The organism is Nocardia sp. SSK8 (genome assembly GCF_037034205.1).
Taxonomy (GTDB): domain Bacteria; phylum Actinomycetota; class Actinomycetes; order Mycobacteriales; family Mycobacteriaceae; genus Nocardia.
In genome coordinates this window covers 111067-168737 of sequence record NZ_JBAGKD010000005.1, presented here as the reverse complement: position 1 = coordinate 168737, position 57671 = coordinate 111067, and the positions used below count along the sequence as shown (strand labels likewise).

Here is a 57671-nt window from a genome sequence, read left to right as displayed (position 1 = left end):
CAAGTATGTTCTGAGTCCGTCGGCGCGTGCCGACCACGGACGAGGGGGCGCGGTGCCACGATCGAGGACCAGGCGAGCGATGGGTGCGGCGATCGTGCTGGCCGCGTTGGCTGCTGCGAGTGGCTGCGGGGGCCCCACCCCGATCACGGGAAACCCGACCTCCTCGATGGCGGAGTTCGTGCCGACCGAGGACAACCAGGACCCGTCGCTCACGATCCCCGGGATCGTCACCGTCGAGCTTCCGCCCGGTCTGCACGTGACCAGCAACCAGCGGGTCGCCTATCCGGAGATCCCGCCGCTGGGCGGTCCGCACGATGCCCGGTGGGCGGCGTGTGACGGTGTCGTCTACGACACGGCCGTGCGCACCGAGAATCTGGTGCACTCGCTCGAGCACGGGGCGGTGTGGATCGCCTACAACCCGGCGACGGTGAGCGCGCAGGACCAGGAGACCTTGCGCGCCAAGGTGATCGACAAGCAGTACACGGTGATGTCGCCGATCCCGGATATGGCCGACCCGATCTCGCTGCAATCCTGGGGCCATCAGCTGAAGCTCGACAGCGCCGAGGACGAGCGGATCGACCAGTTCATCACCGCCCTGCGCGAGAACCCCTACACCACACCGGAAGTCGGCGCGACCTGCTCGTCACCGAGTTTCGACCGCGCCGATCCGCCGCCGTTCGATCCCACCGCACCCGGCCCGGACGCGGTGCCGATGGACGGCTAACCCGTCATGTCGAAGTGCGCGACGACCTTCGCCGGTCGCACGCGCACCACCAGCTCCCCCGGCACCCCGTTGCGCTTGCCGAATTCCTCGGCCTTGTCCGGGCCCATGTACCGCGCGGCGATCGCGGTGGCGGTGCGGACCAGTTCCTCGGGGTCCTCGGACAGGGTGACCGTGCCCTGCACCGATACCAGGGCGTAGGGCGGTTCCTCGAGGTCCACGCACAGGGCGATGCGCGGATCGCGGGCGAAGGCGCGGCCCTTGGCGGTGTCCTTGCCGGTGTTGAACACCAGTTCGTCGCCATCGACGATGAACCAGACCGGCGTGACCATGGGCCTGCCGTCGGTGGCGACAAAGGCCACCTTCCCCGTGCGGGTGCCCCGAGACAGAAATTCGCGAACCTTGGGATCAGCGAGATTTGCCATAAGCCCAGCGTAGGCCACCTCGGGCTGGACGGTTGATCACCACGCGCTCAGGTGCGTGAACGCCGAGAAGGCGCCACCACCGGAGCCTGGATCGGGTCAGATGGCGCCTCGGTCCCGAGCGGTGGCGACGGCGGACGTGCGGGATTTGACGCCGAGTTTGGCGTAGATGTGCACGAGGTGGGATTTGACGGTGGTCTCGCTGAGGAAGAGCCGCTTGGCGATATCGCGGTTCGACAGGCCCTCCGCCACCAGGCGCAGGACCTCCACTTCGCGAGGGCTCAGGGTGGTGTCGGCGCGGCGGACCCGGGTCATCAGGCGGGAGGCGACGGTGGGTGAGAGCACGCTCTCCCCGGCGGCGGCCGCGCGCACGGCGGCGAGGAGTTCGGTGGGCGGGGTGTCTTTGAGGAGGTAGCCGACGGCGCCCGCTTCGATGGCGCCGAGGATGTCGGCGTCGGTGTCGTAATTGGTGACGACCAAGACGTTCGGCGGGTCGGGTAGCGCGCGCAGGCCCGCGGTGGCCGAGGCGCCGGAACGGCCGTCGCCGAAGCGCAGGTCCATCAGGACCAGGTCGACCGGGGTGGTCGCGCAGAACGAGACGGCCGCGTCGGCATCGGGCACATCGCCGACGACGGTGATGTCCTCGGCGGCCTCGAGCAGCGCGCGCAGTCCGGCGCGCACGATGGCGTGGTCGTCGGCGAGCAGGAGGCGGATCATTCGGCCGACCCCAAGGGGAAGGTCACCGTGACGGCGGTGTGGCCCGGCTCGGATTCGACTGTCATCGCACCACCTTGCTGTTCGGCCCGGCTGCGGATGGCGTGCAGGCCGAACGCACCGGCGCGTGGGCCGCGCACGGTGTCCGCTGGCGGTGCCCCACCGGGCACACACGGGCCGCGCACGGCGGTGTCCACCGAGGGCGCTGCCGCACCCGGCATCCGCGAGTCGCGCACGGCGGTGTCCGCCGAGGGTGCTGCCACACCCGGCATCCGCGAGTCGCGCAGGACCGCGGGGTCGATACCGATGCCGTCGTCGACGATGTCGAGGTGCACGTCGGTGTCGTCGTAGGTGAGGGTGACCCGCATCCGCGCCGCCTGGGCGTGCTGCACCACATTGGCGACCGCGCTCTGCGCGATGCGCACCAGCGCCGCCTCCACCGGCATCGGCAGCCGCTCCGGTTCGCCCTCCACCAGCAGTTGGGTGGATAGGGTGGGTGACTGCGCGCGCTCACAGATCCGGGCCAGCGCCTCGGCCAGCGATTGCCCGTCCAGCGCGGCGGGCGCCAATTCGTCGATGAGCCTGCGGGTTTCGGCCAGGTCCTCGGCGGCCGTTTCGCGGGCGAGCCGGATGCGGTCCAGCGCAGGGTGATCCGGCGCCGCCTGCTCGGCCGCGTGCAACAGCAACTGGATACTGCTGAGCCCCTGCGCGACGGTGTCGTGGATCTCCTTGGCCAGCCGCTCCCGCTCCGCCAGCTTGCCCGCCGTGCGTTCCTGTTCGGCGAGAGTCGCTCTGGTGCTGAGCAATTCGCTGATCAACCGCTCCCGCTCGACAGCCTCCCGGTACAACGCCTGATACCCCAGCCCGATCCCGATGGCCACTGCCGCCCCAAGGACCGGCCCTACCACGGCGCCCGCCGACCATCCGCGATGCGCCGCGAACCCCACCACACCAACGGCCGTCGCCAGCACCACCGCTGTCAATCCCCACACCCGGGGCAGCAGATGCAAATAGACGAAGAACAACCCGAACGCCAGATACACCGCATCCGGCGTCAGCCCGAGCAGAGCCAGCCACAGCACCGTCAACGCGGCCAGCCACCCCCACACCACCGGCGTATGCGCCCACCGACCAGCAGACACGTCGGCGGTACCCCGCCCACCGGGCAGAGCTTCGACGACGCCCCGCGAGCCAGGCGACGCCCCGGCATCACCCAGCCAGCCAGGCAACGCCGCTACGCTGCCCGGCGCACCAGGCGACGTCAAGGCCGTGTCCCGCGCGCCGGGCAAATCTTCGGCAACGCCCCGCGAGCCAGGCGATTCTCCGGAATCACCCAGCCAACCAGGCAACGCCGCTGCGCTGCCCGGCGCACCAGGCGACGTCAAGGCCGTGTCCCGAGCGCCGCGCAACGCCTCGGCGGTACCCCGCGCGCCGGGCGACGCCTCGCTTGCGTCCCGCGCGCCGGGCACCGCCACGGCTGTGTCCCACGCGCCGGGCGACGTCAAGGCCGTGTCCCGAGCGCCGCGCAACGCCTCGGCGGTACCCCGCGCGCCGGGCGACGCCTCGCTTGCGTCCCGCGCGCCGGGCACCGCCACGGCTGTGTCCCGCGCGCCGGGCAACGCCACGGCTGTGTCCCGCGCGCCGGGCGACGCCTCGCTTGTATCCCGCGCGCCGGGCAAGATCTCGGCGGGGCCCCGCGCGCCAGGCGACGCTGCGTCCGTGTCCTTCGACGCGGAAGGCCACTTGTCGCGAAAGCGCGGCTCGGCGACGGCGGTCGGCGCGGAGGACGTCAACCGGCCGCCTGTGCGCCGGGGCAGTTCTGTGCCCGCGAAGTAGACCAGTAACCAGATGGCGGTCAGCGTGACCACAGCGATCCCGTGTCCCCCACCGCCGGGCAGCATCGCGCGCACGGCGACCACCACGGCCAGCACCGTGACCAGCACGTGCAGGCCGAGCCGCAGGGTGGTGACGACGGGCGTCAGCGGGGACGAGTGCACTCGACCAGCTTATGTGCGGCAACCGGTGCGGCATCCATCGAAAGGTGTAATCGCGGGCCGACCTTGGGTGGAGCGGGATTCGTGCGCCGGTGCGATGGCCGGGGCGGGGTGCGCGGCGAGAGTGGAGGCATGTTCGTCGCACTCCGAGATCTGCGGGCCGCCCGCGGCCGCTTCCTGTTGATCACCCTCGTCGTCGTGCTGGTGGCGGTGCTGGTCAGTTTCCTCAGTGGGCTCACCGCCGGGCTGGCGCACCAGAACATCTCCGCCGTCCAGGGCATCGCGGGCGAGCGGGTGGTGTTCGCCGAGACCGGGACCGATCCGTCCTTCGATTCCTCGGTCCTCACCGAGGAGCAGATCGCGCGGTGGCGGGCGGCCGACGGCGTGCGGGTGGACCCGATCGGGATCTCGCGCACCAGGGCCGAGCACGCCGGGGCCAGCCCGGTCCAGGTCGCCCTGTTCGGCGGCGACGCGTCCGCCTTTAGCAATCACCCTGCTACCGCCCCGGGCGCGGTGGTGTTGAGCGCGGCCGCGGCACGCGAACTGTCGGCGGGCGCGGGTGACACCGTGGTGCTGGCAGGCCACGAGTTCGCCGTCGCCGCGGTGGCCGGGGACGAGTGGTACAGCCACACCCCGGTTGTCTGGACGAGCCTGGGCGACTGGCAGGCCGCCAGCCCCCGCTCGGGCGCGGCGACCGTTCTCGCGGTGAGTGGTTCGTCCGCCGACCTCGACACCGAGGCAGGCACCCGCACCCTGCCCGCCCGCGACGCCGTCCAGGCGATCGGTTCCTACCAGGCCGAGAACAGCTCGCTCAGCCTGATGACGCTGCTGCTGTTCGCCATCTCCGCCCTGGTCATCGGGGCCTTCTTCACGGTGTGGACGGTGCAGCGTCAGCCGGATATCGCCACCTTGAAGGCCCTCGGCGCGACCACCGGTTCGCTGGCACTCGACGCCTTGGCACAGGCCGCGATCGTGCTGGTCACCGGGGTGACGGCCGGGCTCGGCATCACCGCGGTGACCTCGCTCTTCCTGGGTGACGCCGTGCCGTTCGTGCTCTCGCCGTCGACCACGCTCATTCCCGCGCTGGCTCTGATCACCCTCGGCCTGGCCGGTGCCGCGGTCGCCCTGCGTTTCCTGTTCACCACCGACCCCCTGACCGCGCTCGGCGCCGTCCGCTGAGGCACCGGCAGCCTCCCCAACGCAGGCCCGCATCCCCCATTTCGCATCACCCGAGGAAGAAGTTCCCCATGGCACTGACTCTCACCGACGTGACCCTCACCTATCCCGACGGCGCCGACCGCCTCACCGCGCTCGACCGCGTGAACCTGCACGTCCCCGGCGGCACGATCGCCGCGATCACCGGCCCGTCGGGCTCGGGCAAGTCCAGTCTGCTCGCGGTGGCGGCCACGCTCATCCGCCCGGACTCGGGCCGCGTCGTCCTCGAAACCGACACCGGCGGTATCGATCTCGCGACGCTGAGCAGGCGCGCGGCATCCACGATGCGCCGCACCGCGATGGGGATCGTGTTCCAGCAGCCGAATCTCATTCCCGCGCTGACGGCACGCGAACAGCTCGAGGTCACCGCCCACCTCGGCGGACGTTCCCGGCGCACCGGCGAAACCCGCGCCCGCGCAACCGAACTGCTCGCCGCCGTCGGCCTGGCCGAGCACGCGGGCAAGCGCCCCGCCCAGCTCTCCGGCGGTCAGCGTCAGCGCGTCAATATCGCGCGCGCCCTGATGAACGACCCCGCCCTGCTCCTCGTCGACGAACCCACCAGCGCCCTGGACTCCGAACGCGGCGCCGCCATCCTCGACCTGATCACCAGCATCGCCCGGCAACACCACGCGGCCACCGTCCTGGTCACCCACGACCCCACCCACCTGCACCGCATGGACGCGGTCCACCGGATGACCGACGGCCACCTCACCACCGCGGACACCACCGCCGCGCACGTCTGACCGCACACCCCGGCGCGCCCGCTACCACCCGCACCCGGGTCGACGGGCACACTGAGCCGGTGACCGATCCCAGACAGCTGATCGTGGTCGACGCGGCCAATGTCATCGGCTCGCGGGCCGACGGCTGGTGGAAGGACCGCGCGGGCGCGGCTCGGCGCCTGCTGGGCGAGCTGGCGGAGTTGACCACCCGCCTGCCCGACACCACCGACATCACCGTCGTCCTCGAAGGCGCCGCGAAACCGGCCGCCGACACCCCGACACCCCCGCGCCTGAAAGTCCTGCTCGCCGAAGGCTCCGGCGACGACAAGATCGTCGAAGCCGTCGCCGCCGCGACCACCTACCCCGACATCACCGTCGTCACCGCCGACCGCGAACTCCGTACCCGCGTCACCACCCACAACGCCACCCCCGTCGGCCCGTCCTGGCTCCGCGACCAGCTCAGCTGAGAGAACTCGGCTACGGCTCTGGCGTATTCGTGTCGAAGGTCGCGACGCCGAGCTCTTTCCACGCGGTGAGCAACTTCCGGTCGCCCGACGCCGCGACCAAGTCGGTATCCGCCACCTGCGCGGCGGCCGCGCAATGGACAGCATCGTAGCCGCGCAGCGCGTGCTCCTCGGCGAACTCCGCCGCCGTCTGGATCAGTGCTTCGTCCACCTCGGTGACATTGATCTGAGCCCAGTAGTCGTCACGCAGCTGCTTGGCCGCGGCGAACCCGGCGCTGTCGAGCCTCCCCATGCGATGCGCCTGCGCGAGCGCCGCCGCCGATTCTACGTAGAGCAACCGGCACGACACTACGTCGTCGGCGAGATCCCAAAACCGGCGGCACGCAGCACTACCTGGCTCGACGACCAGAAGTGGAATGAACGCCGCGGTATCCAGATAGCCGATCACCGGCGCTGTTCGTCGATCAGGTCGGAGACTGTCCCGACGCTGTGAACTGGCTCGACCGTCGACTGCTTACGCTGACGCGCGGGCTGAATCCGTCCCTCGTTGCGCAGTTGTTCCAACGCGGTCAACCGATCAACCGGGACGATCCGGGCTATCGGCTTCCCATGGTCGGTGATCGTCACCGTGCGCCCGGAGCGGACATCCGCCAGATGGCGGCTGAGATGGTCCCTGAGGTCCCGCACACCGATTTCCATCACAACCTCCAATGTGGCCACAATTGATCGTTTCATTGTAGCCATATATGGCTAGTTCTGGCGATTCACCGCGTCGAGTTCGGCGAATAACGCAGCCAGCGCCATCTGACGAAGCACCGGCCGCGCCCTGCCCGCACTCGCGGAGGTGGCGCTGTGCGGGGTGGAGTTCAGGAGACCGAAGGCTGCGTGGGCTTGGATGCGGGCGGATTCCTCGGTCAGGGCGGGGTCGAGGTCGCGCAGGACGCCTACCCATACCTCCACGTACTGGCGCTGGAGGCGGCGCAGGGTGCGGCGCTCGGGGGCGGGGACGTTGTCGAGGTCGCGGTCCTGGATGCGGATTAGTTCGGGGTCGTCGAAGGCGAAGTCGAGGTGGAAGTCGACCAGGCCGGTGAGGGCCTCGGCGGGGGTGGGCGCGGTGGCGACGACCGCGCGGCCGCCCGCGAGCAGGCGCTCGCTGACGCCGACCAGCAGCTCGACCAGCAGCGCTTCCTTGTTCGCGAAGTGTCGATAGACGGCCGGTCCGCTGATGCCGACGGCCGCGCCGAGGTCGTCGAGGCGCACGCCGAGGAATCCGCGATCGGCGATCAACCGGGCACCGGCGGCGAGCAACTGCTCGCGACGCTGGGCTTTGAGCATTTCGCGCCGGGTCGCCGGGACGGATTCGGTACTGGACATCCGGGCGCTCCCCTTGACTCTGGACAATTCGGTTAGCCAAGACTAACCTGAATTTCAGTTATTGGCGATTAACCGGATGGCAGGATGGCGTGATGACGGTGACGCACGACCTCGACAGCGGTGCCGCGACCGCGACGAGCAACCGGGACGCCCACCGCGCCCTGGTCGACGACCTGCGGCAGCGGCTGGCGACCACCGCGCTCGGCGGCCCGCAGAAGGCGCGCGAACGGCACGTGGCCAGGGGCAAGCTGCTTCCCCGCGAGCGGGTCGACCAGCTGCTCGACCCCGGCAGCCCATTCCTCGAGCTGGCCCCGCTGGCGGCCAACGGCATGTACGACGACGACTGCCCCGGCGCGGGCATCATCGCCGGGATCGGCCGGGTGGCCGGGCGCGAATGCCTGGTCATGGCCAATGACGCGACGGTCAAGGGCGGCACCTATTACCCGATCAGCGTGAAGAAGCACCTGCGCGCGCAAGAGGTCGCGGCGCAGAACAACCTGCCGTGTGTGTACCTCGTCGACTCCGGCGGCGCGTTCCTGCCACACCAGGACGAGGTGTTCCCCGACCGCGAGCACTTCGGCCGCATCTTCTACAACCAGGCCACCATGAGCGCCCGGGGCATCGCCCAGATCGCGGCGGTGATGGGTTCGTGCACCGCGGGCGGCGCCTATGTGCCCGCGATGGCCGACGAGGCCGTCATCGTGCGCGACCAGGGCACCATCTTCCTGGGCGGCCCGCCGCTGGTGAAGGCGGCGACCGGCGAGGAGGTCACCGCCGAGGAACTCGGTGGCGGCCTGCTGCATTCGCGCACCTCCGGGGTCACCGACCACCTCGCCGAGGACGACCGCGACGCGCTGCGCATCGTCCGCGAGATCGTCTCGACCCTGGGCCCGCGCCCCGAGGCGCCGTGGGAGGTGCTGCCGAGCACCCCGCCCGCCAAGGACACCGACGAGCTCTACGACGTGGTGCCGGTCGACTCGCGCACCCCCTACGACGTGCACGAGGTGATCGACCGGATCGTCGACGGCGGCACCGGATTCACCGAGTTCAAGGCCGAATACGGCAAGACGCTGGTCACCGGGTTCGCGCGGATCCATGGTCATCCGGTCGGCATCGTCGCCAACAATGGCGTGCTGTTCGCCGAATCCGCCATGAAGGGCGCGCATTTCATCGAACTGTGCGACAAGCGCGAGATCCCGCTGCTGTTCCTGCAGAACATCACCGGCTTCATGGTCGGGCGCGACTACGAGGCGGGCGGCATCGCCAAGCACGGCGCGAAGATGGTCACCGCGGTGGCGTGCGCGCGGGTGCCCAAGCTGACCGTGGTGATCGGTGGCTCGCACGGCGCGGGCAACTACTCCATGTGCGGGCGCGCGTATTCGCCGCGCTTCCTGTGGATGTGGCCCAACGCCCGGATCTCGGTGATGGGCGGTGAGCAGGCCGCCTCGGTGCTGGCGACGGTGCGCGGCGATCAGCTCGACAGCGCGGGCAAGCCGTGGTCGGCCGAGGATCAGGAGGCGTTCAAGGCCCCGATCCGCGCCCAGTACGAGACCCAGGGCAACCCGTACTACGCCACCGCGCGCCTCTGGGACGACGGCGTGATCGCGCCCACCGACACCAGAACCGTGCTCGGCCTTGCCCTTTCGGTGTGCGCGCAGGCGCCGCTCGAACCCGTTTCCTACGGCGTCTTCCGGATGTGAGCGACATGCTGAACAACTCCACCCCTGTCGAATTCGACACCGTGCTGGTTGCCAATCGCGGCGAGATCGCGGTGCGTGTGATCAAGACCTTGCGCGCCATGGGCATTCGCTCGGTCGCGGTCTACAGCGACGCCGACGCCGGTGCCCGGCACGTGCGTGAGGCCGATATCGCGGTGCGGCTGGGCCCCGCGCCCGCGCGCGAGAGCTACCTGTCGATCGAGAAGGTCGTCGACGCCGCCATCCGCACCGGCGCGCAGGCAGTGCATCCGGGTTATGGCTTCCTGTCGGAGAATTCGGCCTTCGCGGCCGCGCTGTCCGACGCGGGCATCGTGTTTCTGGGCCCGCCCGCCAAGGCGATCGAGGTGATGGGCGACAAGATCACCGCCAAGAACACCGTCACCGCGTTCGGGGTGCCGGTGGTGCCCGGCATCGCCGAGCCCGGACTCGACGACGCGCGGCTGATCGCCGCCGCCGCGGAGATCGGCTATCCCGTGCTGGTCAAGCCCTCGGCCGGGGGCGGCGGCAAGGGCATGCGCCGGGTCGACCGGCCCGAGGACCTGCCCGCCGCCCTGGTCAGCGCCCGCCGCGAGGCCGGAGCCGCCTTCGGCGACGACACCCTGTTCTTGGAGCGTTTCGTGGTGCGGCCGCGCCATATCGAGGTGCAGATCCTGGCCGACAAGTTCGGCAATGTGGTGCATCTGGGCGAACGTGAGTGCAGCCTGCAGCGCAGGCACCAGAAGGTGATCGAGGAGGCGCCCTCGCCGCTGCTGGACCCCGAGACCAGGGCGCGCATCGGCACCGCGGCCTGCGATACCGCGCGCAGCGTGGACTACGTGGGCGCGGGGACCGTGGAGTTCATCGTCTCCGCCGACCGGCCCGGCGAGTTCTTCTTCATGGAGATGAACACCCGGCTCCAGGTCGAGCACCCGGTGACCGAGCTGGTCACCGGGGTCGACCTGGTGGAATGCCAGGTGCGGGTGGCCGCGGGCCAGCAGCTCACGCGCGCACAGGACGAGATCCATCTGGTGGGCCACGCCATCGAGGCGCGCGTCTACGCCGAGGACCCGGGCCGCGGGTTCCTGCCTACGGGCGGCACTGTGCTCGCTTTGTCGGAGCCGGAAGGTGCTGGGGTGCGGGTGGATTCGGGCCTACTGGAAGGCACCGTGGTCGGCAGCGACTACGACCCGATGCTGTCGAAGGTGATCGCGCGCGGTGACACCAGGGCCGACGCGCTGGCCCGGCTCGATCGCGCGCTGGAACAGACGGTGCTGCTCGGCGTGACGAGCAATATCGAGTTCCTGCGCTTCCTGCTCGCCGACGAGGACGTGCAGGCGGGCCGCCTGGACACCGCCCTGCTCGACCGGCGCGTCGCCGACTTCCACCCCGCCACCGTCACCGACGACGAATTCCTCGCCGCCGCGGCCTACCGCTGGCTGCGCCGCTGGCCCGCCGCCGACGGCGACCCGTGGTCGGTGCCCTCGGGCTGGCGCCTGGGGACCCCGGCACCCACCGTGCTGCGACTGGCCGCCGGGGACCGTACGCGCCACGTCTTCCTCACGGGCACACCGGAATCCGCGACCGTCCGGCTGTCGGATGACGCCGCGAGCACGCCGCCCACCGTATCCGCATCGGCGGCCGGGGCGGCGGAGCCCGCCGGTGGCACCCGGCCTGCCCCCGGCAGCGTGCCCGCCGCGTCGGCGACCCAGCCGGGCGCGTCCGTCGCGTCGGCGACCCAGCCGGGCGCCTCCGCCGGTTCGGCGATCGAGCCGGGCGCGTCCACTGATGACGAAACCCGCTCGCTCACCGCCACTCTCACCGGCGACGTTCTCACCCTCACCATCGACGGTTTGCGCCGCACCGCGCGCGTGGCCGAGGCCGACGGCCAGCTGTGGGTGAGTACCCGTGGCGGGGTCGCCGTGCTGCGCGAGGTCGCCGAGGCGAGTGTGCGCGGGGCGGCGGGCCATGTCGGTGACGCCGAGATCCGCAGCCCCATGCCGGGTTCGGTGATCGCCGCGCCCGTGGAGGACGGTGCGACCGTCGCCGCGGGCGACCCGGTGATCGTCATCGAGGCCATGAAGATGGAGCACGCGCTCACCGCCCCCGTCGCGGGCACCGTCGAGGTGCTGGTGGCGCCCGGCGCCCAGGTGAGACTCGACCAGGTGCTGGTCCGGGTGCTCGCCCAGTCCACCGAAACCGTTGTCGCCGAGACCGTTAGCGAAGGAACGCCCGCATGACCGACTACCTGTCCACCGGCTCGCTGCCGGAGGAATACCGTCAGCTCGCCCTGACCGTGCGCGACTTCGCCCAGCAGGTGGTCGCCCCGGTGTCGGCGAAACACGATGCCGAGCACAGCTTCCCGTACGAGGTCGTCGCGGGCATGGCCGAGATGGGCCTGTTCGGTCTGCCGTTCCCGGAGGAGTTCGGCGGCATGGGTGGCGACTACTTCGCCCTGTGCCTGGCGCTCGAGGAACTCGGCAAGGTCGACCAGAGCGTGGCGATCACCCTGGAGGCGGGCGTCTCGCTGGGTGCCATGCCGATCTACCGCTTCGGTGACGACAAGCAGAAGACCGAATGGCTGCCCCAGCTCACCAGCGGGCGGGCGCTGGCCGGTTTCGGTCTCACCGAACCCGACGCGGGCAGCGACGCGGGCGGCACCCGCACCACCGCCGTGGAGGACGGCGAGAGCTGGGTGATCAACGGCGCCAAGCAGTTCATCACCAACTCCGGAACCGACATCACCCGGCTGGTCACCGTCACCGCGGTCACCGGGCAGACCGGCGGCAAGAAGGAGATCTCCACCATCCTGGTGCCGACCTCCACGCCCGGTTTCGTCGCCGAACCCGCCTACAACAAGGTGGGCTGGAACGCCTCGGACACCCATCCGCTCAGCTTCACCGACGTCCGCGTGCCCCGGGAGAACCTGCTCGGCGAGCGCGGCCGCGGCTACGCCAACTTCCTGCGCATTCTCGACGAGGGCCGCATCGCCATCGCCGCGCTGGCGGTCGGTGCCGCGCAGGGCTGTGTCGACGAGAGCGTGCGCTACGCGGGTGAGCGGCAGGCGTTCGGCCAGGCCATCGGCCGCAATCAGGCCATCGCGTTCAAGATCGCCCGGATGGAGGCGCGCGCCCACGTGGCCCGCACCGCCTACTACGACGCGGCCGCGCTCATGCTGGCGGGCAAGCCGTTCAAGAAGGCCGCCTCGATCGCCAAGATGGTCGCCAGCGAGGCCGCCATGGACAACGCGCGCGACGCCACCCAGATCTTCGGCGGCAACGGCTTCATGAACGAATACCCGGTCTCCAGGCACTACCGTGACAGCAAGATCCTGGAAATCGGTGAGGGCACGACGGAGGTGCAGCTGATGCTGATCGCAAGGGAGCTGGGGCTGTGAGCGAACCTCGGCGGGTTGTCCAGCGGGGACTGTGGTTCGAGGAGTTCGAGGTCGGCACGATCTACGAGCACCGGCCGGGCCGCACCATCACCGAGGCCGACAATGTCCTGTTCACCACGCTGACCATGAACACCCAGGCGCTGCACCTGGACGCGGCCTTCGCCGACGAGCAGCCGCCGTTCAACCAGCGGCTGGTGAACTCGATGTTCACGCTGTCGACCCTGGTCGGTCTGTCGGTCGCCCAGCTCACCCAGGGCACGCTGGTGGCCAATCTCGGGTTCTCCGAGATGTCGCTGCCCGCGCCGCTGTTCCACGGCGACACCATGTACGCCGAGACGCTGGTCACCGACAAGCGCGAGTCCAAGAGCCGTCCGGGCGAGGGCATCGTCAGCCTGACGCACACCGCGCGCAACCAGCACGGCGTGATCGTGGCGAAGGCGGTCCGCCAGAGCCTGGTGCGGAAGGCGCCGGTCGCGTGAGCGCCTGGGAGCCCAGCGGACCCGCCTGGCTGTTCTGCCCAGCCGACCGTCCCGAGCGGTTCGCCAAGGCCGCCGCCGCGGCCGATGTGGTGATCCTCGATCTCGAGGACGGTGTCGCCGCCGCCGACAAGGCCGCGGCCAGGAAGGCGCTGATCGAGACGCGGCTGGACCCGCGGCACACCGTGATCCGGGTCAATGCCGCCGACACCGCCGAGTACGCGGCCGATCTGGCCGCCCTCGCCGAGACCGGCTATCGGCGTGTCATGCTGCCCAAATGCGAATCGGCCGAGCAGGTTCGGAGCCTGGCGGGCTACGAGGTGATCGTGCTGATCGAGTCGCCGCTGGGCGCGGTGCGGGTCACCGAATCGGTCGCCGCCGAGAACGCGATCGGCGTGATGTGGGGTGCCGAGGACCTGGTGGCGGGGCTGGGCGGCAACTCGAGCAGACACGCCGACGGCAGCTACCGGGATGTGCCCCGGCACGTGCGCTCGGCGAGTCTGCTGGCGGCCAAGTCCTTCGGCCGCTTCGCCCTGGACTCGGTGTATCTGGACATCAAGGATCTCGATGGCCTGGCGGTCGAGACACTCGACGCGGTCGCGGTCGGCTTCGACGGCAAGGTCGCCATCCATCCGAGTCAGGTCGCGGTGATCCGCGAGGGCTACGCGCCCGACCCCGACGAACTCGGGTGGGCGCGGCGCGTGCTCGCCGAGGTGCCGAATCACCGTGGTGTCTTCGCGTTCGAGGGACGTATGGTCGACGCACCGGTACTGCGGCATGCCGAGCGGATCGTCCGCCGGGCCGAACCGACCAGCTGAACACCATCCGGCGCGCGCCGGGGACATCACCACGCGGGCAGTCGCCACCCGCGCGACCAGAACGAGGAGGACATCCGGTGCAACCGCAGTGGGAGCCGAGCGCCCAGGACATCGCGTCGGCACGGATCACCGACTTCGCCGCGTTCGTCAGCCGCCGGACCGGCGAGCAGTACCCCGACTACCAGTCCCTGTGGCAGTGGTCGGTGGACGATATCGCCGGTTTCTGGCAGGCGCTGTGGGACTACTTCGAGCTGGGCGAGACCGCGGGCGAGGTGCTCGGATCCCGCGCGATGCCCGGCGCTTCCTGGTTCCCCGGCACCCGCCTCAACTACGTCGACCAGATCATCCGGATGGCCCGGCCGGACCGTCCGGCGATCATCGCGTTGCACGAGGACGCCGAGCCTCGGGAGATCTCCTGGGCCGAATTGATCGAGCAGGTGGCCGTTTTCGCGCGCACGCTGCGTGAGCACGGCGTCGAACCGGGCGACCGGGTGATCGGCTACCTGCCCAATATCCCCGAGGCGGTGGTCGCGTTCCTGGCCACGGCGAGTATCGGCGCGGTGTGGAGCGCCTGCGGCCAGGACTACTCGGCCAAGGCCGCGCTGGATCGGCTCGGCCAGCTCGATCCGGTCGTGCTGGTCACCGCCGACGGCTACCGCTTCGGCGGCAAGCAGCACGACAAGCGGGCCGATATCGCCGAGATCCAGGCGGGGCTGCCCACCCTGCGCGCGACGGTCGCGGTGTCGCGGCTCGGGCACGCGGTGCCCGGCGCACTGCCCTGGACGACGGCGGTGACCGACGACGAGTTCGGCGTGATCGACACGGTCGCTGTCGATTTCGATCATCCGCTGTGGATCGTGTTCTCCTCCGGCACCACCGGCCTGCCCAAGGGCATCGTGCACGGCCACGGCGGCGTGCTGCTCGAACATCTCAAAGCCGTCGCGCTGCAATCCGATATCGGGCCCGAGGACACCTTCTTCTGGTTCACCAGCCCGAGCTGGATGATGTGGAACTTCCAGGTCGCCGGGTTGCTCACCGGCGCGACCATCGTCACCTACGACGGCAGCCCGGCGGCGGGCTCACCGGATGCGCTGTGGCGCCTCGCCGCCCAGGTGCGCGCCACCGTGCTCGGCACCAGTCCCGGATATGTGCTGGGCTGCATCAAGGCCGGATCGGTGCCGAAGACCGACCACGATCTATCCGCGCTGCGCACCGTCGGTATCACCGGTTCCGCGCTGCCGGTGTCGAGTGCGCTGTGGCTGAACGAGAACGCGGGCGAGCACGTGCAGGTGAACTCGATCAGCGGCGGCACCGATGTGGTGTCGGCGTTCATCGGCGGGGTGCCGACCGTGCCGGTGTGGCCGGGTGAGCTGTCGGCGCCGTATCTGGGCGTGGCGCTGGACGCCTACGACGAGGCGGGCGCGCCGGTGCGCGGGGAGGTCGGCGAGCTGGTCGTGACCGCGCCGATGCCGTCCATGCCGGTCGCCTTCTGGCACGACGATGACGGAAAGCGTTACCACGACGCCTATTTCGACACCTACCCCGACATCTGGCGGCACGGCGACTGGATCACGCTCACCGAGCACGGCAGCATCGTCGTGCACGGCCGCTCCGATTCCACTCTCAACCGGCACGGCATCCGGATGGGCAGCGCCGATATCTACCAGGTGGTCGAGCAGTTCCCGGAGATCGCCGAGGCGCTGGTGATCGGCGCCGAGCAGCCCGACGGCGGCTACTGGATGCCGCTGTTCGTGGTGCTCGCGCCGGGGGCCGAACTCACCGAGGACCTGAAGACGCGGATCTCCACGGCGATTCGCACCGAGGTGTCCCCGCGGCACGTCCCCGACGAGATCCGCGCGGCACCCGGCGTACCGCACACCCGCACCGGCAAGAAGCTGGAAGTGCCGATCAAGAAGCTGTTCCAGGGCGCGGACGCGGCCAGGGTGGTGGATCGCAGCGCTGTCGACGACCCGGCGCTGCTGGACTGGTATGCCCGGATAAGCCCTCCTCACAAGGGCTAATACACTTCCCGTATGAATATCGGCGAGTCTCGTGGGGCGCGTGGGTCGATAGTCGACGGTACGGCGGGGGAAGGGGTGCGCAGGCGGCCGAAGAATCGGCGAGCTCAGATCGCGGCCACCTCCGCGATGGCCTTCGGGGCCGCCGGGTACCACGGGGTGAGCATGGAGGACATCGCCTCCGGGCTCGGGATCAGCTCGGCCGCGCTGTACCGCCACTACCCGAGCAAGTACGCGCTGTTCCGGGAGGAGCTGCTGCGGGTCGGTCAGGCGTTCACCGCCTCGATCGCGGCGGGCGCCGACGACTCGCTCGACGCGGCGCAACGCCTGCGGCACATGCTCACCGGGCTCACCGGGGCCACCGTGGAGAACCGCGCCACCGTCACCCTGGTGCGCTGGGAGGGCCGCTACCTCGAACCCGCCGACCGCCAGGTCCTCGACGATCATCGCGGCGCGGTGCTGGTCGCCTTCACCGAGCAGCTCGCCGTGCTCCGTCCCGAACTCACCCCCGCCGACCTGCGCATGCTCGCCACCGCCATGCTCGGCGTGATCACCAGCATCGCCGACCATCACGCCGCGCTACCCGCGCGCACCCTCACCAAGCTGCTCGGCACCGCCTGCCTGAGCCTGAGCGGCCCCGGTCTGCCGCCCGCCGCCCCCGGCGAACGGTCGAGCCGGATCCAGATCCCGGAAGCGTTCAAGCACGAGCTGCTGCTGCGCAAGGCCGTCGAGCTGTTCCACGAGCGCGGGTACCCGAATGTCAGCGTGGAGGACATCGCCGCGGCGGCCGGGCTGTCGGCGGCCTCGGCGGTCTACCGGTTCTATCGCGGCAAGGCCGACATCCTCGCCGCCGCGTTCCGGCGCGCGGCCGACCGGGTCTCCGGGGCGATCGGGCGCGCGGTGGCGGCCACCAGCGACAGCGGCGCCGCGCTGGATCAGCTGATCGAGCAGTTCGTCGCCGACACCTTCGACGAGCGGGCCCTCGCCGTGGTCTACTACGCCGAATTCGGGCACGTCCCCGCCGACGAGCGCGCGGTGCTGCGCAATATCCAGCGGCTCAGCGTGCAGGAGTGGGCCCGGCTGGTGCGCGAGGTGCGGCCCACGCTCTCGGCCACCGAGGCCCGGTTCCTGGTGCACGCGGCCTTCGCCATGGTGATCGATCTGGGGCAGGCCTTCGGTGACGATCCAGTCGCCTGCCGGGCCCGGACCGGCTTCCTGATGCGGCGCGTGCTGCTCGGCTGAGCGCCGACCTGCGGATTTCACCCGTTGCGTGTGAGGCGGCGCGGATCGGCCCCGCGCTAGGGTGGCGCTCGATGCCATCGAAGGGAGGGTGGGTGGACGGTCGACACGAGCTGAGCAGACGCGCCCTGTTCGGCCTCGGCGCGGCGGCCTCGGTCGTCGTCGCGCTCCCCGGCTGCGGCCGCGGCGACCCCCTCCCCACCCCGGCCCCGACGACCGGCCCGACCGATGTGGTCGCCACCGCGGCCGACGCCTATGTCTTCGGGTATCCGATGATCATGCTCGACATCATGCGGGCGGTCAGCGCGCCGACCAATGTGCTCGACCACAGCACCCTGCCCGATCCGCACGATCGCGGGGTGGCCCGGCTCAGTCACGACATGGTCTACACCCAGGCCTGGCTGGATCTGTCGGTGGAGCCGATGGTGCTGCAACTGCCCGGGGTCGAGGACGACCGGTACTGGGTGTTCCAGCTGCTCGACGGCTGGGGCAATACCGTGCACGACCTGACCAGCAAGGATCCGCGCACCACCGTCGACGCCGATGGCCCGCCCTACACCTATCTGATCGCCGGGCCACAGTGGTCGGGCCCGGCGCCCGCGCACATGGTGGAGCTGCGCATCCCGACGGCGCTGTCCACGATCGTCGGCCGCGTCCAGATCAACGGGCCTGAGGACGCCCCGCGCATCGGCGAATTGCAGCGGCAGATGAAGCTCGTCCCGCTGCGCGCGTGGGAACAGGGCCGCTTCGACGCCACCCTCACCCGGGTGCATCAGATCGACCGGGGCACCGAGCCACCGGTGAAGCGGATCGCCGCGCTCGACGGGCGCACCTACTTCAACCGGATGTGCAGGCTCATGCTCACCAATCCGCCCGCCACCGACGACGCCCCGCTGATGCGGCAGCTGGCCACGATCGGGATCCAGCCGGGCGGCAATGTCGACGAGCTGCCCGACGGACCCCTCGACGACGCCGTCCGCGAGGCCCACCACCGCATCGACACCTGGCAGGACCCGACCGCCCGCCAGGTCAACGGCTGGGACATCCCCACTCAGCTCAGCGACTTCGGCACCGACTATCTGCGCCGCGCCGCGCTCACCATGCGCTCCCCCGGTTTCGCGCCAGTGCGCGATGTCCTCTACGGCACCATCTGGTCCGCGCCGACCACTGACGACGCGGGCAACCCGCTGCGCTATCGCATCCGCTTCGCCCCCGGGCAGTGGCCGCCGACCCACGCGTTCTCCTCGATCACCGCCTACGACACCCAGGGGTTCCTGGTGCCCAATCCCGACCAGATCTATTCGGTCGGGCATATCCCCCGGGTGGTTCCCGCCCGCGACGGGTCGGTGGAGATCGTCATCCAGAACGCGGATCCGCGCCCGGACACCCCCGCCGGAAACTGGCTGCCGATCCCGGCCACCGGCGAGTTCTCCCTCACCCTGCGCCTGTACGCCCCGAAAGAGACCGCGCTGGAAGGACAGTGGTCGCCACCACCGATGGAACGCGACGAATAGGAGAGGACATGAGCGACAGCAATTTCACGACCTCGGATGCGGGCATTCCGGTACCGAGTGACGAACACTCGCTGACCGTGGGGCCCGACGGCCCCATCCTGCTGCACGACGCGTATCTGATCGAGAAGATGGCACAGTTCAATCGCGAGCGGGTGCCGGAGCGCCAGCCACATGCCAAGGGCGGCGGGGCTTTCGGCGTCTTCGAGGTGACCGATGACGTGAGCGCCTACACCTGCGCCGATGTCTTCCAGCCCGGCACGAAGACCGAGATGCTGGCGCGGTTCTCCTCGGTCGCAGGGGAGCGCGGCAGCCCGGACACCTGGCGTGATCCGCGTGGCTTCGCGCTGAAGTTCTACACCACCGCGGGCAATTTCGACCTGGTCGGCAACAACACCCCGGTGTTCTTCATGCGGGATCCGATGAAGTTCCAGGACTTCATCCGCTCGCAGAAACGCCGCGCCGACAACAACTTACGCGACAACGATATGCAGTGGGACTTCTGGACGCTGTCGCCGGAATCGGCCCACCAGGTGGCGTGGCTGCTCGGGGATCGGGGCATCCCGAAGACCTGGCGGCACATGAACGGCTACTCCAGCCACACCTATCTCTGGTACAACGCGAGCGGCGAACGGTTCTGGGTGAAATACCATTTCAAGTCCGATCAGGGCGTGGACTTCCTCACCCAGGAGGAGGGCGACAACTACGCCGCCACCGATACCGATCACTACATCCGTGACCTGTGGGAGCACATCCGCGACGGCGAATTCCCCAGCTGGACCCTGCACATGCAGATCATGCCGTTCGACGAGGCCAAGACCTACCGCTTCAACCCCTTCGACCTGACCAAGGTCTGGCCGCACGGCGACTACCCGCTCATCCGCGTCGGCCGGATGACGCTGAACCGCAATGTCACCGACTACCACACCGAGATCGAGCAGGCCGCCTTCGAACCGAGCAACGCGGTACCCGGCACCGGCCCCAGCCCCGACAAGATGCTGCTGGGCCGCTGGTTCTCCTACCCCGACGCCCACCGCCACCGCATCGGCGCCAATTACGCCCTGCTCCCGGTCAATTCACCGCACGCCGCCCCCGTGCACACCTACACCAAAGACGGCGCCATGCGCTACACCAACGTCACCGACCCCGTCTACGTCCCCAATTCCAAAGGCGGCCCGCACGCCGACCCCCAGGCCTCCGGCCCGGTCATCGGCTGGCACACCGACGGCGAGATGGTCCGCACCGCCTACACCCTCCGCCCCGACGACTCCGACTTCGGCCAGGCCCACACCCTCGTCCGCGACGTCCTCGACGACGCCGCCCGAGACCGCCTCGTCTCCAACGTCGTCGGCCACCTCCTCAACGGAGTCACCGAACCGGTCCTCCTCCGGGCCTTCGAGTACTGGAAGAACATCGATCCCGAAGTAGGCACCCGCATCGAACAGGGCGTCCGGCAAGCCCAGTCCTGATCCAACCCCGATCAGCCCGCTTCGCCCTCCCCGGCGAAGCGGGCCTTCTCGTTTTCGAGCTCGGTGGTGGTGCCGGGCCGCCCGGGGTCGAGGTCAGGAGTCGTTGGCCATGGCGGCTATGAGGGAGTTGGGGCGCATGTCGAGCCAGTGGGATTCTACGTAGTGGAGGCAGGAGGTTCGGGGGGCGGCGCCGAAGGCCACGGTCCAGCCGCCGGGAACGGCGGCGAAAGTGGGCCAGAGGGAGTGTTCGCCTTCGGCGTTCACGAGGACGTAGAACTGGGCGTTGTCGTCGTCGAACGGGTTGGTCATGGTGGGGCCTTCCGGGTGGGGGTCACTGGGTGCGTTCTGCGGGGGTGCGCAGGTCGAGGGTGTGGCTGGGGGCGTCGGGGTCGGCGGTGAGCAGGCCGAGGGCGCGGGAGAAGCGGCGCAGGAGGGTGGCGGCGGTGTGGTCGTCGACGCGGTCGGTGCGGTATTCGATCTCCAGGCCGAGGTGGCCGTCGGGGTCGGGGTGGGCGGAGACGATGAAGTGCACGCCATCGGCGGCGGGCCCGTCGAAGCGCAGCGGGGTGAGTTCCAGGGCGGGGACGGGGAAACTGCCGGAATCGAGGTAGCTGAGGGTGATGGGTCCGTGTGGGCCCGCGCAGGATTCGCTGGTCGCGGCAGTGGCCGAGGAGATCACCGGGTCCGGTTCGGCGCAGAGGATTTCCGAGAGTGTGGTGGCTCCGGCGACGGCCGCGCCCGCCTGCCAGGCGAGCACCACGGTCATGGCCGCGCGGACCACCGCGAACGGCGGCACCGCGTGACGGCGGGCCAGCTCGGCGACGCGGGCGCCGATGCCCGCGCCGATCCGGGCCCGCATGCTGGCGGCCCGCGCGGTGTTCGGCACGGCCACAGGAGGTTTCATCAGGTCGCCGAGGCGGACCAGGGCCGCGGTGGTGCCGTCGACCTCCCAGCGCGCGAGTTCACCGGTGCGGAACATGCGCTCGCCGGGGATCCCGAACGGATTGGCCACGAACCGGCCGGAGGTGGGGATGGGGTGGTCGAGATAGCCGCGGGCCAGCTGGGTGCCCGCCAGATACAGCTCGCCGGGTACGCCGGGATCGGTGGGGCGCAGGTCGGCGCCGAGAACGTAGACGCGGCGGTTCCATTCGCGGACCCGCACGGCGGGCGTCTCGCCCGAATCCGTCGGCGGCACAGCGGGATAGGTGAGGGTGACGGTCGCTTCGGCGCGCCCGTAGTCGTGGTGCAGGCGCGCGTCGCTGATCGTGCCGAACGCCCGCACGTCGGCGGCGGACAGCGGCGCCCCGAGCACGACCACGCTGCGCAGCGAGGTGACCCGCGCGCGCAGGGCATTGCGGTACACGTGGTCGGTGAACGCGGCCAGGCGCTGCGGGGTGAAGTCGGCGGCGGTGATGCCGTGGGCGGCGACCAGCTCGGTTAACCGGCCGGGATCGGGCGGCTCGGTGAGCACGACCGTGGCTCCGACCCGCAGCGGCAGCAGGTAACCGTGCCATTCGGTGACCTCGCCGGAGGCCTGGTGCAGGTACACATCGCGACCGGTGAAGCTGTGCCTGCCCTGCATGGCGGTGACCCGGTGCACGGCGGCGGCGTGGCTGACGGTGATGCCCTGCGTGGCGCCCGGCGGGAAGAGCACGAACGCGGGGTGCTGGGCCAGCAGCGGGGCGCGGCGGTCGGCGCGGGTGATCGGTTCGTCGGAGTAGTCCGATAACCGCACCTGGTCGACGCGCACGGCCGGAATGTCGTACACCGCGGCGTGTTCGGACAGGGTCAGCACCAGCGCCGGATCGGCGACCGGCGGCAGCACCGTAGACCCGACCGGGACGACCGCGCCGCCCGCCTTGAGCACCGCGTAGGTGGCCACGACCAGCTCGATCGAGCGCGGAACAGCCACGAGCACCGTGGATTCCGGCCCGATGCCGAGAGCCAGGAGGTGGCGGGCCAGCTGGTTGGTGCGCCGGTCCAGGTCGCCGTAGGTGATGATCGAGGTCGCGTGTTCGCCCGGCGCGTAGACTACGGCCGGATCGAAAGGTGTTGCGGCGGCCTGGGCTTCGAACTCGTCGAGGAGTAGTTCGCCGGGCAGGCCGCCCTGGCGGGGTGCGGTGGCGTAGGGGTCCGTGCGGTCGTCGACGCGGCCGACGTATTCGAGTTCGGCGGCCCACCCGTCGACCGGGGGCCTGCGGCGCACCAGGTCGCCGGTGGCGAACATACGGTCGTCGACGGGGCCGATGGGGTTGGCCAGGAAGGTGGCGGCGGTGGCCTGGCGGCCGAGGTAGCCGCGCGCCAATTGCACACCGGAGACATAGAGTTCGCCGACTTCGCCGTCGGCGACGGGGCACAGGTGTTCGTCGAGGACGAGCAGTTCCACGTCGTCGGCGGCGGTGCCGATCGGGACCACCTCGAGGTCGGCGCCGGTCACCTCGTGGGCGAGGACCTCCCCGGCGGTCTCGGGCCTGCCGTACACGTGCCACAGCGTGGCGCCGCTGACGAAGCGCAGCGCGGCGGCGGTCTTGGCGGGCAGGCTGCCGCAGCCGAGCACCACGCGCAGCGAGTCCAGCCGCTCCTCGGCATCGGGCAGGGCGGCTAGCTCGGCCAGCTCCGACGGGTCGAAACAGGCGGTGGTCACGCGGGTTTCGGCGATCGCCGTGGCCAGTACCGGGCTGGTGGGGACGACCAGGGCGGCACCGGTCTGCAGGGCCAGCAGCATCTCCCCCACCGCGGCCTGGCCGGTGAGCGGGGCGTGCCAGAGCACGGAATCGTCGGTGCCGATGCCGCAGAGGCGCTGGCGCCAGACCGAATTCGCCTGGGCGGCACGGTGTCCGATGACCACCGCGGCGGCGGCCTCGACATCGACCACCAGGTACGCCGGGTTGTCGGCGCCCGGGCCGGGCAGATCGGCGGGCGGCACGTCGGTGGCATCGGTGCCCAGCACCGCCACCCCGCTCGGGTGCGGTACGCCCGGGGTGGCGAGCAGCAGGACCGGGGTGGCCAGGTCGATCGTGCGCTGCTGGCGGTCGGCGGGGGCGTCGGGATCGAGCAGGACGAACGCGCCGCCCGCGGTGATCACCGCGTGCACGGCGACGACCAGCTCGATCGAGCGCGGTAGTGACACCGCGACAGTGGTTTCCGGACCCACGCCGTGGTCGGCGAGGACGGCGGCCAGGGCGTCGACCCGCTCGGCGAGTTCGCCGTAGCTCAGCTCGACCGCGCCGTCGCGCACGGCGACGGCCTCGGCGTGCTGGGTGGCCTGGGTGGTGAAGGCGGCGAGCAGAGTCGCCGGGTCACGTCGCCGTTCTCGCGCCTGATCGCGCAGCAGCGCGTCCAGCGAGACAGCGGCCGTGACCGAATCCGTGTGCGACATCAGAGTTGTCCTTCCGAGTCGTCGGCCGACCCCGACCCGGCGATCACCGCGGCGGCATCGGTCACCAGTGTTTGCAGGGTGGAGGTCAGGCCGGAGGCACCGAGAGCGGCGAGCACGCCGGGCACCAGCCCGGCCAGCGCGACGTTCACCAGCGCTTCGGGTTTCATCGCCGCACCCATGGCCCGGCTCACCGCGGTGAGCTTGGCGTCGAGTGCACCGAACGAGATGGCGTGCTCGCCGTGGGCGAATGCCACGGTCGCCGGCGCGAGCCGGGCCGCCGAGCCGACCAGGCTCGGCAGATCGGCGACGGTGTAGGTACGCCGCCGCGGAGCGAGCTCCGCGTCGGTGCGTACGTCGATGGCCCGGACCAGCACGGCCGGGTCGGCCGCGACGGCGTCGAGAACCTTGCGGAACCGGTCGGCCATGGTGCGGATGGTGGAGGCGTCGAAAAGGTCGGTGGCGTAACCGAAGTGCAGGTCCAGCCCGTCGAGCTCGCCCGTGGCGTCGTAGCGCTGCAGGGCGGTCAGGTGCAGGTCGAACTTGGCTTCGGTCAGGCCCGGGTCCAGGGTGCGGACCTGGAGTCCGGGGAGCTCGATCCGGCCCGGTGGCATGTTCTGGAAGGTGAGCATCACCTGGAACAGCGGGGTGTAGGCGCCGGAGCGGGTGCGGCCCAGCGCGTCGACGACCTGCTCGAACGGGACGTCGGCGTGCGAGAGGGCGGCGAGGTCGCGGCGTTTGGCCTGGGCGAGCAGGTCGGTGAACGGGGCGCGGGAGTCGACCTCGGTGCGCAGGGCGACGGTGTTGACGAACATGCCGACCAGATCGTCGAGTTCGCGGGCCCCGCGCCCGGCGACCGGGGCGCCGATGGTGATGTCGGCGCTGCCGGACTGCTTGGCCAGTAGCACGGCCAGCGCGCTGTGCACCACGGTGAACAGGGTGGTGCCATTGGCCCGGGCGACGTCATCGAGGCGGCGGGTGAGTGTCGCGTCGATCTCGAATTCGATACCAGCGCCGCGCATCTCGCGCCGGGCGGCGCGGGGCCGGTCGGTGGGCAGGGCGAGTAGTTCGGGCGCGCCCGACAGTTCGCGCGTCCAGTAGGTGAGCTGCTGGGCGAGCACGCTGTCGGGGTCGGATTCGGCGCCGAGCAGGTCGCGCTGCCAGACGCTGAAATCGCCGTATTGGATGTCGAGCGGGGCCCAGCCGGGTTCGCGGCCTTCGCTGCGGTCGACGTAGGCGCGCACCAGGTCCCGGGTCAGCGGGGCGACGGAGTAGCCGTCGGCGCTGATGTGGTGCACCACCATGACCAGGACGTATTCGTCTGTCCCCAGGTCGTAGAGGGCGACGCGGACCGGCGGTGCGGCGGTGATGTCGAACGGCTGGGCCACCAGGGCGGCGATGCGGGACTCGACATCGGCGGGCGCGACCGGGATGGGGGTCAGGTCGACGGTGCTGGACCAGGCGGGCATGACCTGCTGGACCGGGCCGGAGTCGGTGTCCGGGTAGCGGGTGCGCAGGGTGTCGTGGCGCGCCAGCAGATCCGCGATGGCCGCGCGGAGGGCGGGCAGGTCGAGGTCGCCGGTCAGGCGCAGGGCGGCGGGGATGTGGTAGGCCGCCGACTGGGGGGCGAGCTGGTGCAGCACCCACATGCGCTGCTGGGCGGGCGAGAGGACGGCGGGTCCGTCGCCGGTGCGACGGGTCAGCGGCGGGCGGGCGCTCGCGCGGTCGGCGTCGGCCAGGCGGGCGGCCAGGGCCGCGACGGTCGGGGTGTCGAAGACCGCGGCCACCGGTACCTGGGCGTCGAGGGCGGCGCCGAGGCGGGCCGCCAGCCGGGTGGCCATGAGCGAGTTGCCGCCGAGGGCGAAGAAGTCGTCGTCCAGGCCTGCACCGGGACAGCCGATGACCTCGGCGAAGGTCTGGGCCACGAGCTGTTCGAGCGCGGTCACCGGGGCGCGGAAGGTAGCCTCGGTGAAGGCGGGCTCGGGTAGTCGAGCCCGGTCGACCTTGCCATTGGCATTGAGCGGCAGAGCGTCGAGCACCACCAGCGCGGCGGGCACCATGTAGGCGGGCAATGCGGCGGCGAGTTCACCGCGCAGGCGGGTGGCGACCGTCTGTTCGTCACCGGACACCAGGTCGGCGACGGCCGCGTAGGCGATGAGCCGGGCACCCGCGTGCTCGTCGGTCTTGGCGATGGCGACGGCGGCACGGACACCGGCGCAGCGCAGCAAGGCGGTTTCGACCTCGCCGAGCTCGATCCGGAAGCCACCGATCTTGACCTGGAAGTCGGCGCGCTCGAGGTATTCGAGAGTGCCGTCGGCCCGCCAGCGGACGATGTCACCGGTGCGGTACATCCGGGCGCCGGGCGCCGACGCCACACCGTCGGTGGCGGTGTGTCCGGTCTCGGCACCTGGTGTCATCGACGAGTCGGCCGGTAGGGCGGGCCGGGCGAAGGGGTCTGCGACGAAGCGGTCGGCGGTCAGGGCGTGGCGGCCGTGGTAGCCGCGGGCCAGCTGGGCACCGGCCAGGTACAGCTCACCGGCGACGCCGACCGGGACCGGGTGCAGGCGCGCGTCCAGCACGTAGAGCGCGCTGTTCCATGCCGGGGTACCGATCGGGACCACGTGCGTGGGGTCCTGTGCCACTTCGTATTCGGTGATCGAGACCGCGGCCTCGGTCGGGCCGTAGAGGTTGTGCAGCCGGACGTGGGTGCCGCTGGCCAGGAACTGCCCGGCCAGGGCGGCGGGCAGGGCCTCGCCGATAGCCAGCACCGCGCGCAGCGAATCGGGCAGCGCCGGTGTGGTTTCGGCGGCCAGCAGCATGCCGACCAGCGAGGGCACCGCGTGCAGCACGGTGACACCGTGCCGGGCCATGTTGGTGCGCAATCGATCCGGATCGCGCTCGTCGCCGGGGCGGGTGACGATCAGCGCGCCGCCGGAGGTGAGCGGGGACCAGAACTCCCAGACCGAGAGGTCGAAGGTGGCGGGGGTCTTCAGCAGGACGCGGTCGGTGCCGGTCATCGTGAAGCGCTCGCGCAGCCAGGCCAGCTGGTTGACGATCGCCGCGTGCGGCACCGTGACGCCCTTGGGCAGGCCGGTCGAGCCGGAGGTGAAGATGACGTAGGCCGGGTGCTCGGGCCGCAGCGGGGCCAGGCGCTCGGCATCGGTCACCGGCTGGTCCGACAGCTCGGCCAGGATGCGGTGATCGAGTTCGAAGACGGGCACGTCGACCGGGATCGGCACGCCGTCGGCGGCGGTGGTCAGCACGCACAGCGGCGCGGCGGTGGCCACGATGTAGGCGATCCGCTCGGCCGGGTGATCGGGGTCGATCGGCACGTACGCGCCGCCCGCCCGCACCACCGCGTGCATGGCGATGACCAGATCGAGTCCGCGGCGCATGGCCAGCACCACGGTGCTTTCCGGGCCGACGCCCTCGGCGATCAGCAGCCGGGCGACGCGGTTGACCCTGGCCTCGAACGCCGCGTAGTCGAGCGTCTCGCCGGACTCGCCGTCGATCAGGGCGGGTGCCTGCGGGGTCAGCGCGGCCTGACGCACGCCCAGGTCGGCGAGGGTGGCCGGGGCGACGGGATGTGCGGTGGCATTGAAGCTTTCGAGCAGCAGGGTGCGGTCCGCACCAAGCAGGTCTAGGTCGCCGACGGCGATCTCCGGTGCGGCGGTGACGGATTCGAGGACCCGGCGCAGCTGGGTGACGAAGCGTTCGGCGGTGGTGGCGTCGAACAGGTCGCTCGCGTAGCCGAGTGCCATGTCGATCCCGGCGGGGGCGCCGTCGGCGGTGTAGTTGTCCAGGGCGAACAGATGCAGGTCGAACTGTGCTACGCCGGAGTCGAATTCGATCGGCGCGACGGTGAGGCCGGGCAGGTCGAGCTGGGCGCGGTCGTGGTTCTGGAACGAGTAGCCGACCTGGAACAGCGGGTGCCGTGCGGTCGAGCGGGCCGGGTTGAGCACCTCGACGAGGCGTTCGAAGGGCACGTCGGCGTGTGCGAAGGCGGCGATGTCGGCGGTGCGGGCGGCGGTGAGCAGTTCGGTGAAGGGCGCGTCGCCCGCGACCTCGGTGCGCAGCACCAGGGTGTTGACGAACATGCCGATGACCTCGTCGAGTTCGGCCTCGCCGCGGCCCGCGTTCGGGGTGCCGACGGCGATATCGGCGGTGCCGGACAGCCGGGCCAGCAGGGCGGCGAAGGCCGCGTGGACCACCATGAACAGCGTGGCACCGGCGCCGCGGCCGAGGGTGAGCAGCGCGGCGTGCAGGTCGGCATCGACGGTGAAGCGGACGGTGTCGCCGCGCAGGCTCTGGCGGGCCGGGCGCGGGCGGTCGGTGGGCAGGGCCAGCTGGTCGGGCAGACCGGCGAGCTGCTCGGTCCAGTAGGACACCTGCTGGGCGGCCACCGATTCCGGGTCGGATTCGTCGCCGAGCAGTTCGCGCTGCCACAGCGCGTAGTCGGCGAACTGCACGGCGGGCGGGGTCCAGCCCGGGGCCGAGTCGGCCAGGCGCGCGGTGTAGGCGCGCAGGAGATCGGCGACGAACGGGGTGATGGACGAGCCGTCGGCGGCGATGTGGTGCAGCACGGCGGCGAGCACGTGCTCGGTGGCGCTCACCTGGAACAGGCGCAACCGCACCGGGATCTCGGTGGTGACATCGAAGGTGGTCCCGGCCAGCGCGCGGATGGCGGCGGGCAGCTCGGAGTCGGTGACGATCACCGGGTCCAGCGCCGGAATCGCTTCCGCCGCGGGCACGATCGACTGCACCGGCGACCCGTCGATCTCCGGGTACACGGTGCGCAGCGATTCGTGCCGGGCGACCAGGTCGGCCAGTGCGGCCCGCAGCGCGGCGATGTCGAGCTCGCCGGTCAGGCGCAGCGCGAAGGGGATGTTGTAGGCCACCGAGTCGCGATCGAAGCGGTTGAGGAACCACATGCGCTGCTGGGCGGGCGAGAGCGGGAGCAGCTCGGGGCGGGCCCGGCCGACCAGCGCGGGCCGGTCGACCCGGCCGAGCGCGTCCGCGGCGGCGGCCAGCTCGGCCACCCGGGGCGCCTCGAACAGTGTCCGCACGCCGACGCGCCGGTCCAGCGCGGCGCCGATCCGGGCGACCGCCTTGGCGGCGAGCAGCGAGCTGCCGCCGAGGGCGAAGAAGTCGTCGTCGGCGCCGATCGGCCGGTCGCTGCCGAGCACCTCGGCGTAGACCGCGGCGACGATCTCCTCGCTCACGGTGACCGGCTTGCGGTAGACGGTGGTCTCGAAGACCGGCGCGGGCAGCGCGGCCCGGTCGAGCTTGCCGTTGACGGTCAGCGGGATGTGGTCCACGGTGACGACCGCGGCGGGCAGCATGTGCTCGGGCAGGGTGTGCGCGAGTTCCTGGCGCAGGGCGGCGGTATCGACGCGCGGGGTGCCGGTGACCAGGTAGGCGACCAGGCGCGGCTCGTCGACCAGGTCGGTGCGCACCAGCACCGCGACCTCGCGCGGGGCGACCGAGCTGCGCAGCAGCGCCGCCTCGATCTCGCCGAGCTCGATCCGGAAGCCGCGCAGGTTCACCTGCTGGTCGGCGCGGCCCAGGTATTCCAGATCGCCGTCGGCGGTCCAGCGGGCCAGGTCGCCGGACCGGTAGGCCACGGTGCCGGGCGCGCCGTACGGGTCGGCGACGAAGCGGCTCGCGGTGAGGTCGGGACGGGCCAGGTAGCCGCGCGCCAATTGCGCACCGGAGACATAGATTTCGCCGGGCACACCGACCGGAACCGGCCGCAGCCGCGAATCCAGCACGCGCACAGCCAGTCCGGCGATGGCGCCGCCGATGACGCTGGCCGAGCCCACCTCCGGGGTGATCTCGCGGTAGGAGACGTGCACCGTGGTCTCGGTGATGCCGTACATGTTCACCAGCCGCGGCGACTCGGGGTAGCGGGCGAACCAGCCGTCGAGGCGCTGCGGTTCGAGCGCCTCACCACCGAAGATCACCGTGCGCAGCGCGTAGTCGGCGGGTTCGGCGGCCAGGTCGGCGGCGATGAGCTGGTAGAAAGCCGACGGGGTCTGGTTGAGCACGGTGACCCGCTCGGCCAGCAGCAGCTCGCGGAACTGCTCGGGCGAGCGCGAGGTGAAGTAGTCGACCAGCACCACCGAACCGCCGTGCAGCAGCGCGCCCCACAGCTCCCACACCGAGAAGTCGAAGGCGTAGGAGTGGAACATCGTCCACACGTCGTCGGCGCCGAAGCCGAAGCGGTCGGCGGTGTTGTCCAGCAGGGCCAGCACATTCGCGTGCGGGATCACCACACCCTTCGGGCGGCCGGTGGAGCCGGAGGTGTAGATGACGTAAGCGGTGTTGGCGGGGGTCAGCGGGGCGCGGCGCTCGGCGTCGGTGAGCGGGGTGGCCGCGAAGTCGGTCAGGTTGGCCGAGACCGGATCGATCACCGGGCCGCCGAACCAGTCGCGGGCCAGGCCGGTGGCCTCGTTGGCGATCGCGCACAGCGGGCGGGCGTCGTCGAGGACGTACTCGATCCGGTCGGCCGGGTAGTTGGGGTCGATCGGCAGGTAGCCGCCACCGGCCTTGAGCACGGCCAGCAGCGCGACGGCCAGTTCCACGGAACGCGGAAGGGCTACGGCCACCAGTGATTCCGGGCCGACGCCCGCGCCGACGAGACGGCGGGCCAGCCGGTTGGACCAGGCGTCGAGTTCGCCGTAGGTCAGCGTGACATCGCCCGCCTTCACCGCGACGGCCTCCGGGTCGAGCGCGGCGGCGCGCGCGAAGCGGTCGACCATGGTCGACGTCGACGGCGTGACCGCGACACCGGTGGTGGCCCAGTCGTGCAGGGTGCGCTGCTGTTCCTCGGCGCTGAGCAGCTGGATGTCACCGACCACCACGGTCGGATCGGCGACGACGGCGGCCAGCACCTGGGTGAACCGGCGGGCCAGCACCGCGATGCTGCTCGCGTCGTAGAGGTCGGTGGCGTAGGCGATCTCGATGGCCATGCCGTCGGCGCGGCCGTCGACATCGTCGGCTTCGCGCAGGGTGAACTGCAGGTCGAATTTGGCGACGGCGGCGTCGAAGTCGACCGGGGCGGCCTGCAACCCGGCGGCCTCGAGGGCCGGGACGGTGAAGTTCTGCAGCACCAGCGCCACCTGGAACAGCGGGTGGCGGTTGCGGGCGCGGGCGGGGTCGACGGCGTCGACGACCTGCTCGAAGGGGATGTCGGCGTGCGAGAGGGCGTCGAGGTCACCGGCGCGGACGGCGTCCAGCGCGGTCTCGAACTCGACCCGTGGGTCGATCTGGGTGCGCAGGACCAGGGTGTTGACGAACATGCCGATCAGCCCGTCGAGGGCGGCCTCGCCGCGACCGGCGACCGGGGTGCCGATGGCGATATCGCTGCCGCCGGACAGGCGGGCCAGCAGCACGGCCAGTGCGGCGTGCACGGTGCTGAACAGGGTGGCCTCGTGCTTGCGGGCCAGTTCGCGCAGTTCGCTGTGCAGGTCGGAGTCGATCTGGAAGCGGTGCACGCCGCCGTGGAAGCTGGATTCGGCCGGGCGGGGGCGGTCGGTCGGCAGGTCGAGCTGTTCGGGCAGACCGGCCAGGCCGCGCCGCCAGAAGGCCAGCTGGACGTGGGCGAGGGAGGTGGTGTCGGCGGGGTCGCCGAGGTTCTCGTCCTGCCAGAGGGCGTAGTCGGCGTACTGGATCGGCAGCGGCGTCCAGGCGGGGGTGGTGCCCGCTCGGTGCGCGGCGTAGGCCGTCATCAGGTCGGCGGCCAGCGGGCCGAGGGAGAAGCCGTCGGCGGCGATGTGGTGGACAACCAGGACCAGCACGTGGTCGGCACCGACCGCGAAAAGGTCAGCGCGCAGCGGGATCTCGGTGGTCAGGTCGAAGCGGACGGCGGCGCAGGCCAGCAGGCGTGCGGGCAGCTCGGCCTCGCTGACCGGTTCGGCGCGCAGGGTGACGGCGGTGGGCTCGGCGATGCGCTGTTCGGCGCCGTCGGGGCCCTCGGGGTAGCTGGTGCGCAGGGTCTCGTGCCGGGCGATCACCGCGGTGAGGGCGGCCGCGAGGGCGGGGATATCGAGATCGCCGGACAGGCGCAGGGCGACGGGGATGTTGTCGACCGCGTCGCCGGGGCCCTCGGCGTCGGCGAGGTAGCGGTTGAGGAACCACATGCGGCGCTGGGCGGCCGAGAGCGGGATCGCCCGCGGCCGTTCGCGCGGGGTGAGTTCCAGGCGGCCGCCGGTGCCGCGCAGGGGCGCGCAGCGCTGGGCCAGGTCGGCGACGGTGGGTGCGTCGAAGAGCAGCCGGACCGGGATCTGGGTGTCGAGCGCGGCGCCGAGCCGGGCCGCGACCTGGGTGGCGTTGAGCGAGTTGCCGCCGAGGGCGAAGAAGTCGTCGTCGAGGCCGACTTCCCGGTCGGCTGGGAAGCCGAGCACCGCGGCGAAGGTGCCCGCGACGATCCGCTCGGCCTCGGTGACCGGGGCGCGGAACACCGCGGCCTCGAACATCGGGTCGGGCAGGGCGTTGCGGTCGAGCTTGCCGGAGCTGTTGAGCGGGAACTCGTCGAGCTCGACGAAGGCGGCCGGGACCATGTAGGCGGGCAGGGTGCGGGTCAGCGCGGTACGCACCGCGTCGATGTCGATTCCGGCACCGACCAGGTAGGCCACCAGGGTGTCGTCGCGGACGAGCACGGCGGCCTGGGCGATCTCGGGGCGCGCGGCCAGGGCGGCCTCGATCTCGCCGAGCTCGATGCGCAGACCGCGCAGCTTCACCTGGAAGTCGGTGCGGCCCAGGTATTCCAGTTCGCCGTCGGCGGTCCAGGTGACGAGGTCACCGGTGCGGTACATGCGCGCGCCGAAGGCGAATGGGCTGGCGACGAAGCGGTCGGCGGTGAGATCGACGCGACCGGCGTAGCCGCGGGCGAGCTGGGCACCGGCCAGGTAGAGCTCGCCGGGGACGCCCGCGGGGACCGGGCGCAGGCGGCTGTCCAGCACGTAGACCTGGGTGTTGTGCACCGGAGCGCCGATCGGCACGGTGACGGTGTCGGCGTCGGTGACCTCGTGGAAGGTGACGTCGACGGCTGCCTCGGTGGGCCCGTACAGGTTGTGCACCGCCGTCCCGGTGCGGGCGCGCAGCTGCTGGGCAGGGGCGGGTGGCAGGGCCTCACCGGAGGCGAACACCATGCGCAGCGTCGCGCAGCGGCCCGCGGTGCCGGTGAGCGCGCCGACGAAGACCGACAGCATGGACGGGACGAAGTGCGCGACGGTGACCGACTCCGCCTCGATCAGCTCGGCCAGGTAGGCCGGGTCGCGGTGGCCGTCGGGGGCGGCGAGTACCAGGCGGGCACCGATCTGCAAGGGCCAGAAGAACTCCCACACCGAGACATCGAAGGTGGCGGGGGTCTTCTGCAGGACGGTGTCGGCGGGGGTCAGGCGGTAGGCGTCCTGCATCCACACCAGGCGGTTGACGATGGCGGCGTGCGTGACAACGACACCCTTGGGCCTGCCGGTGGAGCCGGAGGTGAAGATCAGGTAGGCGGCGTGGTCGCGGGTCAGCGCGGCCGGGCGCTCGGCGTCGGTGATCGGGGCGGGCGACCACGCGGTGGTGTCGACGGTCGACAGGTCGACCACCCGCACGGAATCGCTTGCGGTGAGGTCGAGTTCGTCAGAGGCGCGGGTGAGCACGCAGACCGGGCGGGCCGCCTCGAGGACGTGGGCGATGCGGTCGGCGGGGTGCTCGGGGTCCAGCGGGACGTAGGCGCCGCCCGCGGCCTGCACCGCGTACATGGCAACCACCAGATCGACCGAACGGCGCAGGCCGAGCGCGACGGTGCGGTCGGGGCCGACGCCCATCGAGAGGAGCAGGCGCGCGAGACGATTCACCCGGGTGGCGAGCTCACCGTAGGTGAGCGAAGTGCCGTCGGCGGTGAGGGCGAGGGCGTGCGGGGTGCGCGCGGCCTGGGCGGTGAACAGCGAGACCAGGGTCATCCGCTCGTCAGCGGGGTAGTCCGTGGCGTTCCAGGTGCGCAGGATGCGGGTGCGCTCGGCGGTACCGAGCAGGTCGATGTCGCCGATCACGACGTTGGGATCGGCGCTCACCGTCTCTAGCACCCGCAGCAGGCGGGTACTGAAATCTGTGATGGTCTGCGCGTCGAACAGGTCGGTGGCGTACTCGATACGGCCGTAGAGCGCGTCGCCGGACGCGCGCAGCGTCAGGTGCAGGTCGAATTTGGCGGTGTGGGTGTCGATCTCGAGTTCGGTGGCGGTCAGCCCGGCCAGTTCGAGTTCGGCGGTGGCGGTGTTCTGGAAGTCCAGCATCACCTGGAACAGCGGGTGCCGGGCGGTGGAGCGCGCGGGGGCGATGGCCTCGACCAGGCGGTCGAAGGTGACCTCGGTGTGGGCCAGGGCGCGCAGGTCGCGCTCGCGCACGGTGTCGAGCAGGCCGGTGAAAGTGGCGGCGGGGTCGACCTCGGTGCGCAGCACCAGCGTGTTGACGAACATGCCGACCAGCTCGTCGAGGGCCTGGTCGCCACGACCGGCGACCGGGGTGCCGATCGAGATGTCCTGCTGGCCGGACAGTTTCGCCAGGGTGGCGGCGAAGGCGGCGTGCAGCACCATGAACAGCGAGGCCTGCGCGTCGGTGGCCAGCTCGCGCAGCCGTTCGCCCAACGCCGCGGGGACGCGGAAGTGGTGGCGGGCGCCGCGACCGGAGGCGATAGCGGGGCGCGGACGATCGGTGGGCAGGGCCAGCAGGTCGGGCTGGTCGGCGAGTTCGGTGGTCCAGAAGCGGATCTGCTCGGCCAGCGGCGAGTCCGGGTCGTCCTCGGCGCCGAGGGCGTCGCGCTGCCAGAGCGCGAAATCGGCGTACTGCACCGGCAGCGGGGTCCACTGAGGTGCGGTCCCGGCCTGGTGGGCGGCGTAGGCGAGCATCAGGTCGCGGGTGAGCGGGGCGACCGACCAGCCGTCGGCGGCGATGTGGTGCAGCACCAGCACGAGAACGTGCTCGTCGGTGCCGGTGCGCAGCAGGTGCAGGCGGACCGGGGGCTCGTCGGCGACCGCGAACGGCACGGCGGCCAGCGCGCGGACGCGATCGTCGAGCCCGGCGGGGCCGACCGCTTCCGGGGTGAGCGCGCGGGGCAGCTCGTCGGCGGGCACGATCTGCTGGAACGGGATGCCGTCGACCGACGGGTAGCGGGTGCGCAGGGCCTCGTGCCGGGCGAACACGGCGGCCACGGCCGCGGCCAGCGCGACCTGGTCGAGGGCGCCCCAGAGGCGGATGGCGGCGGCGATATTGTCGGCGACCGAGTCGGCGTCGAACTGGTTGAGGAACCACATGCGCTGCTGGGCGTAGGACAGCGGAATATGGTGCGGCCGTTCGGTCGCCACCAGCGGCGGGCGGGTCGCGGCGGGCTCGGCGGTGCCGAGCCGGGCGGCCAGCGCGGTCACCGTCGAGGTCTCGAACAGGGTCTTCAGCGGCACCGTCACCCCGAGCGCGGCACCGAGCCGGGCGGCCACCTGGGTGGCGATCAGGGAGTTGCCGCCCAGGGCGAAGAAGTCGTCGTCGGCGCCGACGCGTTCGACGCCGAGCACCTCGCCGAATACCTCCGCGACCACGGTCTCGGTCCCGGCGGCGGGGGCGCGGAAGGCGCGGGCGGCGAAGACCGGGGCGGGCAGGGCGCGGCGGTCGAGCTTGCCGCCGGGCGTGAGCGGCAGGGCATCGAGGACGACGAACGCCGACGGCACCATGTGCGCGGCCAAGCTCGCGCGCAGGGCCACCGCGATGGCATCGGTGTCGAGGGCCCGCGAATCGGTCGCCGTCTCGGGGACGAGGTAGGCGACGAGCTGGTCGCCGCGATGGGGATCGGTGTGGATGAGCACGACGGCCCGGCGGATCGCGGGCTGGGCGAGCAGGGCGGCTTCGATCTCGCCGAGCTCGATGCGGAAGCCGCGCAGTTTCACCTGGTCGTCATTGCGGCCCAGGTATTCCAGGGTGCCCTCGGCGGTCCAGCGGACCAGGTCACCGGTGCGGTACATGCGGGCGCCGGGGGCCCACGGGCAGGCGAGGAAGCGGCCCGCCGTGAGCGCGGGGCGGCCACGGTAGCCGCGGGCCAGCTGGGCACCCGCCACGTACAGTTCGCCCGCGACACCGGCGGGGACGGGCTGGAGGCGGTCGTCGAGGACCCACTGGGCGATGCCGCGCAGCGGGCGGCCCAGGGTCAGCGGGGAATCGGCGGTCAGCGGGGCGCTGATATTGGTGGCGACGGTCGTCTCGGACGGGCCGTAGGCGTTGACGAAGGCGCGCGGTACCGGGCCGTCGGTCCAGCGGGCGACCAGGTCGGGCGGGCAGGCCTCACCGCCAACCATCACCATGCGCAGGTCGTCGAGCTGTTCGGGGTCGAGCACGGCCAGGCCGGAGGGGGTCATCAGCGCGTGGGTGACGTGCTCTTCGGCCAGCAGCTGCTCGAGGTCGGCACCCACGTGCTGCCCGGGCGGGGCGATCACCAGCGTGGCGGCGGAGTCCACCGCGAGCAGGAATTCCATGACCGAGATGTCGAAGGAGGGTGAGCCCACCTGGAGGACGCGCGCGTCGGGGGCGCCGAACATGCGGTCGGTCTCCTCGGCCGCGAAACCGGCGATGCCTGCCTGGGTGACCAGCACGCCCTTGGGCAGGCCGGTGGAGCCGGAGGTGTAGATGACATAGGCCAGGTGCTCGGCGCGCAGCGGCCGCACCCGATCGGCGTCGGTGACGGGATCGCCGGAGCGGGCGGCGCATTCGGCCATCAGCTTGAGCTCGTCGAGGACCAGCCAGTCGATCGGGCCCGGCAGCGCGTCCTGGGAGCCCGCGACGGTGAGGCCGAGGCGCGCACCGGAATCGGTGACCATGTGGGCGATGCGGTCGAGCGGGTAGCTCGGGTCGACCGGCAGCCAGGCCGCCCCGGCCTTGGCGACGGCCCAGACCGCGAGTACCGAGTCGATCGAGCGCGGAATACCCACGGCGACGATGTCATCGGGGCCGATACCGGCGTCGATGAGCACGCGGGCCAGCCGCGAGGAGGCGCGGTCCAGTTCGCGGTAGGTGAGCAGGCGCTCGCCGTCGGCGACGGCTTCGCGCTCGGGGGCGGTGGCGACCGCGGCGGCCAGCAGGTCGGGCAGCAGGCCGGTGGCGGTGACCGGGGCGCCGCGCATCTCGGTGAGCTGGGCGTGCTCGGCGGGCGAGAGCAGTGGCAGGTCGCCCACGGGCGTGGTGGGGGCGGCGACGGCGGCGGCCAGCAGGCGGACGAAGCGGGCGTTGATCGCCTGGATGTCGGCGTCGTCGAACAGGTCTGTCGCGTATCGGGTTTCGGCTTCGATCCCCGCGAGCGCGCCCGTGTCGTCGCGGCGCTCGGCGAGGGTGATCTGCAGATCGAACTTGGTGAGGTCGAGTTCGATCTCGTGCACCGACACCGGCGCGCCGGATAGCTCGAAGCTGGTGTCCAGGAGGTCCTGGAAGTTCAGTGCCACCTGGAACAGCGGGTGCCGGGCGGCATTGCGGGCCGGGTTGACCACGTCGACCAGGCGGTCGAAGGGCACGGTGGCGTGGGCGAAGGCAGCCAGGTCGGTTTCGCGGGTGTGCTCAAGGGCGGCGGCGAAGCTGGCGGCGGGGTCGATCTCGGTGCGCAGCACCAGGGTATTGACGAACATGCCGATGAGGTCGTCGATCGCGCGGTCGCCGCGGCCCGCGACACCGGTGCCGATGGCGATATCGGTGCTGCCGGACAGGCGGGCGAGCAGGACGGCCAGGGCGGTGTGCAGCACCATGAACAGCGACGCGCCCGCCTGCTGGGCCAGCGCGGTGAGCTGCCGGTGCAGGTCGGCGTCGATGGTGAAGGTGGACCGGGCACCGCGCAGGCTCGGCTCGACCGGCCGCTGCCGTGCCGCCGGAAGCTCGAGCTGATCGGGCAGACCGGCCAGGGTCTGTTCCCAGAAGGCGATTTCGCGCGAGGCCAGGGATTCGGGATCGGCTTCCGCGCCGAGCAGTTCGCGCTGCCAGAGGGCGTAGTCGGCGTACTGCACAGTCAGCGGCGCCCAGGTGGGCTCGACACCGTCGACCGCGGCACGGTAGGCGGTGAGCACGTCACGCACGAGCACCCGCAGCGAAACACCGTCGGCGGCGATGTGATGCAGCACGACCGCGATCGCGCACTCGCCCGGGGCGACGAAGACGCGGGCGCGGAAGGGCGGTTCGTGTTCGAGATCGAAACCGGCGGTGGCGAATCGGGTGAGCTCGGCATCGAGATCGGCGGCGGCGATCTCGGTGGGTGCGGGGATGGTGACCTGTTCGGCCGGGCGGATCACCTGCTCGGCGACCTCGCCGCCGGGCACGGTGACGGCGGGGAACACCGTGCGCAGCGCCTCGTGCCGGGCGACGACCGCGTGCAGGGCCGCGACCAGGGCGGGCAGATCAGCGGTGCCGCGCAGCCGCACCACGAACGGCATGTTGTAGCCGGGAGCCGCCGGGTCGAAGCGGTTGAGGAACCAGATGCGCTGCTGCGCGGGCGAGAGCGGGATCAGCTCGGGGCGCGGGCGGGCGGCCAGCACCGGCAGCTGCGCGGCGACGCCCGCCTCCCCACGTTCGGCGACGGTGACCGCCAGCCGGGCCACCGTGGTGGCGGCGAACAGGTCGCGCACGCCGAGGCGGCAGCCCAGATCGGCACCGAGGCGGGCGGCCACCTGGGTGGCGACCAGGCTGTTGCCGCCGAGGGCGAAGAAGTCGTCGTCGCGGCCGACCCGCTCCAGGCCGAGCACCTCGCCGAACACCCGGGCCACCGTCTCCTCGACCGGGCCGACCGGCGCGGCGTAGGCGGTGACCACCCGGTCCGGCGCGGGCAGCGCCTTGCGGTCGAGCTTGCCCGAGGCGTTCACCGGCAGCGCGTCCAGCAGCACGAAGGCCGCGGGCACCATGTATCCGGGCAGCGCGCGCAGCGCCGCCGCGCGCAACTCCTCGACCACCACGGCGCCCGGCTCGGCCTCCACCACATAGGCGACCAGCTGTTCGCCGACGCCCGCGTCGTCACGCACCACCACGACCGCGCGCGCGGCCGCGTCGACACTCTCCAGCACGGCCTCGATCTCGCCGAGCTCGATGCGCAGACCGCGCAGCTTCACCTGGAAGTCGGTGCGGCCCAGGTATTCCAGTTCGCCGTTAGTGGTCCAGCGGACCAGGTCGCCGGTGCGGTACATCCGCGCGCCGGGCTCATCGGGGTCGGCGACGAAGCGTCCAGAGGTGAGCTCGGGGCGTCCGACATAACCCCGGGCGAGCTGTACCCCCGACAGATACAGCTCACCCGGAGCCCCGACCGGTACCGGCCGCAGCCGCGAGTCGAGAACATGGAGCCGGGTGTTGAACACCGGCGCGCCGATCGGCACGCTGACCCGGTCGGCGTCGTTCACCTCGTGGAAGGTGACGTCGACGGCCGCCTCGGTCGGGCCGTAGAGATTGTGCAGCCGCGCGCCGGTGAGCAGCCGCAGCCGCTGGGCCAGCGCGGCGGGCAGCGCCTCACCGGAGGCGAAGACCAGCCGCAGCGAGGTGCGCTCGGCGATCTCCTGCTGCGCCAGGAACGCCTCGAGCATGGACGGCACGAAGTGCGCGACGGTGACGCCGTAGTCGGCGATGACCCGGCGCAGGTAGGCGGGATCGCGGTGGCCGTCCGGCTCGGCGAGCAGCAGGGTGGCGCCGATCTGCAAGGGCCAGAAGAACTCCCAGACCGAGACATCGAAGGTCATCGGGGTCTTCTGCAGCACCACGTCGACCCCGTGCAGCCGGTAGCTGTGCTGCATCCAGACCAGCCGGTTGACGATCGCCGCGTGCTCGACGGCCACGCCCTTGGGCAGGCCGGTCGAGCCGGAGGTGAAGATGACGTAGGCCGGGTGACCGGGGCGCAGCGGTGCGGTGCGCTCGGCGTCGGTCAGCGGGGTGTCGGCATAGCCGCTCAGGTCCAGCGCGTCCACGGCCAGCACCGTGGCCGGGTCGGCGCCGGGCGCGCCGTCGCGGGTGGTGGTGAGGACCGCGGCGGGGGCGGCGGTGTCGAGGATGTGGGCGATGCGCTCGGCCGGGTGATCGGGATCGATCGGCACATAGGCGGCACCGGCGGCGAGCACCGCGTACATGGCGACGACCAGCTCCGGTGAGCGCCGGATGCTCAGGGCCACCAGCGATTCCGGGCCGATGCCCTGGGCGCGCAGGTGCCGGGCCAGGCGGTGTGCCCGGGCGGCCAGTTCGCGGTAGGTCAGGGTGGCGGTGTCGGCACCGGCCATCCGCACCGCGATGTCGTCGGGGGTGCGCGCGAGCTGGGCCTCGAACATCGCGGGCAGCGTGGCGACCGGCACCGCGCGCTCGCTCAGCGCGGCGTCCACATCGAAGCGGGTTGCGTTCCAGATCTTGGTGCTGACCTGCAGTTCCAGCTCGGTCGCCACCTCGATCGCGCCGATCGGGGTGTCCAGATCCGCGGCGGCCAGGCGCTCCAGGAAACGCAGGAAGCGGCTGTGGTGCCGGGCCAGGGTGTCGGCGTCGTAGAGGTTGGGGTTGGCCTCGAAATCGACGTGCACGCGGTCGCGGTCGCCGTAGTACACATTCAGGCTCAGGTCCTCGATCGGACCGGTGGACAGCACCCGGTAGCGGCCGGTGGTGGTGCCCAGGGTCAGGTCGCTGCGGAAGAGCATGAAGTTGGCCAGCGGGCCGAACAGCGCGCGCCGCGCGGGGCGGCCGTCGTCCTCGGCGTCGCGGCGGATGTCCTCGGCGCGGTAGCGCTGGTGCCGTAGGGCCCCGGCGACCTCGACGCGGGCCGCGCGCAGCAGCTCACCCCAGGTGGTCTCGGCGCCCGCCGCGCCGGTGGGTAGCCGCAGCGGCACGATATTGGACAGCATGCCCGCCGAGCGCCGCATCACCGCGGTGGTGCGGGCGGTCACCGGCAGGCTCAGCACCGCGTCGGGCCGGTCGGTCAACCGGCCTAGGTAGGCGGCGAAGGCGGCCAGCAGCACCGCCGAGAAGGTCGAATCGTCGCTGGCGGCAATGGTTTCCAGGCGCGAGACCAGCTTCTCCGAGAGCCTGCCACCGGTGACCAGGTTGATCGCCGCGCGGGGCGCGGTCCGGCTGTCCAGCCCGGTCGGGCTGTCCAGCCCGGCGATGCGCTCGGCCCAGTGCTCGCGGTCGTTGGCGAAGCGGGTGCTCTCGCGGTAGCGCTGTTCGCCCTCGACCAGGTCGGCCAGGTCCCCGGGCACGACCTCGCGGGCGGGGGTGCCCAGCATGCGCGCGGAGTAGAGCTCGGCGATGCGCTGGGAATTGGTGAAGGCGCCGTAGCCGTCGAGCACGATGTGGTGGCCGCGCAGGTACCAGAACCAGCGGTCCTCGCCGACCCGCAGCACCGCGCCGCCGACCAGTCGGTCGGTGAGCAGGTCGAGCGGGGCACCGAACTCGGCGCGCATCCATTCCTGGGCGGCGGCGACCGGGTCGTCGTGGTGGCGCAGATCGATCAGCGGCAGTTCGTCCTGGATGCGGATGGTGTGGTCGACGTACTGATACGGCACACCGTCGGCCTCGCCGATGCGTACCAGCGGCGAACCGTAGGCGTGCGCCGCCTCGGCCGTGACCTGCTGCAGCACCGCCACATCCAGCTCGCCGGTGATGTCGACGTACTGGGCGATGGTGACCGGAACGTCGGGGTCGAGCAGCTGCGCGTACCAGACACCCAGCTGGGCGGGGGTCAGCGGGAATCGTGGCGACGCGGTGCGCGCCTGCGCATCCTGCGGTCGCGCGCTGAACCCACCCAACTCCGTACCGTGCACCAGAGCCTCCTCGAATCGCGAAAAAACAGCAGACCGAACGTTTTTCGGGCACGACGAAGACACCCGCGTGCTTCGTGGACCGAGAATTCGGTAGGAGCGCGGTGGGCGCGACGCCGCACCAGCGCGAGATCCCCGACAGATCATGTGGACGAGAGCGACGACCCGACGAGGCCGTCGACGGCGGCGGGCGAGGGGCCTGCCGCGGGGTGTCTAACTGATGATCGTTCCTCCAACATCGCGGCCGCGACGGGAAGATCCCGCCTCGGCTCTGTCACTTACATCACATGGCTGCCTGTCCATGCATTGCAGACACTAGGCGGTCGGTTAATAAAAAGAAACTTTTTCCGCTAAAAAATCCGGACGGGCGACCAGTCTCTTCCGTACTCCGCCCACGACCTGGACATGAGTGTGGGCTCCAACACATTCGCTCGCGCTGTGTGAGCTACCACACTTTCAGAACGGGAGACTATGAGCCGAAACGTTGCATCTGCGTTGCATCGGCACCGAGGCGCCGGTCGAGCACCCGGATCTTGGCTTCGATCTGCGCATATAGGGGCGAATCGCGGTCGACGGTGGACCGGTAGGCGGCCCACGCGGCGGCGTCGTCGCGGCCCTCGGGCCCCGCTGTCCACCGGCGCAGCACGGCGGCGTCGCGCGAGGCGAGCACCGCGGTCCGCAAGCGCACCCGCAGCTCGTCGCGGATGTCGCAGATGCCCGGCGCGGCGGAGCGCGGCAGCACCGGCCCCGCGTACAAGCGCAATGCGGATTCGATATCACCGGTGTCGAGCGCGGCCCGCAGGGCCTCCACATCGGTTGCGACATGCACGCGCAGACGGTATGGGCGCGATCCGACCACACTCGGGCCGACCACCGACCGCAGCCGCGACATCGCGGCCCGGATGGTGCCGTTGTCCAGATCGGTGTCGTCGAGCAGCAGCGCCAGATGATCGGCGCCCAGCCCCTCCGGATGCTCGGTGAGCAACAGCAGGATCTCGGCATGCCGTTGCGACAGCGACACCCGCTCCCCCGCCACACTCAGCTGCGGCTGGCCGAGCCCGAGGACATCGAGGCCGAGCCGGGCCGGGGGGTTGTCGGCGGGATCGGTGGCATCGGGCGCGGGCGCCGGGACCTCGCGGCCCGCGCGCATGGCCCGCAGGACCAGGTCCATTTCGGCGGCCGTCGCCGCGGCTTTCACCAGCGCGAGGATTTCCGGCTTGGCCACCCGCATTCCCCCGGCAATCATCAGCACGCCGATCAACCGGCCGTCCGGCTCGTGCACGGGGGCCGCGGCGCCGGTGATCTGGTGCATGCGATGCAGGAAATGCTCGGGTCCGTGGATCCAGGTGGCGCGGCCGCTGCGCACGACGAGGCCGACCGCGTTGGTACCGACCCGGCGCTCGCTGAGGTCGTCGCCCTCGCGCACGCCGATCTCCGCGACCGCCGCGACCTGCTCGGGATGACCGTGCACCGAGAGCACCCGGCCGAACTGATCGGCCACCGTCACAATGAGTCCAGCCCGCGCCGCGTCCTGGACCAGCAGTTTGTCGATCAGCGGCATGAGCGCCGCGATCGGATGGGCATCGCGATACCGCACCAGGTCGGCGCCGCGCAGACCGCGACCGTCGACTACATCCGTCGGATCGACACCACCGCGCACACTGCGCAACCAGGATTCGAGAACGAGCGGACGCAACAGGCCGGCCAGCTGAGTCAGCTGTTCACCACCGGCACTGAGAAATCCATGGGCCTGTGCGGCATAGGCTTCCAGAGCTCCGAGCTGTGCGCCCGACTCCGCCGCCTGCCGTGGGGGCCGCCCACCTGCAAGATTGCTGACCATTTGCCTTTCTTTCCCGATACAAACTGTACCGGTGACATATGGCAACAACTGTCAGAAGCGGGGGTTTGTCCGGCAGGTCACATCGTGGTATCAGATGTCACTTCGTCACATCGCGAGCAGATCGGCTATCGCTGCGGCGAGCGTCACTACAGTGACCTGCGGTCCGCGGCTGAGCGGCACCGGCACGATCGACAGGTCCACGACCATAAGGTCGTCGATGCCGTGCACGCGAGCCCCCTCGTCGACCACCGCGCGCTCGTCGTTCGCGGGTCCCATCCGGCAGGTGCCGGAAAGATGCTGGGAGGTTCCCAGGTGCCCGCGCAGCCAGGCGTCATCGACTGATCCGGGCCGCAGACCGAACAGTTCCGCCGCGATCTCGACACCCGCGCGCAGCCGTTCCCGGTCATCGGCGGCACTCAAGTAGCCCTGATCGATCCGGGGTGCGACAGCTGGGTCGGCGGAGGTCAGGGTGAGTTCGCCGGAGGATTCCGGGCGCATGAGGGCCACCCCGAGCCTGCACAGGCCGGGAGTGAACGCGGGGGTATAGGGACGCAGCTCGAGGTCGTCGAGTTCGAGGACGTATTCGAGGGCAGCGGTGGGCCGCGCGGGGGGTTGCCCGGGGAACTCGAGACCGATCTCGGGATGGTCGGTGCACCAGCGGCCGACCGGGGCGGGCCGGACCACGCGCAGGCCGAGGGAGCGGAGCTGTCGCTCGGGGCCGATGCCGGAGCGGATGAGCAGCGCGGCGGATTCGATCGCCCCCGCGCACAGGACCACACGGTCGGCGTAGGCCGTGCCGCGCTCGCGGCCGCGCGACCACTCGACCCCGATTGCCCTGGTTCCGCGCACGAGCACGCGCGTCACCGTGGTCGCACCGGTGACCGTCAGGTTCGGGCGGGACAGCGCGGGATAGAGATGAGTGAGCGCGGGGCCGCGGCGTTGTCCGTTCGACATGGCCAGCGGCACCCGGCCGAAGCCGACCGGCGCATGACCTCGTGACCGTGCGCCCGAAGATGCCCGGTCCGGGGAAAGGCGCGCGTGTCCTCGGGCACCCGCCGCGTCGTCGGCAGGCGGTGCGCTGGCTCGGCCGTAGGCGCGCATTGGTTCGGCGGTGGCGTTGAGGTCGGGGATCTCGGCGAAACCGGCTGCGACGCAGCGTTCGGCGAACTCGGTGCTGAACGGGGCCGGGTCGGCGACTCTCCGGACCGGGATCGGGCCGTGGTCGCCGTGGCCGGGCTCGGTGCCGAAGTCCAGGTCGTGTTCGAGTTCGCGGAAATAGCGCGCGATCGTGTCGTACGACCAGCGTGCGCTGTGCGCCACCGCGCTCCAGGCCGCGAGGTCGGTAGCGGGCGGCCGGATGAAGTAGCTGCCGTTGATGGCGCCGGATCCGCCGATCAGCTTGCCACGCACCAGGTTTCCGGGGTAGCGCCACACGACGGCGGATTCCGGTCCGAGCGGGAGATGGCCGGGGTCGAGCAGGGCGGCCGGGATCTGGGCGGCGGTGGGCCAGACCGGTCCGGCCTCCAGGACCAGCACCTCGTGGCCGGGGTCGGCGCTGAGCCGGGCCGCGAGCACGCACCCGGCCGAGCCCGCGCCGACGACGAGCGTGCGCGTCACGGGGCGGGACTCAGTTCGACGAGGTACTCGGCTTGAGCGCTTCGAAGCTGCGGGCGCGCACGGCGCCCAGCCACAGGCCGGTGCCGTAGGCGACGTCGTCGATGCGCTTGTAGGCCACGTAGCGCACCGGGTCCAGGCCGCCCGCGTCGCGGTGGGTGAACCAGTCGGCCAGGCCGTCGGCCAGGGCCATGGTGATCGCGATCTTCCTGATCCGGCGCGAGGCGAGCACCGCCAGCAACGTCACCGGCCAGTAGTCGCGACACATCGCCGAGGCCAGCCGCCACATGCCCGCGAAATAGCCGCGCGCCAGATAGACCGCCGCGATGCGGGTGGGGTTGTCGAGTTCGGTGAACACGCGGCGCAATTTGATCAGCGCCGAGCACAGGGTCACCAGGCCGCCGAGCAGTCCCCATTTGGACAGCGTCGCGAACAACAGGCTGGCCAGCACCGTCCAGGTCGGCACCGACAGCGGCGAGACCAGGCCCGAATGCCGTTTGCCCAGCGGTGCGGCGCCGGTGCCGTAGAACAGCTTTCGCCCGAACCAGGCGCGGAAGGCGACGCGGTGGTCGTGGGCCACGTGCGCGGCGGGCTCGTAGCGCAGCCGCCAGCCCGCGCGTTCCAGCCGCCAGCACAGGTCGACATCCTCGGCGACCTGCATGGACTCGTCGAACCCGCCCTCGCCCAGCAGCGCCGCCCGGCGCGCGAGCAGCGCGGCGCTGGGCACATAGGAGACGATGCCGCGCGCGTGCACCGCCGACTCACGCCGCCCCAGATCCAGCGAGGACCGGGTGTGCTCGTAGCGGGCCAGCGCGTTGGACGCCTTGTCCAGCGCGACGATGCGCGGCGCGACCAGCGCCACCTGCGGATCGCTGAAGTGCCCGAGCATCACCTCGAGCCAGCCGCTGCGCGGCACCACATCGGAGTCCAGGAAGGCGACGAACTCGGTTGTCGCCGCCCGCAACCCGGCATTCCGGGCGGCGGCGGGACCGAGCGGGGACTCGTGCCGCAGCACCGTCACCTGGCCGCGGCCCTGGCGCGGCGGAATGCGCACCGGCTCGTCGGAGCCGTCGTCGACGACGATCACATTGTGGCCGCGCAGGGTGGCCAGCAGCCGCAGTACGCCGTCGGCGTTGTTGTAGAGCGGGATGACGACGGTGATGTCGTCGAGCGAGGGCAGCAGCCGCGGACGCGGGTTCGCCACGCCGGAGTCGAGCAGCCGGCGCGCGACCATCGCGGACTTGGTGTCGGTGACCTCCAGGTACCCGTCGCCGATCAGCTCGGCGGCCTCCGGGGCCAGGCGCAGCATCCGGGCCGGTGTTCCACCGATCAGGATCCGGCCCCCGGAAAATGCGCGTACCCGTGGATCGATCCGTACCCCGAAGCCGTCGGGCAGACGATCATGGCGCATTCCTCGCATGCTATGCGCAGTTGGGCTTCCAGACATCATCACCCCACAAAAAAGGAGGAAAGTCCGCCTGAAATCCGCCCGTGACCGGTTGCCGGACAGGCGAACAAGATCGGCAGCGCACTTTCGGCAACCGGCGTGTCTACCCGAGCGGACTCTCGTTGCAGGCCTTGGCTGGCGCGCGCTTGACTGTCAAGGGCAGTGACAGTCGGCCACGGGTGCGCACCGGGCGCGAATGATCCACCGCCGGGCGCGGAATCGTGCGGCCCGGCATCGCCAGCGCCGCTTCGCCGTAGCCCTGCACGCATTCCGGGTCGGGTCCGTTGGCGGGCAGACCGGTGAAGAACTTGGCGGCCATGCAGCCGCCACGGCAGGCGTCGTAGTGGTCGCACTTGGTGCAGGCGCCGCCGTCGACCGGCTCACGCAGCTCGCCGAACAGTTCCGAGGTGGTCCAGACCGCGTCGAAACCGCCGTCGGCGACGATGTTTCCGGCCTTGAACCGGTCGTGGATGGCGAACGGGCAGGCGTAGACGTCACCGACCGGGTCGACCAGGCAGACCACCCGGCCCGCGCCGCACATATTCAGGCCGGGCAGTGCAGAGCCGAAGGCGGACAGATGGAAGAAGGAGTCGCCGGTGAGCACGCCGTCGCCGTTGCGGACCAGCCACTCGTAGAGCTCGCGCTGCTGTTCGGGCAGCGGGTGCAGCTCGTCCCAGACGTCGGCGCCGCGACCGGAGGGGCGCAGCCGGGTCAGGCGCAGGGTGGCGCCGTAACGGTCGGCGATGGCCTTGAATTCGTCGAGCTGGGCGATGTTGTGGCGGGTCGCGACGACCGAGAGTTTCGCGTCCTTGAAGCCCGCGGCGGCCAGGTTGGACAGGGCCTTGATGGCGGTGTCGTAGGAGCCGGGGCCGCGCACGTGGTCGTTGACCTCGGCGGTCGCGCCGTCCAGGGAGATCTGCACGTCGACGTAGTCGCTGGCGGCCAGCCGCGCGGCGACCTCCTCGTTGATCCGAACGCCGTTGGTGGAGAACTTGACTCCCACGTGGTGGGCGGTCGCGTAGTCGACCAGCTCCCAGAAGTCCGGCCGCACGGTCGGTTCGCCGCCGCCGATATTGACGTAGAAGATCTGCATGCGCTCGAACTCGTCGATCAGCGCCTTGCACTGCTCGGTGGTCAGCTCATTCGGGTCGCGGCGGCCCGAGGAGGACAGGCAGTGCACGCAGGACAGGTTGCACGCGTAGGTGAGTTCCCAGGTGAGGCAGATCGGCGCGGCCAGACCGGATTCGAAGCGGTCGATGAGCCTGCCGCCCTGGGTGGTGTCGGTGGAGGCAGGCATGCGCACGGGCGTCACCGGGGTGACCGGGCCCGGGGCGGGCACGATCATGTCGGTGTCGGCCAGCTGGGCCAGCGCCTTGATGTGGGTGTCGGACGCGCCGACGCCCTTGGCGCGCAGCGCCTCGCGCACCGAGGCGTGCGCGGGCAGCGACTGCACCACGTCGACCAGATCGCGGCTCTTGAGGAACGAGAGCTTGCGGGTGCCGAAGTGGTACAGCAGCGCGCCGAAGGATTCCGGGCGCAGCGAGACGCGCGGATGCAGCGCCCAGCGGGTGTCGAGATCGAGCACGCCTGCCTCCATGGTCAGTAGACGCCGCACATGCCGTCGATGCTGACCTCTTCGATCAGCGTCTCGGTGACCAGGTCTTCCTCGGTCTCGACGGTCGCGCGCGTGGCGTTCTCGGGCATGACTACCTCCAGTGTGTTGCCGGTCACCACGGACCTTAACGTCAGTCACTGCCATAAAGGGGCGGAATCGGAAAATCCGGCTGTCCGCGCACTCCTGGCCCGCACGATCCCCGCAGCGCCCCCGCCGGGTGTGACGCACCTCTAGACTTCGCACAGCAGGACGGGAAGGGGCCGGTCGGGCCCCGGTGGCAGTAGAGGTGAGGCAGAGGCTTGCGTAACCACGGCGGGGCGGGGAGCGGCGCGAATTCCACGCTCTCGGAATCGGAGATCGTTGAAGCGGCTTTGCGCGTGGTGCGCGAGGACGGTGTGGAGAAGCTGTCCATGCGGCGGCTCTCGCGCGAGCTCGGTGTCTCGCCGATGGCCCCGTACTACTACGTGGCCGACAAGCGCGAACTGCTGGACCTGGTGGCCAGCGCCGCGCTGGCCGGGGTGCGCAAGCCGCCGCGCGAGTCGGGGCCGTGGCAGGTGCGCCTGCGCGATCTCATCGATCAGATAGACGATAAACTGCGCAGGCATCCCGGCCTGGGCGACATCCTGCTCGAGCAGATGCTCGGCAAGCAGCTCGACCTGATCGACGCGGTGATGGAGATCCTGTTCGACGCGGGCTTCAGCGACCGCAACGTGCTGGCCGCGTACGCGACCATCCACACCTACCTGTTCGGCCGCAGCCGGGTGAATCCGCGTGACCGTTCCGCCCCGGCGGACGTCGCGCTGCCCGAGGCGGTGGCCAGGGCCACGAAGTACATGAGCGACCTGCGCGGCAAGTACTCCTACGACTTCGGGATGGAGGTGCTGGTCGCCGGACTCGAGGCACAGCTTGCAGTGCAGGCGCGTCCCGACCTAGCATGAAACTGAAACACGTTCTAGTTTTGTTCGAGAGGACGACATGACCACAGTCGAGGTTCCGCACGGTTCGCGCTCGGTGGTGCTGCGGGTGGCCGCGGTGATCGCCGAAACGGCCGATACCCACTCCGTGGTCTTCGAGGTGCCCGCCGAGCTCCGCGACAAGATGGCCTACACCCCCGGCCAGTTCCTGACCCTGCGCATCCCCAGCGAGCAGACCGGCTCGGTCGCGCGCTGCTACTCGCTGGCCAGCTCGCCGTTCACCGACGATCTGCCCAAGGTGACGGTCAAGCGCACCGAGGGTGGCTACGGCTCGAACTGGCTGTGCGACAACGTCTCCGCGGGCGACGAGATCGAGGTGCTGCCGCCGTCGGGCGTGTTCACCCCCAAGAACCTCGACGAGAACCTGCTGCTGTTCGGCGCGGGCAGCGGCATCACGCCGGTGATGTCGATCCTGAAGTCGGCGCTGTCGCAGGGCTCGGGCAAGGTGGTGCTGGTCTACGCCAATCGCGATGTCGACTCGGTGATCTTCGCCGGTGAGCTGCGCGAACTGGTCGGCAAGCACCCGCAGCGGCTGACCGTCATCCACTGGCTCGAGCCGCTCCAGGGCCTGCCGACGGCCGACATGCTGGCCGGGCTGGTGGCGCCCTACACCGCCTACGAGGCGTTCATGTGCGGGCCCAAGCCGTTCATGGACCTGGTGCACGACACCCTGGCCCAGCTCGACGTGCCGCGCGCCCGCACGCACGCCGAGATCTTCAACTCCCTGGCCGGTGACCCGTTCGCCGATCACGCCCCGGCCGAGGTCAGCGACGAGGAGGCCGCCGACGCGGCCACCGTCGAGGTGGAGCTGGACGGGCAGGTGCACGAGCTGTCCTGGCCGCGCAAGCAGACCCTGGTCGACATCATGCTCGACAAGGGCCTGGACGTGCCCTACTCCTGCCAGGAGGGCGAGTGCGGGTCGTGTGCCTGCACCGTGCTCGAGGGCAAGGTCGAGATGGGCAACGCGGAGATCCTCGATCCCGAGGACATCGAGAACGGGTACATCCTGGGCTGCCAGGCGCGCCCGGTCACCGATCACCTCAAGATCCAGTTCTAGGCCGAGCCGCCGGATCGCGCGGGCGACGCTCGCTCTACGCAGTAGGCCGAGGTCAGCGCATCGCACGGTAGGCGGCTCGCTGGTCCGGGGGCAGGTGTTCGGTCGCGTAGCTCAGCGCGGTGCGGCCCATCGCCGCCGCGTTGGTATCGAGGAAACCGGTGAGCGCGGTCCGGTCGACGCGCTTGCCGACCTCGCGCAGCATCCAGCCGAGAGCCTTCTGGATGAGGTCGCGGCGGTCGTCGAGCAGCGTCGCCGCCAGTTCGAGGGTGGTGCTCGGGTCGCCCGCCTTGATGAAGGTGAAGGTAGACAGCAGCGCCACCCGCCGCTCCCACAGCGAATCCCGCCGCGCCAGTTCGAACAGCAGGGTACGGTCCCGGTCGAGCAGCCAGGGCCCGATGATGTGTTCGGCGGAGGCATCGACCAGGTCCCAGTTGTTCACTCGACCCCGCCGGACGGCGGCCAAGTAGAACTCGACGATCCGTGCGCGGGCGTCGTCGTCGCGGGTGCGCGGTTTCGAGGCCGCGGCGAAGCGGGCATTCAGGATGAGCAGGGCGGCCAAGCGTTCCTCGTGGACGGGGCTGTCGAGGAGTTCGCCGATCTGATCCAGTGGCAGCGTGGCGAACTGTTTGGCGACCTTGCGGGTGGCGGGCACGCGGACACCGAGGAAGACATCGCCCTCCCCATACTCACCGGGGCCTGTTTTGAAGAAGCGTCGCAGGTGCTCGGCGTCGGCGGGGTCGGCGTGCATGGCGAGCGCCGCGCGGACGTCAGCGGCGACAGGCAGTTCTGACACGAACCCTCCCAACGTCGGCGGAATCTCTCGCATTCAACACCGACGGACCGACATCCCGCCGCCGACATCCCGGCTGACGCGGCCCCACCCCGCCACGCGCCGCACTCTCACCCGCACGACACCGCACCTACCCAACGCGGCCCACGCGCAGCGGCTCGGGCGCGGGGTGGCGCTATTCTGCGAGGGCGCCGAGTAGGCGGCCGGATTCGAAAGTCGCGGCGCTCGCGGGCAATTCGCCCACCCGACCGCTGGTGCGCACGGTGCCGGTGCCGGTGCCGGTGCTCGGGCGGCCGAGTTCGTCCATCTTGCGGATGGTCTGGGCGGCCACGGCCTGGGCGCTGTCGAACAGGCGCACACCGTCGGGCAGGGCGGCGACGATGGCGTCGACGACCAGCGGGTAGTGGGTGCAGCCCAGGACGACGCCTTCGACGTCGGCGGGGGTGCGGGCGGCGGCGTCGGCGATGGAGTCGCGGATGGCGGGCAGGTCGCCGCGGTCGATGGCGTCGGCCAGGCCGTGGCAGGCCACGCCGACGACCTTGGCGTCACCGGCGAACCGGGCGATCAGGTCGGCCTGGTAGCGGCTGGCGGTGGTCGCCGCCGTCGCCCAGACCGCCACCGAGCGGCACTGCGCGGCGGCCGGCTTGATCGCGGGCACGGTCCCGATCACCGGCACCGTCTCCCCCACCGCCGCGCGCACGTGGTCCAGCGCCGTCACACTCGCGGTATTGCACGGCAGCACGATCACCTCGGCACCGAGCTCGAGCGCCTGCCGGGCCGCGCCGAGCACCCGCTCGACCACCCAGTCCTCCGGCTTGGGGCCCCACGGCGCGCCGTCGGGGTCGAGCAGGAGCAGCAGATCCACATCGGGCCGCAGCTTGCGCAACCACGCGGCCGTCGGCAGCAGGCCGAGGCCGGAATCGATGAGCGCGACGATCACCGGTCCACCGTATTACAGGGCCCCGCGTCGGCCCGCCGCGACCACGGTCACACCAGCTCGATCTCGTCGAAGCCGACCGTCATGGTGTGTCTGCGTTCGCGCAGCACGCCGCCTTCGCGGTGCGTGGTGCCCTCCGCGAAGGTCAGCCGCACCGTCGACCGCCGGGCGTCGACCTCCTGGACGACACCGCAGATGCCACCGAACGGCCCCGACGGGAACTCCACCACATCGCCTGCCGAGTACTTCGTAATCCCCACGCCGCCAGGGTAATCCGGATCAGCCCGCGGCGGCGAGGAGATCGGCGACCGGGGTCGCGGTGGTGAGCTTGGCGCGCAGTTTCATCACCTGGGCGGTCATGCCCGCGCCCAGGACGGCGGTGAGGATGCCGTCGCGGGAGTAGTAGGCGAGGAACTTGCGGCCATCGTCGGTGACGATCGTGACGTCGTCGGCCGGGGACGGGGTGCCCAGGGCCTGGATCTTGAGGTCGTACTGGTCGCTCCAGAAGTACGGCACCCGGGCCGCGGTCGGGGGCGCGCCGCCGAGCAGGGCGGTGACCAGCAGTTTCGCCTGCTCGCCCGCGCTGGTCCAGTGCTCGACGCGCTTGCGGACGCCGGTGTCGTGCTGCCAGGCGGCGACATCGCCGACCGCCCACACGCCCTCGGCCGAGGTGCGGCCGACCTCGTCGGCGAGCACGCCGCCCCCCGCCGCGCGCTCGGCCAGTTCGATGCCGGACCCGGCCAGCCAGTCGGTGACCGGGACCGAGCCGACGCCGAGCACCACCAGGTCGGCGGCGATCTCCGAACCGTCGGTGAGGACGGCGCCGCGCACCCGGTTCGCGTCGTCGACGGTCAGCGTGTCCACGCCGAGCCCGCAACGCAGGTCGACGCCCTCGCCGCTGTGCAGGCGGGCCACCAGGGCGCCGATCTGCTCGCCGAGCACCGAGGCCAGCGGGGTGGGCTGCGGCTCCACCACCGTGACCGCCACGCCCGCGGCGCGGAAGCTGGCGGCCAGCTCGCAGCCGATGAAACCGGCGCCGATGACGAGGGCGCGGTCGGCCCCGTCGAGTTCCGCGCGCAGGGTGGCGGCGTCCTCGTGGGCGCGCAGCACGTGCACCCCGGCCACCTCGGGCAGGCCGGGCAGGCGGCGCGGGCGCAGGCCGGTGGCGATGATGAGCTGGTCGTAGCCGAGGGTGCTGCCGTCGGCCAGGGTGACGGTGCGGGCGGCGGTGTCGACGCCGGTCACCGCGGTCCCCAGGCGCAGCTCGATGTTCTTCTCCGCGAAGAACTCCGGCGGGCGCAGGGTGGTGTCGTCGGTCTCGCCGCGGACGAACTGCTTGGACAGCGGCGGGCGGTCGTAGGGTGGGCGGGCCTCGTCACCGAGCAGCACCACCTCACCCTCGTAGCCCGCTCGGCGCAGTTCTTCTGCCGTGCGCAGGCCTGCCAGACCCGCGCCGACGATCACGATGGGGGCGCTCATAACTGTGTCCTCTCGGCATGCACGCCCGCCCTGCGTGCTCGCGCGAGCCACCGCCGCCGAGAGCCGGACCATGCTGTCTCGATTCGGCATGCTCGGGCGCCCTACGTGGTTACGCAGGCTGCCGCCTCCGGGCGCTGACCGAGCATGCCATGTTCTTGTGTCGCGGGCCACTACGGCCCCGAAATCTTTGTACCAGTGCGCACCGCCACAGGTGACACCCACGTCGCAACCCAACCGTGCCGATTCCGGTATCGACCGGGCGGTCAATCAGGAGTAGACCGAGGTCAGAAGGATTTTTCGGCTCATCTAGGAGGCACACCCCATGTTCACCGACAGCCGCGCACAGGATTTTCTCGCCGTCGTGCTCGGCGCTTTCACCGCGCTGTCTCCGTTGTGGGTCAGCACCAACGACAACGCCCGCTGGACTCTCATCGTGCTCGGCGTCCTCATCGCCGCGACGGGACTGGTCCAGATGGCACGGGCGAGCATGTCCAGCGCCGACTACGCGATGGGCCTGTTCGGCGTTCTGCTGTTCATCTCGCCGTGGGTGATGGACTTCACCGCCTTCCGCGGCGCATCCTGGACCGCATGGGTGGTCGGGGTCGTGACGGCGGTGGTGGCGGTCGCCGCGCTGCCCGCGATGAACGCGCGCTTGCACAACATGGCACCGCATCACTGATGCCGGGCCGACGCGCCGGGCGCCGCAGCGCGAAACGCGACGGCGACGCCCGGCAACTCATCTTGGATGCCGCCGAAACCCTGTTCGCCGCCCAGGGTTTCGACGCCACCCCCACCGCGGCCCTGGCCGCGGCCGCCGGGGTGCCCAAGGGCCTGGTCTTCTACTACTTCCCCACCAAGAACGCGATCCTGTCCGCGCTCATGCGCGAACGCGTCCCCGAGCATCCGATCGAGGACCTGCACACCGTGGTCGCCCCCGGCGATCCCGCCGCCAGCCTGATCAACCTCGACACCGCCCTCAACCTGCGCGACCACCACTCCTCGGTGCTGCGGGTGATCATGTGGCGCGAAGCCGACACCCACCCCGACGTCCGCCGCCGCCTGCGCCAGCTCCGCGATCAGCTCCTCGACGTCACCGCCCGCGTCCTGCAGGACAGCGTCCCCACCCCCATCCGCCCCGCCACCCTGCACGCCTGCGCCGCCGCCTGGGTCTCGGCCATGTTCGCCATCGCCAGCACCGACCGCCTGCACGCCCTCGACGACCTCCCCGTCCCCACCTCCGACGACCTCCTCAACGTCGCCCAGGTGGTCGCCGCGGGCATGTCCCACCTGGGCTGAGCGATACCTGGCACCGCCAAGACCCCCGCGGCAACCGCCCCGACAGCCACGCCGAATTCTCCCTGGGCCCCGAACAACTCGCCTGGACCACCGACCCCGCCCTCGGCGAAATCGACTACCCGGACGGTGACGTCCATCCCGCGCCGGTGGTCATCGATGTTCTCCGCCGGTCCACCGACATCCTCGCCATCTAGACTCGGGACTCCCTACTGGGCGATGTCGGGTGGCGGCACCGGGCCCAGATCTGCTTCCGGATCGCGGGTGACGAGATCGAGCAGGGCGGGGTCGGCGTACAGTTCCGCGCTGTGTCGCCATTGGGTGAGCAGGATCGCCAGCGGCGCCAGATTCTCCAGTGCCGCAGCGCCGTTCGCGACAGCGACCAGTTCGGCGAGGAAGGCCTCGCGATCGGATTCCGGCAGGAATGTCACCCAGGGCACGGCCGACGGCAGCGCGGCCCGCACCGCTTCAGCACCCAGCTGGCCGATCAATCCCGCGAGCAGCCGTGCGGTGAAGTCGACAACTTGCGCTTCGGCGTACATCTGATCCACCCGCATCAGCGCGAGATCACCAGCGTCGCGTCGTCGTAGCCGTAACGCGCGAAATCGGTCGAGCTTGCCGGTGGTGAGTTGGAGGGTTTCGGGGAGGGCGGGGGGCGAATTCGGGGGCGGCGATCATGGTGGCGAGCAGGTACCAGGTGAGGCCGCTGGTGGGGCCGGTCGGGAGCAGGGCGAGCAGGCCGAGGGCGATGAAGACGTGGGCGGCGATCAGGGCGGTGGCGTGGCCGATGCGTTCGACGAGCAGTGGCGTCAGCACGGCGGTGACGGTCAGGACGAGGGCGCCGGGGACGGTCAGCAGGGCGGCGCGGGTGATGGTCAGGTCCAGGATGGACTGGAGGTAGGTGGCGCCGAGGTAGGCGGTGGCCGACCAGGCGGCCAGGGGCAGGAAGCCGGTGAGAATGGCGAGGGCGAACAGGGGGCGGCGGAACAGGCGGAAGTCGAGCAGACCATGCCCGCGCTGATCCTGGGCCGTCGCGGTGACGTACTCGCCTGGAACCGCACCGGCCACGCCCTCTTCGCCGGACACCTGGATATCGACTCCCCCGCCGATCCCGAGCGCCGCCCCTCGATCCCGCGTCAGTTCTTCCTCGACCCGCACGCCCGCGACCTGCACCGCAACTGGTCCGAGCTCGCCCGCATCCACGTGGCCTACCTGCGTCTCACCGCTGGCCGCCATCCCCGCGACGCGCGCCTGGCCGAACTGATCGGCGAACTCGCCATGCGCAGTAGCGAATTCGCGACGCTGTGGGCGCAGGGCGAGGTGGCCGACTGCACCGCGGCGGACGTCGACTACCAGGTCTGGCTGCAACCCGACAGCCCCGACCACCGGCTCAAGGTCTACACCCCGCGCGACGCGAGCTCCGCCGACGCGCTGCGCCTGCTCGCCACCGGACTCGAACCCGACACTCGCAGTATGGAAGTGGCCGTCCGAACCGGCCGGGCATAAACCGCTCGCGCCGGTGGTTCCTGCAGTCGATCGGTTCCTACCCGAAGGAGATCCGCTGTGCCCGAAGAGAAGTTCGACCCGTGGGCGTTGCTCGCCGAGGCCCGCCTCGGCGTACTCGCGACTATCAAGAGGAGCGGGCTCCCCCAGTTGTCGCCGGTGACACCATATTTCGACCGTGCGGCCGGGGTGATCTACGTGTCGATGACCGAGGGCCGGGCGAAGACGGTGAACCTGCGGCGTGACCCGCGCGCGGCCCTGGAGGTGACCAGCGCCGACGGCTGGGGCTGGGCCACGGCCGAGGGCACGGCGACACTGATCGGACCGGGAACCGATCCGCACGGCCCCGAGGTCGAGGCGCTGGTGGACTACTACCGGGCCGCGGCGGGCGAACATCCGGACTGGGATGAGTACCGGTCGGTCATGGTGTCGGATCGGCGGGTGCTGCTGTCGCTGGCGGTGGAGCACGTCTACGGCGCCCGGATCCGCTGACCGGCCGAACTCGCTGATCGCCGGTAGCCTCGGAACCAGCCAGACACACCACGAGTCAGGGGAACCGATGGCACAGGAATCGTTGGCACGCCGAGGGCTGCGCGGATTCAACGCGGGAGTCGTCGCGTTGACCGAGGCACCGGTCATCGGAAAGCTGCTGGGCAAATCGTTCACCCAGGTCAGCTACGTCGGCCGCCGCTCCGGCCGCACCTTCACCACCCCGGTCAACTACCGCCGCTCCGGCGACGACTACCTCATCGGCGTCGCCATGCCGGACAAGAAGACCTGGTGGCGCAACTTCCTCGGCGAAGGCGCCCCCATCACCCTGCGCCTCGACGGCGTGGACCGCCCCGGCCACGCCATCACCCGCCGCAACGACCGCGGCCAGGTCTCCGTCCGCGTCCGCCTGGACCAGAACTGACCCGTCGCGTACGGACCCGCCGGTCCCGCGCACGGGCAGAACAGGTCCAGGACGGCACCGGCCTGGGGATGTTCGGGCGCGAGAGTCCGCTACGGAACGGCGGGCGGTTCTCAGGGGGTTGCGGCGGTGAGGAACTCGGTGACGTCCTCGGCGAAGCGGGGGTGTTTGATCGCGCCGAGGTGGTTGGTGTCGGGGTAGATCTCGAGCCGGGCGGACGGGATGCCGTCGGCGGTGTGGCGGAAGGTGTCGGTGGAGTAGTACTCGTCGTGGTCGCCGCCGATGATCAGGGTGGGGGCGGTGATGTCGGCGAGGCGGCCGTCGAGGTCGAAAGCGTCTTCGGCGTGGACGAAGGCGAGCGTGTCGGCGGGGTTCTTCGGGCGGACCAGAGGGTCGGCGAGCCAGCCGACGGCACCGACCAGGCGGGCTTTGAGCGGGGACTCGATGCCCTGGGTGAGCAGGTGCTGCAGGGAGCGCTTGCCCGCGGCGGCGGCGGTCGCGTACTTCATCTGCGACTGCCGGGCGGAGTCCTCGAGGTGGTAGCCCGAGGAGGCGACGACGAGCCGTCGCACGGCCCGCGGCTGGTCCGCGGCGAGTTGCAGTGCCAGGGAGCCGCCGGAGGAGATGCCGAGCACGTCCACCGGGCCGCCGAACTCGGCGAGCAGGGCCTCGGCGTGCTCGCGGGCGATATCGGCCATGGTGGTACCGGCCGCCATGCCGGGTGCCCGGTTGACCGCGTACACCCGGAACCGGCGGGCCAGCGGCGCCATGGTCTTGACCTCCGACTTACGCATCCAGCCCG

41 protein-coding genes (1 of these 41 running past the window's edge) are annotated in these 57671 nt (G+C 71.0%); 20 read left to right on the top strand and 21 right to left on the bottom strand.

Translation table 11 applies throughout. From position 1 onward, the window contains the following. The first annotated feature begins 79 nt into the window (after window positions 1-79). Entirely contained in the window at window positions 80-724 is a 645-nt protein-coding gene (locus WA675_RS12095; protein ID WP_336084335.1) for a DUF3105 domain-containing protein, read from the top strand. Here WA675_RS12095 and WA675_RS12090 read toward each other — a convergent pair. The 3 genes from WA675_RS12090 to WA675_RS12080 form a co-directional block, all read right to left on the bottom strand. Further along, on the bottom strand, window positions 721-1146 hold the full coding sequence (locus tag WA675_RS12090) for a PPOX class F420-dependent oxidoreductase (RefSeq protein WP_336084334.1): 426 nt from the start codon (window positions 1144-1146) through the stop codon (window positions 721-723). The two genes, WA675_RS12095 and WA675_RS12090, sit on opposite strands and share 4 nt — an antisense overlap. Window positions 1147-1242: 96 nt before the next feature. Beyond that, on the bottom strand, window positions 1243-1860 hold the full coding sequence (locus tag WA675_RS12085) for a response regulator transcription factor (RefSeq protein WP_336084333.1): 618 nt from the start codon (window positions 1858-1860) through the stop codon (window positions 1243-1245). Beyond that, entirely contained in the window at window positions 1857-2999 is a 1143-nt protein-coding gene (locus WA675_RS12080; protein ID WP_442945618.1) for a sensor histidine kinase, read from the bottom strand. Before WA675_RS12080 ends, WA675_RS12085 begins: the two co-directional genes overlap by 4 nt. Before the next feature lie 984 nt (window positions 3000-3983). Between WA675_RS12080 and WA675_RS12075 the strand changes: the two genes are divergently transcribed. From WA675_RS12075 to WA675_RS12065, 3 genes are all read left to right on the top strand, one after another. Then, complete coding sequence (locus WA675_RS12075) at window positions 3984-5030, top strand: ABC transporter permease (protein WP_336084332.1); 1047 nt, start codon at window positions 3984-3986, stop codon at window positions 5028-5030. A 68-nt stretch (window positions 5031-5098) separates the two neighbouring features. Next, entirely contained in the window at window positions 5099-5809 is a 711-nt protein-coding gene (locus tag WA675_RS12070; RefSeq protein WP_336084331.1) for an ABC transporter ATP-binding protein, read from the top strand. Window positions 5810-5868: 59 nt separating this feature from the next. Next, on the top strand, window positions 5869-6255 hold the full coding sequence (locus WA675_RS12065) for a hypothetical protein (protein ID WP_336084330.1): 387 nt from the start codon (window positions 5869-5871) through the stop codon (window positions 6253-6255). A 10-nt stretch (window positions 6256-6265) separates the two neighbouring features. Here WA675_RS12065 and WA675_RS12060 read toward each other — a convergent pair whose 3' ends face one another. Genes WA675_RS12060 through WA675_RS12050 form a run of 3 tightly spaced genes read right to left on the bottom strand, consistent with a single transcriptional unit; the run spans window position 6266 to window position 7626 of the window. Beyond that, entirely contained in the window at window positions 6266-6700 is a 435-nt protein-coding gene (locus WA675_RS12060; RefSeq protein WP_336084329.1) for a type II toxin-antitoxin system VapC family toxin, read from the bottom strand. Continuing rightward, the gene (locus tag WA675_RS12055) at window positions 6697-6972 is read right to left on the bottom strand and encodes a type II toxin-antitoxin system Phd/YefM family antitoxin (protein WP_336084328.1); all 276 of its coding nucleotides are present in this window, start codon (window positions 6970-6972) and stop codon (window positions 6697-6699) included. Before WA675_RS12055 ends, WA675_RS12060 begins: the two co-directional genes overlap by 4 nt. A gap of 30 nt (window positions 6973-7002) precedes the next feature. Beyond that, complete coding sequence (locus tag WA675_RS12050; protein WP_336084327.1) at window positions 7003-7626, bottom strand: SACE_7040 family transcriptional regulator; 624 nt, start codon at window positions 7624-7626, stop codon at window positions 7003-7005. 92 nt (window positions 7627-7718) lie between these two features. On the opposite strand from WA675_RS12050, the gene WA675_RS12045 reads away from it, so the two are divergent. From WA675_RS12045 to WA675_RS12005, 9 genes are all read left to right on the top strand, one after another. Next, window positions 7719-9326: a carboxyl transferase domain-containing protein gene (locus WA675_RS12045; protein WP_336084326.1), complete on the top strand. Its 1608-nt coding sequence runs from the start codon at window positions 7719-7721 to the stop codon at window positions 9324-9326. Between the two features lie 5 nt (window positions 9327-9331). After that, on the top strand, window positions 9332-11560 hold the full coding sequence (locus tag WA675_RS12040) for an acetyl/propionyl/methylcrotonyl-CoA carboxylase subunit alpha (RefSeq protein ID WP_336084325.1): 2229 nt from the start codon (window positions 9332-9334) through the stop codon (window positions 11558-11560). Next, a complete protein-coding gene (locus tag WA675_RS12035; protein WP_336084324.1) occupies window positions 11557-12717 on the top strand; it encodes an acyl-CoA dehydrogenase family protein in 1161 nt (386 codons plus the stop codon). Before WA675_RS12040 ends, WA675_RS12035 begins: the two co-directional genes overlap by 4 nt. Then, window positions 12714-13196 carry a MaoC family dehydratase gene (locus tag WA675_RS12030; protein ID WP_336084323.1) on the top strand — a complete coding sequence of 161 codons (483 nt, stop codon included), beginning with the start codon at window positions 12714-12716 and terminating at the stop codon, window positions 13194-13196. Before WA675_RS12035 ends, WA675_RS12030 begins: the two co-directional genes overlap by 4 nt. Then, a complete protein-coding gene (locus WA675_RS12025) occupies window positions 13193-14011 on the top strand; it encodes an HpcH/HpaI aldolase/citrate lyase family protein (protein ID WP_336084322.1) in 819 nt (272 codons plus the stop codon). The genes WA675_RS12030 and WA675_RS12025 overlap by 4 nt, the downstream gene beginning before the upstream one ends. A gap of 77 nt (window positions 14012-14088) precedes the next feature. Continuing rightward, window positions 14089-16032 (top strand): acetoacetate--CoA ligase, encoded by a 1944-nt coding sequence (locus WA675_RS12020; RefSeq protein ID WP_336084321.1) that lies wholly within the window; start codon window positions 14089-14091, stop codon window positions 16030-16032. A 12-nt stretch (window positions 16033-16044) separates the two neighbouring features. Then, entirely contained in the window at window positions 16045-17271 is a 1227-nt protein-coding gene (locus tag WA675_RS12015) for a TetR/AcrR family transcriptional regulator (protein WP_336084320.1), read from the top strand. A gap of 92 nt (window positions 17272-17363) precedes the next feature. After that, a complete protein-coding gene (locus WA675_RS12010) occupies window positions 17364-18782 on the top strand; it encodes a DUF1254 domain-containing protein (protein ID WP_336084319.1) in 1419 nt (472 codons plus the stop codon). 8 nt (window positions 18783-18790) lie between these two features. Continuing rightward, the gene (locus tag WA675_RS12005) at window positions 18791-20248 is read left to right on the top strand and encodes a catalase (protein ID WP_336084318.1); all 1458 of its coding nucleotides are present in this window, start codon (window positions 18791-18793) and stop codon (window positions 20246-20248) included. 93 nt (window positions 20249-20341) lie between these two features. On the opposite strand, the gene WA675_RS12000 is transcribed toward WA675_RS12005, so the two are convergent. From WA675_RS12000 to mftA, 8 genes are all read right to left on the bottom strand, one after another. Continuing rightward, on the bottom strand, window positions 20342-20557 hold the full coding sequence (locus tag WA675_RS12000; RefSeq protein WP_336084317.1) for an MbtH family protein: 216 nt from the start codon (window positions 20555-20557) through the stop codon (window positions 20342-20344). Window positions 20558-20579: 22 nt separating this feature from the next. After that, complete coding sequence (locus WA675_RS11995) at window positions 20580-23627, bottom strand: AMP-binding protein (RefSeq protein WP_336084316.1); 3048 nt, start codon at window positions 23625-23627, stop codon at window positions 20580-20582. Beyond that, window positions 23627-41413 (bottom strand): non-ribosomal peptide synthase/polyketide synthase, encoded by a 17787-nt coding sequence (locus WA675_RS11990; RefSeq protein WP_336084315.1) that lies wholly within the window; start codon window positions 41411-41413, stop codon window positions 23627-23629. The genes WA675_RS11995 and WA675_RS11990 overlap by 1 nt, the downstream gene beginning before the upstream one ends. A gap of 466 nt (window positions 41414-41879) precedes the next feature. Beyond that, window positions 41880-43250: a GAF domain-containing protein gene (locus WA675_RS11985; protein ID WP_336084314.1), complete on the bottom strand. Its 1371-nt coding sequence runs from the start codon at window positions 43248-43250 to the stop codon at window positions 41880-41882. 105 nt (window positions 43251-43355) lie between these two features. Then, window positions 43356-44867 carry a GMC family oxidoreductase N-terminal domain-containing protein gene (locus WA675_RS11980; RefSeq protein ID WP_336084313.1) on the bottom strand — a complete coding sequence of 504 codons (1512 nt, stop codon included), beginning with the start codon at window positions 44865-44867 and terminating at the stop codon, window positions 43356-43358. Window positions 44868-44877: 10 nt separating this feature from the next. Further along, on the bottom strand, window positions 44878-46275 hold the full coding sequence (gene mftF, locus WA675_RS11975; RefSeq protein ID WP_336084312.1) for a mycofactocin biosynthesis glycosyltransferase MftF: 1398 nt from the start codon (window positions 46273-46275) through the stop codon (window positions 44878-44880). Window positions 46276-46414: 139 nt separating this feature from the next. Next, complete coding sequence (mftC, locus tag WA675_RS11970) at window positions 46415-47896, bottom strand: mycofactocin radical SAM maturase (protein ID WP_442945611.1); 1482 nt, start codon at window positions 47894-47896, stop codon at window positions 46415-46417. A 14-nt stretch (window positions 47897-47910) separates the two neighbouring features. Continuing rightward, window positions 47911-48015, bottom strand: coding sequence for a mycofactocin precursor MftA (gene mftA, locus WA675_RS11965; protein WP_278261447.1), 105 nt, complete (start codon window positions 48013-48015; stop codon window positions 47911-47913). Window positions 48016-48225: 210 nt separating this feature from the next. Between mftA and mftR2 the strand changes: the two genes are divergently transcribed. Then, window positions 48226-48864 (top strand): mycofactocin system transcriptional regulator MftR2, encoded by a 639-nt coding sequence (mftR2, locus tag WA675_RS11960; RefSeq protein WP_336084311.1) that lies wholly within the window; start codon window positions 48226-48228, stop codon window positions 48862-48864. A gap of 37 nt (window positions 48865-48901) precedes the next feature. Continuing rightward, window positions 48902-49957 carry a ferredoxin--NADP reductase gene (locus WA675_RS11955; protein WP_336084310.1) on the top strand — a complete coding sequence of 352 codons (1056 nt, stop codon included), beginning with the start codon at window positions 48902-48904 and terminating at the stop codon, window positions 49955-49957. Window positions 49958-50009: 52 nt separating this feature from the next. Here WA675_RS11955 and WA675_RS11950 read toward each other — a convergent pair whose 3' ends face one another. The 4 genes from WA675_RS11950 to WA675_RS11935 form a co-directional block, all read right to left on the bottom strand. After that, the gene (locus WA675_RS11950; protein WP_336084309.1) at window positions 50010-50783 is read right to left on the bottom strand and encodes a DNA alkylation repair protein; all 774 of its coding nucleotides are present in this window, start codon (window positions 50781-50783) and stop codon (window positions 50010-50012) included. Between the two features lie 139 nt (window positions 50784-50922). Then, window positions 50923-51687, bottom strand: coding sequence for a glutamate racemase (locus tag WA675_RS11945; protein WP_336084308.1), 765 nt, complete (start codon window positions 51685-51687; stop codon window positions 50923-50925). A 47-nt stretch (window positions 51688-51734) separates the two neighbouring features. Next, a complete protein-coding gene (locus WA675_RS11940) occupies window positions 51735-51944 on the bottom strand; it encodes a hypothetical protein (protein ID WP_336084307.1) in 210 nt (69 codons plus the stop codon). Window positions 51945-51963: 19 nt separating this feature from the next. Further along, on the bottom strand, window positions 51964-53163 hold the full coding sequence (locus WA675_RS11935) for an NAD(P)/FAD-dependent oxidoreductase (RefSeq protein WP_336084306.1): 1200 nt from the start codon (window positions 53161-53163) through the stop codon (window positions 51964-51966). Between the two features lie 322 nt (window positions 53164-53485). On the opposite strand from WA675_RS11935, the gene WA675_RS11930 reads away from it, so the two are divergent. Both WA675_RS11930 and WA675_RS11925 read left to right on the top strand, forming a co-directional pair. Beyond that, a complete protein-coding gene (locus WA675_RS11930; protein WP_336084305.1) occupies window positions 53486-53842 on the top strand; it encodes an SPW repeat domain-containing protein in 357 nt (118 codons plus the stop codon). Then, entirely contained in the window at window positions 53842-54459 is a 618-nt protein-coding gene (locus WA675_RS11925) for a TetR/AcrR family transcriptional regulator (RefSeq protein WP_336084304.1), read from the top strand. The genes WA675_RS11930 and WA675_RS11925 overlap by 1 nt, the downstream gene beginning before the upstream one ends. A 206-nt stretch (window positions 54460-54665) precedes the next feature. Here the strand turns inward: WA675_RS11925 and WA675_RS11920 are convergent, their stop codons facing one another. Together WA675_RS11920 and WA675_RS11915 are read right to left on the bottom strand one after the other, a co-directional pair. Continuing rightward, a complete protein-coding gene (locus tag WA675_RS11920) occupies window positions 54666-55013 on the bottom strand; it encodes a hypothetical protein (RefSeq protein WP_336084303.1) in 348 nt (115 codons plus the stop codon). A 10-nt stretch (window positions 55014-55023) separates the two neighbouring features. Further along, window positions 55024-55524: a hypothetical protein gene (locus WA675_RS11915; protein ID WP_336084302.1), complete on the bottom strand. Its 501-nt coding sequence runs from the start codon at window positions 55522-55524 to the stop codon at window positions 55024-55026. Between WA675_RS11915 and WA675_RS11910 the strand changes: the two genes are divergently transcribed. The 3 genes from WA675_RS11910 to WA675_RS11900 all read left to right on the top strand — a co-directional run bounded on the left by WA675_RS11910 (window position 55465) and on the right by WA675_RS11900 (window position 56872). Further along, window positions 55465-55962, top strand: coding sequence for an MmyB family transcriptional regulator (locus WA675_RS11910; RefSeq protein ID WP_336084301.1), 498 nt, complete (start codon window positions 55465-55467; stop codon window positions 55960-55962). The two genes, WA675_RS11915 and WA675_RS11910, sit on opposite strands and share 60 nt — an antisense overlap. 57 nt (window positions 55963-56019) lie before the next feature. Continuing rightward, window positions 56020-56451 carry a PPOX class F420-dependent oxidoreductase gene (locus tag WA675_RS11905; RefSeq protein WP_336084300.1) on the top strand — a complete coding sequence of 144 codons (432 nt, stop codon included), beginning with the start codon at window positions 56020-56022 and terminating at the stop codon, window positions 56449-56451. A gap of 67 nt (window positions 56452-56518) precedes the next feature. Next, the gene (locus tag WA675_RS11900) at window positions 56519-56872 is read left to right on the top strand and encodes a nitroreductase/quinone reductase family protein (RefSeq protein ID WP_336084299.1); all 354 of its coding nucleotides are present in this window, start codon (window positions 56519-56521) and stop codon (window positions 56870-56872) included. A gap of 110 nt (window positions 56873-56982) precedes the next feature. Here WA675_RS11900 and WA675_RS11895 read toward each other — a convergent pair whose 3' ends face one another. Beyond that, window positions 56983-57671, bottom strand: the 3' portion of a protein-coding gene (locus tag WA675_RS11895) for an alpha/beta fold hydrolase (protein WP_336084298.1). It continues 127 nt past the right edge of the window; only the last 689 of its 816 coding nucleotides appear in the window; the start codon falls outside the window, past its right edge; it ends in the stop codon at window positions 56983-56985.

Bases quoted from the DNA above. Each gene is read 5' to 3' on its own strand.
- WA675_RS12095 (WP_336084335.1), top strand. From the start codon at position 80: ATGGGTGCGGCGATCGTGCTGGCCGCGTTGGCTGCTGCGAGTGGCTGC.
- WA675_RS12090 (WP_336084334.1), bottom strand. From the start codon at position 1,146: ATGGCAAATCTCGCTGATCCCAAGGTTCGCGAATTTCTGTCTCGGGGC.
- WA675_RS12085 (WP_336084333.1), bottom strand. From the start codon at position 1,860: ATGATCCGCCTCCTGCTCGCCGACGACCACGCCATCGTGCGCGCCGGA.
- WA675_RS12075 (WP_336084332.1), top strand. From the start codon at position 3,984: ATGTTCGTCGCACTCCGAGATCTGCGGGCCGCCCGCGGCCGCTTCCTG.
- WA675_RS12070 (WP_336084331.1), top strand. From the start codon at position 5,099: ATGGCACTGACTCTCACCGACGTGACCCTCACCTATCCCGACGGCGCC.
- WA675_RS12050 (WP_336084327.1), bottom strand. From the start codon at position 7,626: ATGTCCAGTACCGAATCCGTCCCGGCGACCCGGCGCGAAATGCTCAAA.
- WA675_RS12045 (WP_336084326.1), top strand. From the start codon at position 7,719: ATGACGGTGACGCACGACCTCGACAGCGGTGCCGCGACCGCGACGAGC.
- WA675_RS12040 (WP_336084325.1), top strand. From the start codon at position 9,332: ATGCTGAACAACTCCACCCCTGTCGAATTCGACACCGTGCTGGTTGCC.
- WA675_RS12035 (WP_336084324.1), top strand. From the start codon at position 11,557: ATGACCGACTACCTGTCCACCGGCTCGCTGCCGGAGGAATACCGTCAG.
- WA675_RS12015 (WP_336084320.1), top strand. From the start codon at position 16,045: ATGAATATCGGCGAGTCTCGTGGGGCGCGTGGGTCGATAGTCGACGGT.
- WA675_RS12005 (WP_336084318.1), top strand. From the start codon at position 18,791: ATGAGCGACAGCAATTTCACGACCTCGGATGCGGGCATTCCGGTACCG.
- WA675_RS12000 (WP_336084317.1), bottom strand. From the start codon at position 20,557: ATGACCAACCCGTTCGACGACGACAACGCCCAGTTCTACGTCCTCGTG.
- WA675_RS11995 (WP_336084316.1), bottom strand. From the start codon at position 23,627: ATGTCGCACACGGATTCGGTCACGGCCGCTGTCTCGCTGGACGCGCTG.
- WA675_RS11985 (WP_336084314.1), bottom strand. From the start codon at position 43,250: ATGGTCAGCAATCTTGCAGGTGGGCGGCCCCCACGGCAGGCGGCGGAG.
- mftF (WP_336084312.1), bottom strand. From the start codon at position 46,275: ATGCGCCATGATCGTCTGCCCGACGGCTTCGGGGTACGGATCGATCCA.
- mftA (WP_278261447.1), bottom strand. From the start codon at position 48,015: ATGCCCGAGAACGCCACGCGCGCGACCGTCGAGACCGAGGAAGACCTG.
- WA675_RS11955 (WP_336084310.1), top strand. From the start codon at position 48,902: ATGACCACAGTCGAGGTTCCGCACGGTTCGCGCTCGGTGGTGCTGCGG.
- WA675_RS11950 (WP_336084309.1), bottom strand. From the start codon at position 50,783: ATGCGAGAGATTCCGCCGACGTTGGGAGGGTTCGTGTCAGAACTGCCT.
- WA675_RS11935 (WP_336084306.1), bottom strand. From the start codon at position 53,163: ATGAGCGCCCCCATCGTGATCGTCGGCGCGGGTCTGGCAGGCCTGCGC.
- WA675_RS11930 (WP_336084305.1), top strand. From the start codon at position 53,486: ATGTTCACCGACAGCCGCGCACAGGATTTTCTCGCCGTCGTGCTCGGC.
- WA675_RS11925 (WP_336084304.1), top strand. From the start codon at position 53,842: ATGCCGGGCCGACGCGCCGGGCGCCGCAGCGCGAAACGCGACGGCGAC.
- WA675_RS11920 (WP_336084303.1), bottom strand. From the start codon at position 55,013: ATGCGGGTGGATCAGATGTACGCCGAAGCGCAAGTTGTCGACTTCACC.
- WA675_RS11910 (WP_336084301.1), top strand. From the start codon at position 55,465: ATGCCCGCGCTGATCCTGGGCCGTCGCGGTGACGTACTCGCCTGGAAC.
- WA675_RS11900 (WP_336084299.1), top strand. From the start codon at position 56,519: ATGGCACAGGAATCGTTGGCACGCCGAGGGCTGCGCGGATTCAACGCG.